The 55,972-nt window shown below is 71.5% G+C and carries 48 protein-coding genes and 2 pseudogenes (1 of these 50 cut by a window edge); 21 read left to right on the forward strand and 29 right to left on the reverse strand.

Annotated elements, in window-relative coordinates:
- Nucleotides 1–282 precede the first annotated feature (282 nt).
- Nucleotides 283–1,476 (forward strand): 4-carboxymuconolactone decarboxylase, encoded by a 1,194-nt coding sequence (gene pcaC, locus ABZ562_RS19710; RefSeq protein ID WP_361480981.1) that lies wholly within the window; start codon nucleotides 283–285, stop codon nucleotides 1,474–1,476.
- On the opposite strand, the gene ABZ562_RS19715 is transcribed toward pcaC, so the two are convergent.
- Together ABZ562_RS19715 and ABZ562_RS19720 are read right to left on the reverse strand one after the other, a co-directional pair.
- Complete coding sequence (locus ABZ562_RS19715; RefSeq protein WP_361480984.1) at nucleotides 1,411–1,698, reverse strand: hypothetical protein; 288 nt, start codon at nucleotides 1,696–1,698, stop codon at nucleotides 1,411–1,413. The genes pcaC and ABZ562_RS19715 overlap by 66 nt on opposite strands.
- A 64-nt stretch (nucleotides 1,699–1,762) precedes the next feature.
- Nucleotides 1,763–1,903: a helix-turn-helix domain-containing protein gene (locus ABZ562_RS19720; protein WP_361480992.1), complete on the reverse strand. Its 141-nt coding sequence runs from the start codon at nucleotides 1,901–1,903 to the stop codon at nucleotides 1,763–1,765.
- Between the two features lie 144 nt (nucleotides 1,904–2,047).
- Here ABZ562_RS19720 and ABZ562_RS19725 point away from each other — a divergent pair, with 144 nt between their 5' ends.
- Genes ABZ562_RS19725 through ABZ562_RS19735 form a run of 3 tightly spaced genes read left to right on the forward strand, consistent with a single transcriptional unit; the run spans nucleotide 2,048 to nucleotide 5,087 of the window.
- Entirely contained in the window at nucleotides 2,048–3,313 is a 1,266-nt protein-coding gene (locus tag ABZ562_RS19725) for a sugar ABC transporter substrate-binding protein (protein ID WP_361480995.1), read from the forward strand.
- Entirely contained in the window at nucleotides 3,313–4,215 is a 903-nt protein-coding gene (locus ABZ562_RS19730) for a sugar ABC transporter permease (protein WP_361480998.1), read from the forward strand. The genes ABZ562_RS19725 and ABZ562_RS19730 overlap by 1 nt, the downstream gene beginning before the upstream one ends.
- Complete coding sequence (locus tag ABZ562_RS19735) at nucleotides 4,215–5,087, forward strand: carbohydrate ABC transporter permease (protein ID WP_361481000.1); 873 nt, start codon at nucleotides 4,215–4,217, stop codon at nucleotides 5,085–5,087. Before ABZ562_RS19730 ends, ABZ562_RS19735 begins: the two co-directional genes overlap by 1 nt.
- Before the next feature lie 2 nt (nucleotides 5,088–5,089).
- Here the strand turns inward: ABZ562_RS19735 and ABZ562_RS19740 are convergent, their stop codons facing one another.
- Nucleotides 5,090–5,776, reverse strand: a complete 687-nt coding sequence (locus ABZ562_RS19740) for an FCD domain-containing protein (RefSeq protein ID WP_361481003.1) — start codon at nucleotides 5,774–5,776, stop codon at nucleotides 5,090–5,092.
- A 181-nt stretch (nucleotides 5,777–5,957) separates the two neighbouring features.
- On the opposite strand from ABZ562_RS19740, the gene ABZ562_RS19745 reads away from it, so the two are divergent.
- A complete protein-coding gene (locus ABZ562_RS19745) occupies nucleotides 5,958–7,112 on the forward strand; it encodes an aminotransferase class V-fold PLP-dependent enzyme (RefSeq protein WP_361481006.1) in 1,155 nt (384 codons plus the stop codon).
- A gap of 26 nt (nucleotides 7,113–7,138) precedes the next feature.
- The gene (locus tag ABZ562_RS19750; protein ID WP_361481009.1) at nucleotides 7,139–8,629 is read left to right on the forward strand and encodes an amino acid permease; all 1,491 of its coding nucleotides are present in this window, start codon (nucleotides 7,139–7,141) and stop codon (nucleotides 8,627–8,629) included.
- On the opposite strand, the gene ABZ562_RS19755 is transcribed toward ABZ562_RS19750, so the two are convergent.
- Nucleotides 8,615–9,712, reverse strand: a complete 1,098-nt coding sequence (locus ABZ562_RS19755) for a helix-turn-helix domain-containing protein (RefSeq protein WP_361481012.1) — start codon at nucleotides 9,710–9,712, stop codon at nucleotides 8,615–8,617. The two genes, ABZ562_RS19750 and ABZ562_RS19755, sit on opposite strands and share 15 nt — an antisense overlap.
- Before the next feature lie 409 nt (nucleotides 9,713–10,121).
- On the reverse strand, nucleotides 10,122–12,848 hold the full coding sequence (ppdK, locus tag ABZ562_RS19760; RefSeq protein ID WP_361481015.1) for a pyruvate, phosphate dikinase: 2,727 nt from the start codon (nucleotides 12,846–12,848) through the stop codon (nucleotides 10,122–10,124).
- Nucleotides 12,849–13,339: 491 nt separating this feature from the next.
- Here ppdK and ABZ562_RS19765 point away from each other — a divergent pair, with 491 nt between their 5' ends.
- Complete coding sequence (locus ABZ562_RS19765) at nucleotides 13,340–14,677, forward strand: hypothetical protein (RefSeq protein WP_361481018.1); 1,338 nt, start codon at nucleotides 13,340–13,342, stop codon at nucleotides 14,675–14,677.
- Nucleotides 14,678–14,845: 168 nt separating this feature from the next.
- Here ABZ562_RS19765 and ABZ562_RS19770 read toward each other — a convergent pair whose 3' ends face one another.
- The 5 genes from ABZ562_RS19770 to dusB form a co-directional block, all read right to left on the reverse strand.
- Complete coding sequence (locus ABZ562_RS19770) at nucleotides 14,846–18,337, reverse strand: tetratricopeptide repeat protein (protein WP_361481021.1); 3,492 nt, start codon at nucleotides 18,335–18,337, stop codon at nucleotides 14,846–14,848.
- Nucleotides 18,337–19,302, reverse strand: coding sequence for a MoxR family ATPase (locus ABZ562_RS19775; RefSeq protein WP_361481024.1), 966 nt, complete (start codon nucleotides 19,300–19,302; stop codon nucleotides 18,337–18,339). Before ABZ562_RS19775 ends, ABZ562_RS19770 begins: the two co-directional genes overlap by 1 nt.
- A 15-nt stretch (nucleotides 19,303–19,317) precedes the next feature.
- Nucleotides 19,318–21,528: a caspase family protein gene (locus tag ABZ562_RS19780; protein ID WP_361481026.1), complete on the reverse strand. Its 2,211-nt coding sequence runs from the start codon at nucleotides 21,526–21,528 to the stop codon at nucleotides 19,318–19,320.
- On the reverse strand, nucleotides 21,525–22,808 hold the full coding sequence (locus ABZ562_RS19785; RefSeq protein ID WP_361481029.1) for a hypothetical protein: 1,284 nt from the start codon (nucleotides 22,806–22,808) through the stop codon (nucleotides 21,525–21,527). Before ABZ562_RS19785 ends, ABZ562_RS19780 begins: the two co-directional genes overlap by 4 nt.
- Nucleotides 22,809–22,898: 90 nt before the next feature.
- On the reverse strand, nucleotides 22,899–24,050 hold the full coding sequence (dusB, locus tag ABZ562_RS19790; protein ID WP_361481032.1) for a tRNA dihydrouridine synthase DusB: 1,152 nt from the start codon (nucleotides 24,048–24,050) through the stop codon (nucleotides 22,899–22,901).
- A 167-nt stretch (nucleotides 24,051–24,217) separates the two neighbouring features.
- On the opposite strand from dusB, the gene ABZ562_RS19795 reads away from it, so the two are divergent.
- On the forward strand, nucleotides 24,218–25,717 hold the full coding sequence (locus ABZ562_RS19795; protein ID WP_361481034.1) for an MFS transporter: 1,500 nt from the start codon (nucleotides 24,218–24,220) through the stop codon (nucleotides 25,715–25,717).
- Here the strand turns inward: ABZ562_RS19795 and ABZ562_RS19800 are convergent.
- The gene (locus ABZ562_RS19800) at nucleotides 25,684–26,562 is read right to left on the reverse strand and encodes a helix-turn-helix transcriptional regulator (protein WP_361481036.1); all 879 of its coding nucleotides are present in this window, start codon (nucleotides 26,560–26,562) and stop codon (nucleotides 25,684–25,686) included. The genes ABZ562_RS19795 and ABZ562_RS19800 overlap by 34 nt on opposite strands.
- Nucleotides 26,563–26,664: 102 nt before the next feature.
- On the opposite strand from ABZ562_RS19800, the gene ABZ562_RS19805 reads away from it, so the two are divergent.
- The 3 genes from ABZ562_RS19805 to ABZ562_RS19815 all read left to right on the forward strand — a co-directional run bounded on the left by ABZ562_RS19805 (nucleotide 26,665) and on the right by ABZ562_RS19815 (nucleotide 29,993).
- The gene (locus ABZ562_RS19805) at nucleotides 26,665–28,161 is read left to right on the forward strand and encodes an MFS transporter (RefSeq protein WP_361481038.1); all 1,497 of its coding nucleotides are present in this window, start codon (nucleotides 26,665–26,667) and stop codon (nucleotides 28,159–28,161) included.
- Between the two features lie 204 nt (nucleotides 28,162–28,365).
- A complete protein-coding gene (locus ABZ562_RS19810) occupies nucleotides 28,366–29,388 on the forward strand; it encodes an aldo/keto reductase (RefSeq protein WP_361481040.1) in 1,023 nt (340 codons plus the stop codon).
- Nucleotides 29,389–29,405: 17 nt separating this feature from the next.
- Entirely contained in the window at nucleotides 29,406–29,993 is a 588-nt protein-coding gene (locus ABZ562_RS19815) for a TetR family transcriptional regulator (RefSeq protein WP_361481043.1), read from the forward strand.
- 173 nt (nucleotides 29,994–30,166) lie between these two features.
- Here the strand turns inward: ABZ562_RS19815 and ABZ562_RS19820 are convergent, their stop codons facing one another.
- On the reverse strand, nucleotides 30,167–30,811 hold the full coding sequence (locus ABZ562_RS19820; RefSeq protein WP_361481046.1) for a response regulator transcription factor: 645 nt from the start codon (nucleotides 30,809–30,811) through the stop codon (nucleotides 30,167–30,169).
- Entirely contained in the window at nucleotides 30,799–32,013 is a 1,215-nt protein-coding gene (locus tag ABZ562_RS19825) for a histidine kinase (RefSeq protein ID WP_361481049.1), read from the reverse strand. The genes ABZ562_RS19820 and ABZ562_RS19825 overlap by 13 nt, the downstream gene beginning before the upstream one ends.
- Nucleotides 32,014–32,185: 172 nt before the next feature.
- Here ABZ562_RS19825 and ABZ562_RS19830 point away from each other — a divergent pair, with 172 nt between their 5' ends.
- On the forward strand, nucleotides 32,186–32,695 hold the full coding sequence (locus ABZ562_RS19830) for a hypothetical protein (protein ID WP_361481052.1): 510 nt from the start codon (nucleotides 32,186–32,188) through the stop codon (nucleotides 32,693–32,695).
- Here ABZ562_RS19830 and ABZ562_RS19835 read toward each other — a convergent pair.
- Both ABZ562_RS19835 and ABZ562_RS19840 read right to left on the reverse strand, forming a co-directional pair.
- Nucleotides 32,634–32,936, reverse strand: coding sequence for a hypothetical protein (locus tag ABZ562_RS19835; protein WP_361481055.1), 303 nt, complete (start codon nucleotides 32,934–32,936; stop codon nucleotides 32,634–32,636). The genes ABZ562_RS19830 and ABZ562_RS19835 overlap by 62 nt on opposite strands.
- Nucleotides 32,937–33,071: 135 nt before the next feature.
- Nucleotides 33,072–34,454 carry a glycine--tRNA ligase gene (locus tag ABZ562_RS19840; protein ID WP_361481058.1) on the reverse strand — a complete coding sequence of 461 codons (1,383 nt, stop codon included), beginning with the start codon at nucleotides 34,452–34,454 and terminating at the stop codon, nucleotides 33,072–33,074.
- A 153-nt stretch (nucleotides 34,455–34,607) separates the two neighbouring features.
- Here ABZ562_RS19840 and ABZ562_RS19845 point away from each other — a divergent pair, with 153 nt between their 5' ends.
- The 4 genes from ABZ562_RS19845 to ABZ562_RS19860 all read left to right on the forward strand — a co-directional run bounded on the left by ABZ562_RS19845 (nucleotide 34,608) and on the right by ABZ562_RS19860 (nucleotide 37,818).
- Nucleotides 34,608–35,567, forward strand: a complete 960-nt coding sequence (locus ABZ562_RS19845; protein WP_361481061.1) for a metal ABC transporter substrate-binding protein — start codon at nucleotides 34,608–34,610, stop codon at nucleotides 35,565–35,567.
- 23 nt (nucleotides 35,568–35,590) lie between these two features.
- Nucleotides 35,591–36,421, forward strand: a complete 831-nt coding sequence (locus ABZ562_RS19850) for a metal ABC transporter ATP-binding protein (RefSeq protein WP_361481064.1) — start codon at nucleotides 35,591–35,593, stop codon at nucleotides 36,419–36,421.
- A 1-nt stretch (nucleotide 36,422) separates the two neighbouring features.
- Nucleotides 36,423–37,298, forward strand: coding sequence for a metal ABC transporter permease (locus ABZ562_RS19855; RefSeq protein ID WP_361481067.1), 876 nt, complete (start codon nucleotides 36,423–36,425; stop codon nucleotides 37,296–37,298).
- Nucleotides 37,299–37,389: 91 nt separating this feature from the next.
- Nucleotides 37,390–37,818 (forward strand): Fur family transcriptional regulator, encoded by a 429-nt coding sequence (locus tag ABZ562_RS19860; RefSeq protein WP_361481070.1) that lies wholly within the window; start codon nucleotides 37,390–37,392, stop codon nucleotides 37,816–37,818.
- A 16-nt stretch (nucleotides 37,819–37,834) separates the two neighbouring features.
- Here the strand turns inward: ABZ562_RS19860 and ABZ562_RS19865 are convergent, their stop codons facing one another.
- From ABZ562_RS19865 to ABZ562_RS19875, 3 genes are read right to left on the reverse strand one after another with little or no spacing between them, the layout of a single operon-like run.
- Complete coding sequence (locus tag ABZ562_RS19865; protein WP_361481073.1) at nucleotides 37,835–38,251, reverse strand: VOC family protein; 417 nt, start codon at nucleotides 38,249–38,251, stop codon at nucleotides 37,835–37,837.
- Nucleotides 38,252–38,261: 10 nt separating this feature from the next.
- Complete coding sequence (locus ABZ562_RS19870) at nucleotides 38,262–38,693, reverse strand: helix-turn-helix transcriptional regulator (RefSeq protein WP_361481076.1); 432 nt, start codon at nucleotides 38,691–38,693, stop codon at nucleotides 38,262–38,264.
- A gap of 10 nt (nucleotides 38,694–38,703) precedes the next feature.
- Nucleotides 38,704–39,162 carry a hypothetical protein gene (locus ABZ562_RS19875; RefSeq protein ID WP_361481078.1) on the reverse strand — a complete coding sequence of 153 codons (459 nt, stop codon included), beginning with the start codon at nucleotides 39,160–39,162 and terminating at the stop codon, nucleotides 38,704–38,706.
- Between the two features lie 152 nt (nucleotides 39,163–39,314).
- On the opposite strand from ABZ562_RS19875, the gene ABZ562_RS19880 reads away from it, so the two are divergent.
- Nucleotides 39,315–39,989 (forward strand): hypothetical protein, encoded by a 675-nt coding sequence (locus tag ABZ562_RS19880; RefSeq protein ID WP_361481081.1) that lies wholly within the window; start codon nucleotides 39,315–39,317, stop codon nucleotides 39,987–39,989.
- 32 nt (nucleotides 39,990–40,021) lie between these two features.
- On the opposite strand, the gene ABZ562_RS19885 is transcribed toward ABZ562_RS19880, so the two are convergent.
- On the reverse strand, nucleotides 40,022–40,474 hold the full coding sequence (locus ABZ562_RS19885; protein ID WP_361481084.1) for a DUF2000 domain-containing protein: 453 nt from the start codon (nucleotides 40,472–40,474) through the stop codon (nucleotides 40,022–40,024).
- A gap of 49 nt (nucleotides 40,475–40,523) precedes the next feature.
- Here ABZ562_RS19885 and ABZ562_RS19890 point away from each other — a divergent pair, with 49 nt between their 5' ends.
- Nucleotides 40,524–41,363, forward strand: a complete 840-nt coding sequence (locus ABZ562_RS19890) for an AraC family transcriptional regulator (RefSeq protein WP_361481087.1) — start codon at nucleotides 40,524–40,526, stop codon at nucleotides 41,361–41,363.
- A gap of 95 nt (nucleotides 41,364–41,458) precedes the next feature.
- Here the strand turns inward: ABZ562_RS19890 and ABZ562_RS19895 are convergent, their stop codons facing one another.
- The 8 genes and pseudogenes from ABZ562_RS19895 to ABZ562_RS19930 all read right to left on the reverse strand — a co-directional run bounded on the left by ABZ562_RS19895 (nucleotide 41,459) and on the right by ABZ562_RS19930 (nucleotide 51,890).
- Nucleotides 41,459–41,797 (reverse strand): hypothetical protein, encoded by a 339-nt coding sequence (locus ABZ562_RS19895; RefSeq protein WP_361481090.1) that lies wholly within the window; start codon nucleotides 41,795–41,797, stop codon nucleotides 41,459–41,461.
- A 335-nt stretch (nucleotides 41,798–42,132) separates the two neighbouring features.
- A pseudogene (locus tag ABZ562_RS19900) lies at nucleotides 42,133–46,018 on the reverse strand (DUF6531 domain-containing protein); the annotation flags it as partial.
- 53 nt (nucleotides 46,019–46,071) lie between these two features.
- Nucleotides 46,072–46,431 carry a hypothetical protein gene (locus ABZ562_RS19905; RefSeq protein WP_361481093.1) on the reverse strand — a complete coding sequence of 120 codons (360 nt, stop codon included), beginning with the start codon at nucleotides 46,429–46,431 and terminating at the stop codon, nucleotides 46,072–46,074.
- Between the two features lie 125 nt (nucleotides 46,432–46,556).
- Nucleotides 46,557–47,984, reverse strand: a complete 1,428-nt coding sequence (locus tag ABZ562_RS19910; protein WP_361481096.1) for a cytochrome P450 — start codon at nucleotides 47,982–47,984, stop codon at nucleotides 46,557–46,559.
- A gap of 73 nt (nucleotides 47,985–48,057) precedes the next feature.
- On the reverse strand, nucleotides 48,058–48,918 hold the full coding sequence (locus ABZ562_RS19915; protein WP_361481099.1) for an isoprenyl transferase: 861 nt from the start codon (nucleotides 48,916–48,918) through the stop codon (nucleotides 48,058–48,060).
- Nucleotides 48,919–48,963: 45 nt separating this feature from the next.
- Nucleotides 48,964–49,710 carry a DNA repair protein RecO gene (gene recO, locus ABZ562_RS19920; protein WP_361481102.1) on the reverse strand — a complete coding sequence of 249 codons (747 nt, stop codon included), beginning with the start codon at nucleotides 49,708–49,710 and terminating at the stop codon, nucleotides 48,964–48,966.
- A gap of 192 nt (nucleotides 49,711–49,902) precedes the next feature.
- Nucleotides 49,903–50,283: a beta/gamma crystallin-related protein gene (locus tag ABZ562_RS19925; protein ID WP_361481105.1), complete on the reverse strand. Its 381-nt coding sequence runs from the start codon at nucleotides 50,281–50,283 to the stop codon at nucleotides 49,903–49,905.
- Between the two features lie 143 nt (nucleotides 50,284–50,426).
- Nucleotides 50,427–51,890 (reverse strand): oxidoreductase, encoded by a 1,464-nt coding sequence (locus ABZ562_RS19930; protein ID WP_361481108.1) that lies wholly within the window; start codon nucleotides 51,888–51,890, stop codon nucleotides 50,427–50,429.
- Between the two features lie 49 nt (nucleotides 51,891–51,939).
- Between ABZ562_RS19930 and ABZ562_RS19935 the strand changes: the two genes are divergently transcribed.
- On the forward strand, nucleotides 51,940–52,662 hold the full coding sequence (locus tag ABZ562_RS19935; protein ID WP_361481111.1) for a Clp protease N-terminal domain-containing protein: 723 nt from the start codon (nucleotides 51,940–51,942) through the stop codon (nucleotides 52,660–52,662).
- A gap of 17 nt (nucleotides 52,663–52,679) precedes the next feature.
- Here ABZ562_RS19935 and ABZ562_RS19940 read toward each other — a convergent pair whose 3' ends face one another.
- Nucleotides 52,680–53,420, reverse strand: a complete 741-nt coding sequence (locus ABZ562_RS19940; protein ID WP_361481114.1) for a methyltransferase domain-containing protein — start codon at nucleotides 53,418–53,420, stop codon at nucleotides 52,680–52,682.
- Between the two features lie 468 nt (nucleotides 53,421–53,888).
- Between ABZ562_RS19940 and ABZ562_RS19945 the strand changes: the two genes are divergently transcribed.
- Complete coding sequence (locus ABZ562_RS19945) at nucleotides 53,889–54,038, forward strand: hypothetical protein (protein ID WP_361481117.1); 150 nt, start codon at nucleotides 53,889–53,891, stop codon at nucleotides 54,036–54,038.
- Here the strand turns inward: ABZ562_RS19945 and ABZ562_RS19950 are convergent.
- Nucleotides 54,035–54,544 (reverse strand): annotated as a pseudogene (locus ABZ562_RS19950) (amidohydrolase); the annotation flags it as partial. The gene ABZ562_RS19945 and the pseudogene ABZ562_RS19950 overlap by 4 nt on opposite strands.
- Nucleotides 54,545–54,749: 205 nt before the next feature.
- On the opposite strand from ABZ562_RS19950, the gene ABZ562_RS19955 reads away from it, so the two are divergent.
- A protein-coding gene (locus tag ABZ562_RS19955; protein ID WP_361481119.1) for a serine hydrolase domain-containing protein crosses the window boundary here: on the forward strand, nucleotides 54,750–55,972 show its 5' portion. It continues 94 nt past the right edge of the window; only the first 1,223 of its 1,317 coding nucleotides appear in the window; its start codon is at nucleotides 54,750–54,752; its stop codon lies off the right edge, out of view.

Raw genomic sequence — 55,972 nt, forward strand, 5'->3', positions numbered from 1 at the left:
TGTGGGCAATCGTTCCTCCCCCGGCTACCGCTGGGAGGTGGCCCCCTGGCGGAACGGGTGGGCACAACCCACCCACCGGCCCACGCCCGGCCACGAACCGCCGGGCCCCATGCGCAGCGCGCACCCGAACCCCGGCGCCCGGCGGGCCGGGACCGCAGCGAGCCGGTGGGGCACGCGCCCACCGCACCCCGGGGTCCAGGGGCAGCGCCCATGGTTCGGGAAGGGGCGGGGCGGGGGCAAACACCGGTCGCAACCACCCACCCGCACAAGGAGAGCCACCCCGTGACCCGCACCCCGCACCTCCACACCACCCTGGACGGCCCCACCACCGCACCACCCCTCATCCTCGGCCCCTCCATCGGCACGTCCCTCGCCGTCTGGGAGCCCCAACTCCCCGCCCTCGCCCGCACCCACCGCACCCTGCGCTGGGACCTCCCCGGCCACGGCGGCTCACCCGCGGCGCTCCTGCCCTCCGACGGCAGCGCCACCATCGCCGACCTCGCCGCGCTCGTGCTGCACAGCGCCGACACCCACGGCTGGGACCGCTTCGCCTACGCGGGGATCTCGATCGGCGGCGCCGTCGGGCTGCACCTCGCCGCGCACCACCCCGACCGCATCGCGTCCCTCGCCGTCGTGTGCTCCTCGGCGCGCTTCGCCGAGCCCTCCGTGTGGCGGGAGCGGGCGAAGCTCGTACGGGAGCAGGGGACGGAGGCGATGGTGGCGAGCCGGCCGGGGCTCTGGTTCTCGCCAGGGTTCGCCGACACGCCCCGCGGCCGCGCGCTGCTGCAGGACCTGCGCGACACCGACCGCGCGGGGTACGCCGCGTGCTGCGACATCCTCGCCGACTACGACGTACGCGACGTACTGCCGTCCATCACCGCCCCCACCCTGGTCGTGGCGGGCCGCGACGACCCGGCCACCCCTCCCCCGCACGCGCGGGAGATCGCGGACCGGGTGCCGGGCGCGAGCCTGGTGGAGGTCGCCCACGCCGCCCACCTGGCAGGCGTGGAACGCCCGGAGGCGGTGACCTCCGCGCTGGCCACCCACTTCGCGCACACGACCACCACCGAGGCGGCCACGGACGACGCCTCCCGGCACGCCGCCGGAATGGCCGTCCGCCGCGCCGTCCTCGGCGACGCCCACGTGGACCGCGCGGTGGCCCGTACGACCCCGTTCACCGCCCGCTTCCAGGACTTCATCACCCGCTACGCGTGGGGCGAGATCTGGACCGGGGACGGTCTGGACCGGCGGATGCGCAGCGCCATCACCCTCACCGCGCTCATCGCGCACGGCCACGACACCGAGCTGGCCATGCACGTCCGGTCCGCGCTCACCAATGGCCTGACGCGCGACGAGATCGGCGAGGTGCTGCTCCAGAGCGCGATCTACTGCGGCGTCCCGGCGGCCAACTCAGCGTTCGCCACCGCCCAGCGGGTCTTCGACGAGATCGACACCGGCAAGGGCAGCGGCAGTTGATATCCGACCGCAACCATCTGTCGTGTCCGCCCGTCCGGCGGCCAGGGTGTCCTTGTCCTCCAGCATGTTGACGAAAGTCGACCATCCGGCGTCGTGCACCGACTTGGCCAGCCGGGCCCGGGCCAGGCCGGACACCGGAACGTCTTCCACATACACCGCTTGGTTGTCGCGAATGATTTGTGTGGACGCCCTGTGGTGCCAATCCCGGCGGCGGTCGGCCACGCGAGCGTGCTGCCGCGCGACTTTGGTACGGGCCTTGGCTCGGTTGTTCGCCGACTGCCGGGTGTTAAGGCAACCCGGCCGCATGGGCGTCCTTGCGGGCGCGCAGGCAGTCGTTCCACACCACACGGGCACACCCGAACGCACGCGCCAACGCTTGACACTGAACCGCATTCGGATACAACCGGTAGTTGAAACGTAGCCGCATGCACACAACCCTGCAGGGCCCGGCCCTGTCACGCCGACGATTGAACACAGGCGTGAGCAGCGTCAACTTCCGGACCGGTCCAGGGGGTCAAGCCATATGGTGGCTGGTAGTGAGCCACACGACGGAGCGAGGGGGCGCGGCCACATGTCCATCAGCCGTAGGAGACTGCTCGGCACCGGCGGCGGGCTCGTCCTGGCCGGGGCGACGGCCGCCGGGTGCGGGTCCAACACGGGGCGCGACGGGGACGACGCGGGCGGGAAGCCGGTGCTGTCGCAGTGGTACCACCAGTACGGCGAACCGGGCACCGAGCAGGCGGTGAAGCGGTACGCGGACGCCTTCGACGGCGCACGGGTCGAGGTGCAGTGGCGGCCGGGCAACTACGACCAGCAGACGGCCGCCGCGCTGCTCACGGACTCCGGCCCGGACGTCTTCGAGGTCAACGGGCCCACCCTGGACCAGATCCAGGGCGGCCAGGTGGTCGATCTGACGGACCTCCTCAAGGAGGCGAAGGACGACATCAACCCGGCCGTGCTCGCCCCGAAGACGTACGACGGCAAGATCTGGGCCATCCCGCAAGTCGTGGACACGCAACTGCTCTACTACCGCACCAGCATGCTGAAGGACGCCGGTGTGGAGCCGCCCCGGACCCTGGACGCGCTGGTGGACGCGGCGAAGAAGCTGACCACTGGACACGTCAAGGGGCTGTTCCTGGGCAACGACGGCGGCCCGGGTGTCCTCGGCGGCACCCCGCTGAACGCCGCCGGCCTGGAGCTGATCACCGAGGACGGCAAGGTCGGCTTCGACGACCCGGCCGCCGCCCGCGCGCTCGGCAAGCTGCGCCAGCTGTACGCGGAGAAGTCGCTGCTGCTGGGGGCGCCGTCGGACTGGTCGGATCCGGCCGCGTTCACGCAGGGGCTGACGGCCATGCAGTGGTCGGGGCTGTGGGCGCTGCCGCAGGTGAAGAAGGCGCTGGGGGACGACTTCGGGGTGCTGCCGTTCCCCAAGGAGGGCGCGCACGGGAAGCCCGCGGTGCCGGTCGGGGCGTACGGGGCGGCGGTGAGCGCGCGCAGCGGGCACAAGCGGCTGGCGAAGGCCTATGTGAAGTGGCTGTGGGTGGAGAAGACGGAGTATCAGGAGGACTTCGCGCTCACCTACGGCTTCCACATCCCGGCCCGGATGTCGCTCGCGCAGAAGGCCGCCAAGCTGCGCCAGGGCCCGGCGGGCGAGGCGGTGCGGTTCGCCACCGAGCACGGCCACGCCGAGCCGCTGCTGTGGACCCCGGCCAGCAAGGTCGCCTACCAGGACGCGCTGAGCCGTGTCATCAAGGGCGGCGCGAACCCGGAGAGCGAGCTGCGGTCGGTGGTCCGCACGACGGCCGCTGAGCTGCGCCGCGTACAGAAGAAGAGCTGATGCGGGGCCGTCAGGACCGCACGCTCTGGTTCTGGGTGTTCGTCGGCCCGTTCGTCCTCGGTCTGACGCTCTTCACGTACGTCCCCCTCGTCTGGAGCGCCTACCTCAGCTTCTTCGACGCGCACAACACCGTCTCGCCGACCCGCTTCGTCGGGCTGGACAACTACACGGCGATGCTGCGCGACGACGCGTTCACCGGCAGCCTGGTGACGTTCCTGGTCTTCACGGCCTTCATCGTCCCGGCGACGTACGTGCTCTCGCTCTCCCTCGCGCTGATGGTGAACCGGCTGCCACGGGCGCAGGCGTTCTTCCGGTCGGTGTTCTTCCTGCCGGTGGCGTGCAGCTATGTGGTGGCAGCGCTGATCTGGAAGATGTCGCTCTTCAACGGGGTGCGGTTCGGGCTCGCCAACACGGTGCTCGGCTGGTTCGGCGCCGACCAGGTCGCCTGGCTGTCGACCACCGATCCGCCCTGGTACTGGCTGGTGATCGTCACCGTGCGGCTGTGGCTCCAGGCGGGCTTCTACATGGTGCTGTTCCTGGCCGGGCTGCAGCGGATCTCGCCGCGGCTGTACGAGGCGGCCGCCGTGGACGGGGCCCGCCCGGGGTGGCAGGTGTTCCGGCACATCACCTTTCCGCAGCTGCGGGCGACGTCGGTCGCGGTGGTGCTGCTGCTGGTGATCAACGCGTTCCAGGCGTTCGACGAGTTCTACAACCTGCTGGCCGACTCGCGCGGCTATCCGCCGTACGCCCGCCCGCCGCTGGTCTACCTCTACTACACGGCCCTCGGGCAGGGGCAGAACCTGGGCCTGGGCAGCGCGGGCGCGGTGATCCTGGCGCTGATCATCGCGGTGGTGACGGTGATCCAGGCGCGCTGGTTCGGCCTCGGCCGGAAGGAGGACTGATGAGACCTCGCCAGAAGACGCGTGACACGCGTGACCTACGGGACGCCCTGGTCGGCGTGGGGCGCGCGGTGCGGCTGGTGCTGCTGATCGCCCTCGCGCTGCTGTTCCTGATCCCGTTCTATCTCCTCGTACGCAACGGCCTGGCCGACGAGGCCGACATCACCTCGGCCGACTGGACGTTCTTCCCCCGCGAGCTGCGCTGGTCGAACGTCACCGAGCTGTTCGACGACCCCAATGTGCCGATGGCGCACGCGCTGCTCAACTCCTCCCTGATCGCCGTCCTCACCACCCTCGGCACCGTGCTGCTCGCCTCGCTGGCCGGGTACGGGCTGGCCCGCATCCCGTACCGCTTCGCCGACGCCGTCTTCTACTGGATCCTGGGCACCCTCATGGTCCCGGCCGCGGTCACCTTCGTCCCGAGCTTCGTGCTCGTCAGCTCGCTCGGCTGGATCTCCACGCTGCGCGGTCTGGTGGTGCCGACGCTGTTCAGCGCGGTCGCGGCGTTCATCTTCCGCCAGTACTTCCTGGGCTTCCCGAGGGAGCTGGAGGACGCGGCGCGGGTGGACGGGCTCGGCTACTGGCGTACGTACTGGCGGGTCGTGGTGCCGAACGCGCGGCCGGTCTTCGCGGCGGTCGGCACGATCGTCTTCATCGGCGCCTGGAACGCCTTCCTGTGGCCGCTGGTCATCGGCCAGGACCGGGAGGCGTGGACGGTCCAGGTCGCGCTGTCGACGTTCACCACGGCGCAGAGCGTCAATCTGCACGAGCTGTTCGTGGCGGCCGCGGTGTCGATCGTGCCGCTGCTGGTCGTCTTCCTCCTCCTCCAGCGCTACATCGTCGCGGGTGTCGAGCGCACCGGCATCGACGACTGAGGTCAGCCGCACGGCCGCGGTCCGTAGCGCCGCAGCCAGACCTCGGTCTGGGACAGATGGGCGGTCGCGGCCGCGGCGGCGGCCGCCGGGTCCCGCGCGGCAACGGCGTTGATCAGCGCCTCGTGCCCGAGGTCGCTGGCCAGCCGGATGGTGTCGGCCTCGGCGGCGCCGTAGATGCTGTAGTGGCTGCCGCGTGCGCGCAGGACGTCGATGAGCGCGGCCAGCGCCTCGTTGCCGCCCGCCGCGCACAGCGTCGCGTGGAACTCCCGGTCCAGGGCGTGCCGTTCGGCCTCGGCGTCGGACTCCGCCAGCCGCTTCTGCAGCTCGCGCAGGCGGGCCACGACCTGCTCGTCGGCGCGGGCCGCGGCGAGCGCGGCGGCCTGCGCCTCCAGGGGGCGGCGCACGTCGAACAGCTCCAGCAGCCCGTCCAGGGGGAGGACGTCGACGGTCGCGGCGAACCCGGCCAGCATCTGCCCGGGGCGCAGCGCCGAGACGAAGGTGCCCGCGCCATGGCGGGACTCCAGCATGCCGAGGGCGGCGAGGGCGCGCACGGCCTCGCGGAGCGAGCCGCGTGAGACGCCGAGCCGGGCGCACAGCTCGGGCTCGGCGGGGAGCTGCGCGCCGGGGGCCAGCTCCCCGCGGGCGATCATGCCGCGCAGTCCGTCGGCCGCCGCGTTGGTTGCTGCCATCGGTCCCACCCTTCCCCCGAGTCATCTGATGACTCGATGTCATCGCGCGATGCTGTTACTGCCATTTTACGCAGGAGGCCTGTTCATGGCGGCCCTACGCCTCTACGGTTCCCCACAGCGTAATCAAAGTCATCGGACAAGTCATCGGACAACTATGCCGAGGGCCTGCCGGAAGGAGCTTATGTCCGAGCTGTCGCACTGGGCCCTGGACCCCTCGGTCCGCCATCTCAACCACGGCTCGTTCGGTGCCGTCCCCCGCGTCGCCCTCACCCGGCAGCAGACGCTGCGCGAGGAGATGGAGACCAACCCGGACGCGTGGTTCCGGACGCTGCCGGAGCGGGTGGGCGAGGCACGGGCCGCCCTGGCGCGCCGGCTGCGGGTTCCGGCGGAGGCCACCGCGCTGGTGCCGAACGCGAGCGCCGGGGTGAGCACCGTGCTGAACAGCCTCGCCCTGCCCCGCGGCAGCGAGGTGCTGGTCACCGATCACGCGTACGGCGCCGTAGCGATGGGCGTGGCCCGGGCCGCCGCCCGGGCCGGGGCCCGGACCCGTACGCTCCACATCCCGCTCACCGCGACCGCCGACGAGATCGCGGCCGTCTTCGCCGCCGCGCTCACCCCCGCCACCTCGCTGGTCGTGGTGGACCAGATCACCTCGGCCACCGCCCGGCTCTTCCCCGTCGCCGAGATCACCCGGCTCGCCCACGCCGCCGGCGCGAAGGTCCTGGTGGACGGCGCGCACGCGCCCGGGATGCTGGCCGATCCGGTCGGCGCGTCGGGGGACGCCGACTTCTGGGTGGGCAATCTGCACAAGTGGTGCTGCGCCCCGCGCGGTACGGCGGCGCTGGTCGCGCGCGGTGCGGACGCCCAGGACCTGTGGCCGCTCACCGACTCGTGGGGCGCGCCGTATCCGTTTCCGCGCCGCTTCGACGATCAGGGCACCGTGGACCTCACCGCGTGGCTCGCGGCGCCGCGCGCGCTGGAGTTCATCGAGGAGAGGTACGGCTGGGACACGGCCCGGGCCGGGATGACGAAGCTCGCCGAGGTGGCGCAGGGCATCCTCGCGGACGCCCTGGGCGCGGACCCGGCCGAGGTCGCGGGCGCCCCGGCGCCCGCGATGCGGCTGGTCCCGCTGCCCGCCGGAGTGGCCACCGACCACGAGGCGTCCCATGCCGTCCAGCGCCACATCGCGGCCGTGACCGGCTGCGAAACCGCCATCACCTCGTGGGGCGGCCGCGGCTTCCTGCGGCTGTCCGCCCACGTCTACAACACCGTCGCCGACTACGAACACCTGGCCGAACGCCTCCCGGAGTGTCTCCCGGGATGTCCCCCGGCCTGAGGGACGGGCAGAAAGCGAGCACCACCATGCGCACCAAATCCATCGAGGCGACCATCGAGGACGCCGCGGGCCCCGACACCCGGCTGGCCCGGGCCCTGGGTCCGCTGCAACTCACCCTCATGGGCATCGGCGTCACCATCGGCGCGGGCATCTTCGTGCTGACCGGCACCGCCGCCGCGAACTTCGCCGGGCCCAGCATCGCGCTCTCGTACACCATCGGCGCGGTCGCCACGGCCCTGGTCGCCCTGTGCTACGTGGAGTTCGCCAGCACCGTCCCGGTCGCGGGCAGCGCCTACACCTTCGCGTACGTCTCGCTGGGCGAGCTGGTGGCCTGGCTCATCGGCTGGGACCTCATCCTCGACATGACGATGGGCGCGGGCGCGGTGGCCAGCGGCTGGGCGCAGTACGTCACCGACTTCCTGGCCACCTTCGGGATCCATCTGCCCGCCTCGGTCTCCGGTCCGGACGCGACGGTCAACGTACCCGCGGTGCTGGTCATCCTGGTGCTCACCGCCGTACTGGCCTCCGGTGTGCGCACCACCTCCCGCATCAACACGGTCATGACGGTGGTGAAGCTGGCGGCCATCGTCATCTTCCTCGCCGTCGGCGCGTTCCACATCGACCCCGCCAACTGGTCGCCGTTCATCCCCGAGGCCAAACCGGTGGGCGGCGACGGCGACATGTGGCAGCAGCCGCTGCTGGGATGGGCCGGGCTCGGTGCGGACGCCACGTTCGGCACGGCCGGGATCCTGACCGGCGGCGCGATCGTCTTCGGCGCGTACTCCGGCTTCGACATCATGGCCAGCAACGCCGAGGAGGCCAAGCGGCCGCAGCGCACCCTGCCGATCGCGCTGATGTCCACCGTCGCCGTGTGCGCCGTGCTGTACGTGGCGGTGGCGCTCACCGTGACCGGCATGCAGCACTACACCGGGCTGGACAACGCCGCGCCCATCACCGGCGCGCTGAAGGCGGCGGGGGCCGACTGGGCGGTGCGGATCGTGGGCATCGGCGCGATCTGCGGGCTGACCACGGTGGTGATGATCATGCTGCTGGGGCAGAGCCGGGTGTTCCTCGCGATGAGCCGCGACCGGCTGCTGCCCGCCTGGTTCTCCCATGTCCACCCGGTCACCCGCAGCCCGCGCCGGATCACCTGGTCCCTGGGGCTGCTGGTGGCCTTCATGACCGCCGTGCTGCCCATCGGCGACCTCGCCGAACTGGGCAACATCGGCATGCTGACCTCCTTCATCGTCGTGTGCGCCGGCGTCGTCCACCTGCGCCGGACCCGGCCCGAGCTGCGGCGCGGCTTCCGCACCCCGTGGGTGCCGGTCGTCCCGGCCGTCGCGGTGCTGCTGTGCCTGCTGCTGGTGGGCAGCCTGCCGCTGATCACCTGGGCGCGGTTCCTCGGCTGGATGGCCGCCGGGCTGCTGATCTACTTCTGCTGGGGCCGTCGGCACAGCAAGGTGGCCACCGGCGAACTGGCCGCGGAACCGTCACGCGTGCCCTCAGCCACGCCGTGACGACCCCCGGGTCCCCGTCGCCGCGCGGGTGGCCACCTGCGGGTACGCCGCGGCCCGGTGCTCGCCGAGCGCCGCCCGGTCGGAGGGCGCGCCGCCGCGCAGCAGGGCGGCGCCCAGCGGAGTGAGGGTGTGCAGGACGGCGCCGCCCTGGCGCAGCGTGTGCACGAGCCCCGCCTCGCGCAGCACGCTGGCGTGCTGGCTGGCCGAGGCCAGCGATACGCCGACCCGGCGGGCGAGTTCGCTCGTCGTACAGCCGCCGCCGACCTCCAGCAGCACCGCCGAGCGGGTGTGGCCGACGAGCTTGCCGAGGACCCGCGTCTGGCCGGGCGCGGCGGGCGCGGGCGCCTTGCCGGCCCGGGGCTGCTGGGGAACACCGCTCCGGGCGTGCTCGACGGGGTAGACCAGGACCGGGGTCAGCTCCGGGTTGAGGTAGGTCACCGGCGTCCTCCGGCAGAAGAACGACGGCAGCAGCAACAGCCCCCGGCCGAGCAGCTTCAGGTCCCGGTCGACGGGATAGTCCACCTCCAGCACGGGCGGCCGCCACCGCATGGTCGGCGGCAGCGAGGCCAGCAGCCCATCGGCGCCCCCGTCGAGCAGGGCCCGCCCACGGACCACCCGGTCCGCCTCGATACGGGCCTGTATGTGCGTCCAGTACGGCGCCACGACGGCCTCGTGATACGACCGCAACGCGCTCACCAACCGGTCCAGCGGCCGCCGCTCCCCCTGCGCCAGCCCGCGTATCCACCCGGGCAGGGCCCGGGCGGAGGTCAGCCGGTCGATTTCGGAGTGCAGCCGCTCGGCGGGCGTCGCGTGCAGCGCGTCCATGGCGGCGTCGCACCCGATGACGCCTTCGGCGGGCGTCAGGAAGTCGGGGAAATAGCCCCGCGACGGAATGAGCGGGGCCAGCAGCCGCCCTTCGCCGTTGAGTCGGTTACGCGCCTCCGAGCGCCATTCCCCGTATACGGTCTCGGCGCGGTTCTCGCGCAGCCGGTGGAAACTTAGGACGGTCTCCCAGAGTGCGTCCGGGCGGATTGCCATCCGCAGCCGGGCCAGATCGAGTTCACTGAAATGAACACGTAGCACCAGACCCTCACAAGTGACATGGTGACCGCCCCCCGACCACCGTTGAGTATGCACGCTGGCACGGTCAGTGACCACGCCCTTTTGGCCAGATGTGAAAGGGGGAGCGCTACGAGCCGTCCAAGAGGAAAGCTGTTCTCCGGGAAAACCGGACGCGCCGGGGAAACTCCACCGACGTCCGTCCGTAATTCAACAGGCGGTGCTCTGGGCCGTATTGCTCGTTCCCGTGGGGGGTGACGAGTGTGCGACGGCGACAGGGCACTTGTTGCCGCCCGATCCGATGCCGGGCGGCAACGGCTCCCGTGGGGGGAGTGAGAGGGGGCGGCACCTCCGCACAAGGTGCCGCCCCCTTTGAGAGCCGGGGCCGGACGCCGGGTGAGGGTGGGTGTTCCCGGCGCCGACTCCGGTGGCTCTACCGGCCGTTGGCCGCCGCGCGGCCCGACTCCAGGCGGGCTACGGGGATGCGGAACGGGGAGCAGGAGACGTAGTCCAGGCCCACCTCGTGGAAGAAGTGGACGGACTCCGGGTCGCCGCCGTGCTCGCCGCAGACGCCGAGCTTGAGGTCGGGGCGGGTGGCGCGACCGGCCCGGGCGGCGTCGCGGACCAGGGAGCCGACGCCGTCCTTGTCGATGGTCTCGAACGGGCTGACGCCGAAGATGCCCTTCTCCAGGTACGCGGTGAAGAAGCTGGCCTCGACGTCGTCGCGGGAGAAGCCCCACACGGTCTGGGTGAGGTCGTTGGTGCCGAAGGAGAAGAAGTCGGCGGACTCGGCGATCTGGGCGGCGGTCAGCGCGGCCCGGGGCAGCTCGATCATGGTGCCGAGGGAGAGCTTGAGGTCCACGCCGTGGGCCCGCTCGACCTCGGCGATGATCTGCTCGGCCTCCTCGCGGACGATCTCCAGCTCCTGCACCGTGCCCACGAGCGGAATCATGATCTCGGCGCGCGGGTCGCCCTTGGCGGCCCGGCGGGCGGCGGCGGCCTCGGCGATGGCCCGCACCTGCATGGCGAACAGGCCGGGGATGACGAGTCCGAGGCGTACGCCGCGCAGGCCGAGCATCGGGTTCTGCTCGTGCAGCCGGTGGACGGCCTGGAGGAGGCGCAGGTCGTTCTCGTTGTGGTCCTTGCGGGACTCGGCGAGCGCGACGCGCACCGACAGCTCGGTGATGTCGGGCAGGAACTCGTGCAGCGGCGGGTCGAGCAGCCGGACGGTGACGGGCAGCCCGTCCATCGCCTCGAACAGCTCCACGAAGTCCTTCTGCTGGAGCGGCAGCAGCTCGCTGAGGGCGGCGTCGCGATCCTCCTCGGTGTGGGCGAGGATCAGCCGCTCGACCATCTCGCGGCGCTCACCGAGGAACATGTGCTCGGTGCGGCACAGTCCGATGCCCTGGGCGCCGAAGCGGCGGGCGCGGGCGGCGTCCTCGGCGTTGTCGGCGTTGGCCCGTACCCGCAGGCGGCGGACCCGGTCCGCGTACGCCATGATCCGGTGCACGGCGGCGACCAGCTCGTCGGCGTCGTCGGCGCCCGCGTGCATCCGGCCCTCGAAGTACTCGACCACCGGAGAGGGGACGACCGGGACCTCGCCGAGGTAGACCTTGCCGGAGGAGCCGTCGATCGAGACGACGTCGCCCTCCTCGATGACCAGGTCGTCCTTGCCGTCCGCGCTCGGCACGATCATGCGGCGGCGCTTGGTGTCGACCTCCAGGTCCTCGGCGCCGCACACACAGGTCTTGCCCATGCCGCGGGCGACGACGGCGGCGTGCGAGGTCTTGCCGCCGCGGGAGGTGAGGATGCCCTCGGCGGCGATCATGCCGTCCAGGTCGTCGGGGTTGGTCTCGCGGCGGATGAGGATGACCTTCTCACCGGAGCGGGACCACTTGACGGCCGTGTACGAGTCGAACACGGCCTTGCCGACGGCGGCGCCCGGGGAGGCGGCGATGCCGCGCCCGATCTTCCGTACGGCGTCGCCCGCCGCGGCCTCCTCGTCGAAGCGCGGGAACATCAGCTGCGCGAGCTGCGCGCCGTTGACCCGGCGCAGCGCCTCGGCCTCGTCGATCAGGCCCTGGTCGACCAGCTGGGTGGCGATCCGGAAGGCGGCACCGGCGGTGCGCTTGCCGACCCGGGTCTGCAGCATCCACAGCTTGCCGCGCTCGATGGTGAACTCGATGTCGCACAGGTCCTTGTAGTGCGTCTCGAGGGTTTCCATGATCTGCATCAGCTCGTCGTACGAGCGCTTGTCGATCTGCTCCAGGTCGGCGAGCGGAACGGTGTTGCGGATGCCCGCGACGACGTCCTCGCCCTGGGCGTTCTGCAGGTAGTCGCCGTAGACGCCCTGGTGGCCGCTGGCCGGGTCGCGGGTGAAGGCGACGCCGGTGCCCGAGTCGGGGCCGAGGTTGCCGAAGACCATGGAACAGATGTTGACCGCGGTGCCCAGGTCGTGCGGGATGCGCTCCTGACGGCGGTAGAGCTTGGCGCGGTCGCCGTTCCAGGAGTCGAACACGGCCCGTACGGCGAGGTCCATCTGCTCGCGCGGCTCCTGCGGGAAGCTGCGGCCGGTCTCCTGGGCGACGATCGTCTTGAACTCCGCGACCAGTTTCTTGAGGTCGGCGGCGTCGAGGTCGACGTCGACGGTGACGCCCTTGGCCTGCTTGGCCGCGTCGATGGCCTCCTCGAAGAGGTCGCCGTTCACGCCCAGCACGGTCTTGCCGAACATCTGGATGAGGCGGCGGTAGGAGTCCCACGCGAACCGGTCGTCGCCCGCCTGCGCGGCGAGCCCGGCGACGGACTCGTCGGAGAGGCCGATGTTGAGGACGGTGTCCATCATCCCGGGCATCGAGAACTTCGCGCCGGAGCGTACGGACACCAGGAGCGGGTCGTCGGCCTGGCCGAGCTTCTTGCCCATCTTCCCCTCGAGGGCTTCGAGGTGCGCACTCACCTCGTCGCGGAGGGCCGCGGGCTCGGAACCGCTGTCGAGGTAGACCTTGCACGCCTCGGTGGTGATGGTGAATCCCGGTGGCACGGGGAGACCGAGATTGGTCATCTCGGCGAGGTTCGCTCCCTTCCCGCCGAGGAGGTCCTTGAGATCCTTGTTGCCCTCGGTGAAGTCGTAAACGAACTTCTGCTGATCTTGTGTTTCCGGCACGGGACTCGATCTCCTCGGCTCGGCTGCCCTGACGGCGGGGAGCGTACCCAGATCGAAGGCTCCTGAGTATGTCCACTCCACCGTCATTCGGCCGTAACCACCCGCCTGCCACGTGTTCGAAAGTGCGCCGCCGAGAGGAGTGACGCGGGCCACCCCTTCAAGAGTCGAACACATGCACACGCCACGCATATGACGAGGCGGGCGATCACTACGGTGCGTTATCACTGGTTCGAGGTCTCGAACATCGATAGGGTGACACTGAGTGCCACGCATTGAGGAGGTGAGCGCAGCGGGCGACCGCCGCACCGCCCCTTCACTTCCGCTCATCTGAGCGGCACCTTGATCAGAGTGGCGAGAATCACCCCCTCCAGAATGCCTCATCTCGCCATGTGGACATAACGAGGGGATGCTCGCTCAAATGAGCGATGCGCAGGTGAGCGACGGTGACAGGGCCGGTAGGGTGCCCCTACACGCCATGCTGAGGAGGGCCCGTGACCAGCGCCCGACGTGCGCTCGCGCAGGTGGTGCCCGGCGCGCGGCGCGTCCTCGACGAGAACTGGACCGGCTCCTCCACGGTCCCCTCCCGCGGCCTCTATCCCCACCAGTGGAGCTGGGATTCGGCGTTCATCGCGATCGGATCGCGTCATCTTTCGGTACGCCGCGCCCAGCGGGAACTGGAAACGCTGCTCGCGGCCCAGTGGGACGACGGACGCGTCCCCCACATCGTCTACAACCCCGCGGTGCCGCCGGGCGCCTACTTCCCGGGCCCGGACTTCTGGCGGCCGCCCCCGGGCGCCACCGACGCCGGCCCCTCCGGCGGCGCCCCGCCCGGCGTCGCCACCTCCGGGATCATCCAGCCGCCGGTGCACGCGCTCGCCTGCCTGCTGGTGCACCGCGCCGACCCGCACGCCTCGCAGCGGTCCGGCTTCCTGGCCCGTACGTACCCCCGGCTCGCCGCCTGGCACCGCTATCTGGCCGACCGGCGCGACCTGGGCGGCGGCGGGCTGGTGTCCGTGGTCCACCCCTGGGAGCCGGGCATGGACAACAGCCCCTGCTGGGACGCCCCGCTGGCCCGCGTCGAACCCGCCCCGCCGGAGGCGTTCCGCCGCGCCGACCTCGACCACGGCGCGGCCGCCGACCGGCCCACGGACCTGGACTACGGGCGCTACGTACGGCTCGCGGCGGACTACCGGGACGGCGGCTACGAGGACCGTGCCGACGCGCTCGGCTTCGTGGTCGAGGACCCGGGCGTCAACGCCCTGCTCATCGCCTCCGAACACGCCCTGGCAGAGATCGCCCGGACCGTCGGCGCGGATCCCCGCCCGCACCGCGCCCGGGCCGCCCGCCTGACGGCCGCCCTGCTGGACCGCCTCTGGGACCCGGCCACCGGGCTGTTCCTGTGCCGCGATGTGCGCGGCGGGGACCTGATCCCCGAGCGGAGCGCGGCGGGCCTGCTGCCCCTGCTCGTCCCCGAGCTGCCCCGGGCCACGGCCGGGGCGCTGCTGCGTACGGCCACGGGCGAGCACTTCGGTCTTGGCACCTCGGTGCGCCTGGTGCCCAGCTACGACCTGCGGGGCCACGCCTTCGACCCCGCCCGCTACTGGCGCGGCCCCGCCTGGTTCAACGTCAACTGGCTCCTGGAACGCGGCCTGCGGCTGCACGGCGCCTCCCCCGAGGCGGACGCGCTGCGGTCCGCCGCCCTGGAGGCGGCCGCCGCCTCCGGGTTCGCCGAGTACGTCGACCCGTACACGGAGGAGCCGCGCGGCACCCGGGACTTCAGCTGGACGGCGGCCCTGGCGCTGGACCTGGCGGTGGCGGCCGACGGGTAAGAGGGCGCGCGGATAGGTGGGGTGGAGGAAGGAGCGGGGCGAGGGGCAAGCATGGCAAGGCGGAGGAGGGAGGCGACGCGGAGCGTCGTCGACCGACGACAACGCCGCCAGGCGCCGCCCATCGCCCCGCGACGCCGCCCCACCTATCTGCGCGCCCTCTAAGGCCGCTCAGCCCTCTCCCCCGGCCAGCCCGGCCAGCGCCTCGCGGGTCTTTTGCGTGCAGCTGTCCTCGTCGCCCAGGACCCGCTCGCTCACCTCCAGCACCGCCCGCCACTCGGCCTCGGCCTCGTCGAGGCGGCCGAGGCCCTTGAGCGCGGTGGCGAGGTTGTAGCGGGTCCACAGGGTGCCGGCGTCCTCCGGTCCCAGCACGCGCTGCCGGCTCTGCCAGGTCTCCCGGATCTCCCGCTCCGCCTCCGCGAAGCGGTCCAGCCTGAGGAGCACATAGCCGAGGCTGTGCCGAGCCGTCAGCGTCGTCACGGCCTCCGCGCCCAGCACCCGTGTACGCCCCTCGACCACCTGGCGGAACAGCGGCGCGGCCTCCTCGAAACGCTCCTGGTCACGCACCGCCATGGCCAGCTGCAATATGGTCGACAGCGCCTGCGGATCGTCACGCCCGAGCACCCTGGCCTCGGCCTCCATGGTCACGCGGAACTCGGCCTCGGCCTCGGCCGGACGCTTGAGGAGGGCCAGGGTCTTGGCACGGCCATGGCGCGTCAGCAGGGTGGCCGACGCATCGGCCCCGAGCACCCGGATCCGGTCCTGGAGCACCTGGGTGAACTGCGCCAGCGCTTCGTCATACCGCCCCGCCATGCGCATGCTGGCCGCCATGCAATGGCGCGTCGAGAGCGTGCTGGGATGCTCACCGTGGAACACGGCGGCCTCCCGCTCCAGGAGCTGACGGTACGTCGCCTCCGCTTCCTCATACCGCTGCTGGTCCTCCAGCAGGAACGCCCGCAGACGCAGATTGATCAAAGATTCGCTGTGCCGCTCCCCGAACACGCTGATCGTCTCCTCCGTCAGCGTGTCGAGCTCGACTTCCGCCTCGGCGAACCGTCCCAGATGGCGCAGCCGGTTGAAGCGGCCACGACGCGCCCGACGAGTCCGCCAGTCCCTGGGCCCCAGACGCGCGGCCGTCCGGTCGATCAGGTCGCTCCACAGCGCCTCGGCTTCCTCGTTGCGCAACCTGGCATCCAGCGTCTCCCCGAGACCGGAGAGCGCCCGCAGCAAGGCGGAGTCCACCTCCGACTCGGCCGGGCCGCAGTCTTCGACCGCGGACCGCATTTCGGCCTCGGCCTCGTCATAGCGCCCCAAGTCCCGCAACGCGCCGGCCAGCCAGTAACGCCCGTTGATGGTGCCGTAATCCCGAGGCCCCTTCAGCTCGCGCCAGCCACTCACCACGGTGCGAAACTCCTGCTCGGCCTCTTCCCGGCGATGCAACGACAGCAGGAGCGTTCCGCGCTTCCTGCGCAACGGCAGGACCGTGTCCCGGTTGTCCTCCTCCAACCGCCGTTCCCACGCCTCGATCAGGGTCCGGCACTCCTCCTCCGCCGCCGCCGTACGCTCCGCGTCGTCCAGCAGGTCGACGAGGTAGCCGCGGGCGTAAAGCGTGTAGTGGTGCTCCTCGCCATGGACCCTCCCCGAGATCTCGACCACCGCACGCAACTGGGACTCCGCTTCGTCATGCTGCCCCAGCCCGTTCAGCGTGAGCGCCATGTGTCCCCGGAGGTCCCGGGATTCGAGATCCTCAGCGGATACCAGCCCGGCGACCTGCTCCCGCACCACGACACCCAGCTCATCCGCGTACGCCCGCCACCCGGCCTCGACGAGCCTCTTGGCCAGGCCCGGCAGCGTCCGCACGCCCACCCAGCCGGTTTCCTCCCGCCATTCGTCGGCCTCGGCCAGTACCTTCTCGACGCTCTCGCGAACCGACCCCGGCAGGCCCTCGTCCGCCGCGATCCGCCGCACCACCGCCATCAGCGCCGACCGGACGCGCGTGGAGGCGGAGGAGCGGGGCGGGGAGGCGGCGGCCGGTTCCGCCGGCCGCCGTACGGGCTCCTCGACCTCCGGCGGCAGGTCCTCGTCCCGCAGCCCCAGCCGCCGCAGCAGCTCCGGGGACGCCGCCGCGAAGGGGCGTGCCTCGTCGGCGACGCGGGAGTCGCCGTGGTCGCCGGAGAGCCGGGCGCGGAACTCGGGACCGCTGCCCTGCCGGTGCAGCAGGAACTCGGTGACCTGCGCCGCCGTCTCCAGCGCGTCCGAGGTCCGGACCGCGTCCAGCAGCAGGTCCGCGACCCCCGGGTGGAACTCGTACTCCTCCGCGCCGCCCTCCCGCCCGCGCAGCAGCCCGCCCAGGAACACCTCGGCCAGCTGCGCCGGGTGGAAGCGCTCCGCGCGGACCGCGCCCGCCTGGTGGACCAGCCGCATCACCGGCAGCGTCAGCGGATGGACGGTGGCCAGCGCCCCGGCCAGGCGCTGGGCCTCGGGCGAGGCCGCCTCCCGGAAGCGGCGCAGCCGCCGCTCGGCCGTGGGCTCGGGGACATGGGCCGTGGCCCGCTCGGCCACCGGCTTCTCCGCCCCGTCCAGCAGCATCACCGGCAGCGCCGCGCCACCGCCGCCCGTCCCGGTGAGCGCCGCCCACGCGCCCAGCTCGCCCTCGGCCAGCTCCAGCACCGGCACCGGGGTCTTGCCGTCATACGACACCAGGCCGCGTGGCAGCACCGGGTGGCGCACGGACAGCGCACGGCCCGGCGCGCCCTCCCGGCCGCCCGCGTCGACCAGCAGCCGCTGGGTGGGCATGCCGCGCTCCGGCCACATCCGCGCGGGCAGCGGCTGGAGGACCGCCACCGGCGAGTGGCGGGCCCAGCGGCGCAGCAGACGCGGAATCGCGCCGCCGCGCCACCCCGGGCCCACCCCGTCCGAGAGGACCAGCATCACGGTGCGGCCGGAGGTGTCGGTCAGCTGGCGTGCGGTGCGGCGCGGGGCGCCGGGGGCGTACGGGCGCGCCGTGAGCACCGGTTGGGCGTCCTCAGCGCTGTCCAGACCGTAGGTCCGTACCGAGCGGAAGGCGCCCTGCCGCTCCAGCAGGCCGCGCACCTCGGCGGCGAGCTGCTGCCACAGGACCATCGACGGGCCGTCGTCCACGATGAGGGCGACGCTCAGCCAGCGCTCCGGGCGGGGGCGCAGCACCACGTCCGGCAGACCGGTTTCGGCGATCCACTCGGCGGTGGCGGTCTCGTCGACGCAGAAGGAGGTGCGCGACGGCACGCTGCGCCGCAGTGGTCGCAGCGCGCGGGACAGCCCGCGCGCCGCGGGCAGCGCCCGCACGCCGCGGACGCCGACGCCGCGCGCCGGGCGGGCCGGGCGGGCCGCGGTGGAGCGGGCGGCGCCCGCGGCGTAGAACCCGGCGGGGGCGAGGGGGCCGGACCCGGGGTCATCCGCGGCGTGCGCCCCGACGGGATGACGCTGGGCGGCCTTCCCCTCGTCGTCGCCGACCGCGCCGGGCGCGGGAGCGGACGCGGTCCCCGGGGACGGCGCCCGCTCCTCGCCCTCCCCCTCGCCCCGCGCCGGGGCCGTGGTCGCGGCGAACCACAGGACGTCGCGCAGCTCCTCCTCGGAGAGCTCGACCCCCGCGTCCTCCAGCAGCGCGCACAGCCGCTCGATCATTACGCGTCGGCTTCGTTCAGCGAGCGGAACAGCTTGTCGAGGACGTCGTGGTCGACGCGCACCCCGGAGGACCGCAGCCGGACCGCGTTGAGCAGTTGGTCGGTGGCCAGCTCCCGTTCGTTCCGCCGGGCCACGAAGTCGGCGATCAGCTCCTGGGCCCGTGCGCCGACCTCCTCGCCCAGATGCATGGTGACGATCTGCTGGAGCTGCCGCTCATCGGGTTGCTTGAGGTCCAGCCGTACGCAGCGGCGCAGGAACGCCGGAGGGAACTCACGCTCGCCGTTGCTGGTGATGATGACGACGGGGAAGACGCGGCAGCTGACCCAGCCGCTGGTGATCCCGGCCTTCTCCCGGGAACCGGCGATCTGCACCCGGACCGTCTTCCCCTCCCCCAGCCTGGCCAGCTCCGGAATCTCGAACTCGCCCTCCTCGAAGACGGTGAGGAGGTCATTGGGCAGGTCCACATCGCCCTTGTCCAGCTCGTCCACGAGCAGAACACGCGGTTGGCCGGCGGCCAGGAGCGCGGTGCCGAGCGGGCCGAGCCGCAGATAGTCGCCGATGTCCGGCTCGGATCCGGCGGTCTCGTCGACGTGCCGCTTGAGGGAGGCCTCGCGCAGTCGGCCCACCGCGTCGTACGAGTAGAGGCCCTCGGTGAGCGTGGAGCGGCTGTTGACCGGCCAGTGCAGCACCTCGCCCAGCATCAGCTCGCGGGCGATGGCATGGGCCAGGGTCGACTTGCCGGTGCCGGGCCGGCCGGTGACCAGCAGCGGGCGGTGCAGGTGGAGCGCCATGTTGACGACGTCGCGGTCTTCGTCGGAGATCAGATACGGCAGCCCACGCCCCTGGTCCTCGCCCCGGCGCCGCGGATCGTCGCCGAAGCGCCGCCACGGCGGGGCGGGGGGCCAGGCCGTCACCTCATGGGGCTCGGTGGCGCCGCCCTGGAAGAGCCTCCAGTCCTGTGCCATCTTCTTCGTCTCTCCTCAGGGTGCCGACAGGTCGAGTGGGTCGGGGAGCGGGCGGTGTGGATCGTCCCACAGAAGGGCCATATGCCTGCCGTGGTGGCTTTTGTAGGAGTCGCTGTCGGACCGGAGTTCGCGCAGCCGTTGGGGAAGGGACCGCAGCGGCCTCTCCTCGCCGAGCAGCTTGCGCACCTCGTCCTCCGCCAGGGACGGTTCCGCCTCGCCGTGCCATATGAGGACGGGCACACCGCCGAACAGGCAAGCGTTGAAGACATCCGGCCGGCACCGCAGAGGGGTGGCCGTCAGCGCGCCCGGAGTGTCCACGGTCTGCTGGACGGCGGCATACACCTCACCGCAGTCCATGTGGCCCGGCAGCCAGCGCAGTTCCCTGGTGTCAGCGGCGCCGACCCGCTTCCAGCGGCGCTTCCACAGATCGTGCCGCTGGGGTTCACGGAATTCGGTGCAGCGCATGACGACCGGGTAGTCCGTGCCCAGATGCCGCGTGACGGGTTGCGTCAACTGCCAGCGGTGCACGGCCAGTTCGAGGTCGGTGGAGGAGACGAAGAACTCCACCAGGGTGTCCGGGGTGTAGGGCTGGGCGTTCAGCACGGCTTCCACGCCCTGCCGTATCTCCTCCAGAGAGGCGGGGGTATCCACCTTGGCCAGGGAGTTGACCTCCTCGCCACGCCGCGCCCACACCTCGTAGGTGCGCCGCTGACCGGGCCCGTTGGACGGGTGCAGCCGGATCTGGATGCTCCCCCAGCTGCCATCCCGGGTGAGGCCGGCCGCCCTGGCTCTCTCGGCGTACTCCTCGGCTTCGCCGCGCCGCTCCTTCAGCTGGCCCTTCATATCCAGACGTTCGGCACACCGCAGCGACCAGGCGCGCAGATCGGCGGCGACCGCCCCGCCATCGACCGCCGCGAAGCGCTCCACGACCCTCAGTAGTTGGGGAAGCTGGTCCTCTTTGAGGAGCAGTTCCTCCAGCCCGTCGGCGAGCCGGGCCGGATCGTGGAACGCCAGATCGACCAGGCCGCACAGCGCCCGGGCCTCCTCGGCGACGTCGTACCGGCCCCGCTCGTCCAACCGCCCCAGCAGCGCGACCAGCTCCACGTACTCGGCGCGGGTCAGCCACTTGCCCTGGAGGGCGTGGCACGCCTTACGGATCTCCGCGTCGACCGGCCCGGGTGCGCTCAGCTCGGTCAGGAGGGAGACGGCGCCATGCGGGTTGTCCAGCGCCCAGTCGACCAGTTCATCAGCCGAGAGGGACTTCATGACGGGCGGAGCGGTGGTGAACTGCTCGCGCAGCCGGGCGGCGACCCTCGCCGCCGATCCGGCCGGATCGGCGGCGAGCAGCCCCGACACCTCCAGGACCAGGGCCTCCCGGAACGGCTGCTTCTTCGGGTCGAGGGGCGGGGCGGGCGGGCCGAGCCGGACGGTGCGCTCCTGCTGTTCCCAGTCGCTGACGTGCATCGTCGGGTACTGCCAACTGCTCCCGGCCTCGCGGAACCGGGCGAACTCGTCCCGTACGCCCCTCCCGACCCGGTCCAGATCCAGCGCCGCCCCGGCGTGGCCCGCCGCCTCGAGCTGCCGCAGCAGGACGGAGGTGAAGCGCCCGGCTCCCTCCTGCTCCATGGCGACGGCCCCGGCCTGGCAGGCCCGCATCCAGTACACCGGCCGCCCGGGTCTGGTCTGGGCCTCGGTGGTGAGCGGCTGCGGGTCGTCGGCCAGCTCATGGGTCCCGGTGGGGAGGGCCTGGCGGCAGGCGTCGATGACCACGGTGACCCGGTCCACCGCGTCGTACGGCAGGTGGTTGGTGCGCACCAGGTCGATCAGGCTGTCGGCGGCCAGCCCCTGGAGGTCGTTGTCGGTCGTCTCGGGATACAGCAGGCTCCACCGGCCGCCCCGTGCCTGCACCCCGTGCCCGGCCCAGTAGATCCACAGCCAGTCGCCGTCGATCTCGCGCAGCCCCTCCCGGAAGACCTTGCGCACATCGCCGCGCTCCGCCGGGCGGTAGCCGGGGTGCGCCGCCTCCAGGGCCGCCCTGTTGCGCTCCATGGGCGAGGCCAGTAACTGGATGTTCTCCGGCGGCACGCCCCGCCCGGTCAGCCACGTGCGCATCCCGATGGCGTCGTGCACCGGGCCGTCGAGGTTCAGCTCGTCGCTGCCGTTGTACCGCTCGACCGCCACGATCACGGCATGGGTGCGGCGCCAGTCGTGCTCCACCGCTGTCACGTCGGCAGCTCCGGGGCCAGCAGTTCGTACAGCCGCTGGTGGGCGAAGTACGAGGTGTGCGCGCGCGGGAAGGGCTGACGGGTGGTGACGCGCCAATCGGTGACCCGGTCGGGGAAGACCTTCTCCCCGACGAAGCCGAGCAGGTCCTGCTCGTCGTAGACGTTGATCCAGCGGGGGAAGGTGCCGGGCAGGGGTTCGCCGCGGCGCAGCGCGGTGAGCGCGTCCAGCTCGTAGAGGAACGGCGCCTGCGAGCCGACGGTCACCAGCAGCTCCACCTCGGGCGGCCGCTCCGTGGGATCGGCGAGCAGATCGACGCAGGCGATCCCGCCGAGGCTGTGGGCGAGCAGCACCACCGGCCCACCGCCGCCCTCGGCGGCCTCGCGCACCGCCGTGCGGATCGCGGCGCGCACCCCGGCGCCGCGCACCTGGTAGCGGAGGATGTCACCGCTCGCCGGGACGGATTTGCCGGTGATGCCGCCGCGAAAGGTGTGGGCCAGCGAGGACAGCGGCGAGAGGTAGGAGTTGAGCGCCCGTACGGCGACGCTCTTCGCGGCGCGGGCGGCGAACCCGCCCCGGCCGGTACCGCCCAGCTGGTCGGTGAGCACGCCGACGAGGGTGTCCCGGTCGGCGCCGTCCACGGCGAGCGGCTCGTCGTCGCCGTGCGGGCCCTCGGCGCGCTGGACGGCCAGGGCGTAGACGGCGCGGGCCGCGATCGCCTCGATGCCGTCGGTGGGCGGAGTGCCGCCCAGGGTGCGGGAGATCTCATGGGCGACGCGGCCGGTGGCCGGGCCGAGGTGCGGGGCGAGGTCGGACACCAGCTCGTCCAGGCTCGCCCTGCCGCCGGTCGCCGCCGGGCTCTCGCCGCCGGTCACCGCCTCCAGGCTCAGCCCGCGCACCTTGTCGGCGACGGCCTGCCAGGGGTCCTGACGGCCGGGGGCGAAACCGGGCCGGGCGCCTCCGCCGCGCCGCGCCTTCGCCGCCTCCGCGAACTCCCGCAGCTCGGCGAGCGGATCGACCTCCAGCAGCGCCCAGACGGCCAGCGGATCGTCCTCGTCCAGCACCTCGCCCAGCGGGGCGTCACCGACGCCGCGGCTCTTCGCCCGCGGCGGGACCGACGCCCCGCCGAGCCCCAGCGACGCCCCGTGCTCCTCGCCCCAGAAGCAGCGGACGACCCGGATGTCGGGTCTCACCCGCCCCAGGCCCGCGGCGACGCGCGCGAAACTGTTCTCGTACGACTTGGCCCGGACCCCCGTGCCGTGGACGAAGACGACGCTTGTCACCGATCCCCCCAGATCGTCCTGATCCCACCGCGACCACGAATCCATCACTTTAGCCCGTGATGACCCCGCGCGGCCCCCGAACCACCCAGCTCAGCCGCCCGAGGTGTCCAGCTCCGCGTCCGCGGTGACGCCCGCGCAGTCGTACGGGTCCTCCAGCCAGCCGTCCGGGAGGACCACCCGGTTGCGGCCCGAGGTGCGGCCGCGGGGGCCGTCGGCGCCGGGCGGCCACTCCTGGTCCAGGTCCAGCCCGGCCAGCAGGTCGTCCAGCTCGGCCAGGGACGAGGTGATCGCGAGCCGTTTGCGCATCTCGGAGCCGACCGAGAAGCCCTTGGTGTACCAGGCGACGTGCTTACGGAAGTCGATCACGCCGCGCTCCTCGTCCTCCAGCCACTCGGCGAGCAGCTCGGCGTGGCGGCGCATCACGGCGGCGACCTCCTTGAGCGTGGGCCGGGCGGCACCGGGTGCGCCGCCCGGTACGCCGCCGGGTTCGAACGCCGCCACCAAGTCGCCGAAGAGCCACGGCCGCCCCAGGCAGCCGCGCCCGACGACCACGCCGTCACAGCCGGTCCGGGCCATCATCCGCACCGCGTCCTCGGCGGACCAGATGTCGCCGTTGCCCAGCACCGGGATCTCCGGGACGGTCTCCTTGAGCCGCGCGATGGCGTCCCAGTCCGCCGTGCCGCCGTAGTGCTGGGCGGCGGTGCGGCCGTGCAGCGCGATCGCGGTCACGCCCTCCTCGACGGCGATCCGGCCCGCGTCGAGGTAGGTGATGTGGTCGTCGTCGATGCCCTTGCGCATCTTCATCGTCACCGGCAGCGGGCCCGCGCCCGTCACGGCCTCGCGCAGGATCGCGCGCAGCAGGTTCCGCTTGTACGGGAGCGCCGAGCCGCCGCCCTTACGGGTCACCTTGGGCACCGGGCAGCCGAAGTTGAGGTCGATGTGGTCGGCCAGGTCCTCGTCCACGATCATCCGTACGGCCTTGCCGACGGTCACCGGGTCGACCCCGTACAGCTGGATGGAGCGGGGCTTCTCGGTGCCGTCGAAGTGGATCAGCCGCATGGTCTTGGCGTCCCGCTCGACCAGCGCCCGGGTCGTGATCATCTCGCTGACGAACAGCCCCTTGCCGCCGCTGAACTCCCGGCACAGGGTACGGAACGGCGCGTTGGTGATCCCGGCCATCGGTGCGAGCACCACCGGAGGCTGGACCGTATGCGGGCCGATCTGCAGCTGTGTCTGGGTCATGGGGTGAGCTTCCTCGCGGTGCGGGTAGGGGGTTCGTATGGGTGGCCGTGCCGGACCGTCGTACGGATCGTCGTACGGACCGGACCTCTCATTGTCCCGCACCCGCGCAGGGGATCGGCCGGGCGGTTCATACCTTCGTACCCCCGACATCGTTGTAGCGTTCAACCATGCCTGAGCTCAGCCCCCGGCGGCGCATGCTCGTGCTGGCGATCTGCTGCATGAGCCTGTTGATCGTCAGCCTCGACAACACCGTGCTGAACGTCGCCCTGCCCTCGATGCGGAGCGATCTGCACGCCTCGGTCTCCGGAATGCAGTGGACGATCGACGCGTACACGCTCGTCCTCGCCGCGCTGCTGATGCTCGCCGGGTCGACGGCCGACCGGGTGGGGCGCAAGCGCACGTTCCAGACCGGGCTGGTGATCTTCACCGTCGGCTCGGCGCTGTGCAGCGTCGCGCCCAGCCTGGGGGCGCTGGTGGGCTTCCGCATGGTGCAGGCCATCGGCGGTTCGATGCTCAACCCCGTGGCCATGTCGATCATCACCAACACCTTCACCGAGCCCCGGGAGCGGGCCCGGGCGATCGGGGTGTGGGGCGGGGTCGTCGGCATCAGCATGGCGGCCGGGCCGATCGTCGGCGGGGTGCTGGTGGAGTCGATCGGCTGGCGCTCGATCTTCTGGATAAACCTTCCGGTGGGGCTCGCGGCGGTGGCGCTGACCGCCCGCTTCGTACCGGAGTCGCGCGCCCCGAAGCCCCGCAGGCCCGATCCCATCGGCCAGCTGCTGGTCATCGCCGTCCTCGGCTCCCTGACGTACGCCATCATCGAGGCGCCGGGGCTCGGCTGGGGCTCGCCGCTGATCACCGTCTGCGCGGCGACCGCCGTCGCCGGGCTCATCGCGCTGATCCGCTACGAGCGGCGGCGCGCCGAACCGCTGATCGATGTGCGCTTCTTCCACAGCGCCCCCTTCAGCGGGGCGACGGTCATCGCGGTGAGCGCGTTCGCGGCGCTCGGCGGCTTCCTCTTCATGAACACGCTCTACCTGCAGGACGTCCGCGGGCTCTCCGCGCTGCAGGCCGGGCTGTGGATGCTGCCGATGGCGTTCATGTGCTTCGTCTGCGCGCCGCTGTCCGGGCGGCTGGTGGGCCACGGCGGGCCCCGGCTGCCGCTGCTGCTGGCGGGGGTGACGATAGGAGCCAGCGGGGTGCTGTTCGCGGTCTTCGACGCCCAGTCCACCAACGCGCTGCTGCTGACCGGCTATCTGCTGTTCGGCATCGGCTTCGGCCTGGTCAACGCGCCCATCACCAATACGGCGGTCTCCGGGATGCCCCGTTCGCAGGCCGGTGTCGCGTCGGCCGTCGCCTCCACCAGCCGCCAGGTGGGCCAGTCGCTGGGGGTCGCGGTGATCGGCGCCGTGCTGGCCGCGGGCGCGGCGGCCGGGGTGTCGGGTGCGGCGGCGGGCCACAAGGCGTCGGCGGCGGCGGCCGCCGCGTTCGTGGACGCCGCCCGCCCCGCCTGGTGGATCATCGCCGGATGCGGTGCCGTCATCCTGCTGCTGGGCGCCCTGACCACCGGCCGGTGGGCGCTGGCCACCACCCGGCACGCCGCCGCGCTGTTCGAGGAGGGCGGGCCGACGGGTCAGACCTCGGCCAGTTCGAGCGCCAGGGCGTGAAGCCGGTCCAGGCGCTCACGGGACTCCGCGTCCGCCGGGGTGTAGGTGAGCAGCTTGGGCCCCTTGTTGGGTCCGGTCCACAGACTGGTCGAGGTCAGCCGCAGCACGCCCACGCTCGACTGCCGGAAGATCTTGATCCGGTCGCCGGGCCGCACCACCTCATGGCGCGCCCAGATCTCCCGGAACTCCGGTGAGGCCTCCTCCAGCCGCCGCAGCAACGCCTTCCAGGCGGGCTCGGCGACGTGCTCGGCCATGGCGGCGCGGAACTTGCCCGCCATCACCCGGATCGTCTCGTCCCGCTCGACCAGGCTCGCCCGCCAGTCGTCGTTGGTGAAGGCCAGCCACATGCAGTTGCGGTCCTCCGGCGGCAGCGCGTCCAGATCGCACATCAGCAGCCGGTAGGAGCGGTTGTACGCGAGGAGATCGAACCGGGCGTTCTGCACGCACGCCGGGAACGGCTCCAGCTGCTCCAGCATCACCTGGAGCGACTGCGGCACCCCGGAGCACTCGCTCCCGGGGTTCGGGTCGACCGCTCCGGCGAGGACGAACAGATGTGCGCGCTCGCTGCGGTCCAGGAGCAGCGCGCGGGCGATGGCGTCGAGGACCTGCACCGAGACATGGATGTCCCGGGCCTGCTCCAGCCAGGTGTACCAGGTGACGCCCACCGTGGAGAGCTGGGCGACCTCCTCGCGGCGCAGCCCGGGGGTCCGCCGGCGGCGGCCGCGGGGCAGCCCCACCTGCTCGGGGGTGATCCGCTCCCGGCGGCTGCGCAGAAAGGCCGCCAGCTCGGTCCGTCGGATGTCGGCCCCGCCGCCGACCGTGGCACCCTGCACCGTGATGGTCATGGCTCCAGAGTGCCCCATGAACTCAGCCGGTTGCCAGGTACTTCTTGTACCAGGATAAAGACACTCTGGTACCCGGCTGAGCGAGGCGCGATCGTCTGAAGCGTGACCGAAACCGAAATCCCCACCAGAACCCTCGCCCCGGCCGCCCGGGGCGCCGCCGCGACGACGCCGGTCAGGACGCCGGCTGCCGGGACGCCGACCGCCGGGACACCGGCCGGTGGGGCGCTGAGCGGCCCGGGGCTGTTCACCCTGCTGCTCGGAGCGGCCCTCCCTCTCATCGACTTCTTCATCGTCAACGTGGCCCTGCCCACCATGGACCGCGACCTGAACGCGGGCCCGGCCATCCTGGAGCTGATCGTCGCCGGGTACGGCGTGGCGTACGCGGTACTGCTGGTCCTCGGCGGACGGCTGGGCGACTCCTTCGGGCGGCGCCGGCTCTTCCTCGCCGGAATGGCGGCCTTCGGGCTGACGTCGCTGGCCTGCGGGCTCGCCCCGGACGCGTGGAGCCTGGTCGTGGCGCGCGTCGCACAGGGCGCCGCCGCGGCGCTGATGCTGCCGCAGGTGCTCGCCACCATCCACGCCTCCACCAGCGGCCCGCGCCGCGCCCGCGCGCTCAGCATGTACGGCGCGACGGCCGGTCTCTCCATGGTGGCGGGGCAGATCCTGGGCGGGGTGCTGGTGGCCGCGGACATCGCGGGCACCGGATGGCGCGCGGTCTTCCTGGTCAACGTCCCGGTCGCGCTCATCGGCCTGGCCCTGGCCCTGCGCACGGTGCCCGAGACCCGCTCGAACCGGCCCTCGCCGGTGGACGTCCCGGGCACGGTGCTGCTGGCCGTCTCGCTGATCACGCTGATGGTGCCGCTGACCGAGGGGCGGGCGGCGGGCTGGCCGCTGTGGACCTGGCTGCTGCTGGGCGCGTTCCCGTTCGCGGCGACGGCGTTCTACGTGATCGAGCGCCGTGCCGACCGGGCGGGTCTTGTTCCGCTGCTGCCGCCGAGCCTGTTCGCGCTGCGGGGACTGCGGCGCGGGCTGCCGATGGTGGTGCCGTTCTCGATCGGCTTCGGCGGCTTCATGTTCGTCATCGCGGTCGCGCTGCAGCAGGGGCTGCGGTACGGGCCGGTCGCGGCCGGCCTGGCGCTGGCACCGATGGCCGCCGCCTTCTTCGTGGCCTCGCTCATGGGCCCGCGCCTGGTGGGCCGGTACGGCAGCCGCGTGGTGACCGCCGGCGGACTGTTCCAGGCGGTGGGCCTCGGGCTGCTGATGCTGGCCGTGGCGCGCGACTGGCCGGACCTGTCCCTGGCCGGGCTGCTGCCCGGGGTCGCCCTGGCCGGCTTCGGGCAGGGGCTGCAGCTGCCGGTGCTGATCCGGATCGTGCTGGCCGAGGTGCCGAGCGAGCGGGCCGGGGTGGGCAGCGGCGTGATGGTCACGACCCAGCAGTCCTCGCTGGCGCTGGGCGTCGCCACGCTCGGCACGCTGTTCCTCGCGCTGGCGCCGTCGACGGGGATGGGTGACGCGCTGGTGATCACGCTGGTGGCGCAGCTCGCGGCGGTGGCGCTGACGGTGCTGCTGAGCCTGCGGCTGCCGCGCGTGGTGGCGTGAGCGGGGCTGGATGGGCCGGCAGACGGGCGACGGCACATGGGCGGTGACAGATAGGCGATGACATGCCCGCGGTGACGGGTAGGCGGTAACAGGTATGCGATGACAGATATTGAAATCTGTCATCGCATATGCCACGCTCGTTGACGCATACACCCACGCACCACGTCGGCCTCGCGCCCCCGAGTCCCCCGCAAGGAGCACCCCATGCAGACGCGCCAACTCGGCACCACCGGCCCCCAGGCCTCCGCGATCGGCCTCGGCTGCATGGGCATGTCCGCCCTGTACGGCCCCGCGGACCGAGCCGAATCCCTGGCCACCATCCACGCCGCGCTCGACGCCGGGGTCACCCTGCTGGACACCGGCGACTTCTACGCCATGGGCCACAACGAACTGCTCATCAACGAGGCCCTGCGCACCGCGCCCGCCGCCCACCGCGAAAGGGCCCTGCTCAGCGTGAAGTTCGGCGCGCTGCGCGGCCCCGACGGCGGCTGGGCCGGCTATGACGGGCGCCCGGCCGCCGTCAAGAACTTCGCCGCCTACTCGCTCCAGCGCCTCGGCACCGACCACATCGACGTCTACCGCATCGCCCGCGTCGACCCCGACGTCCCGATCGAGGAGACCGTGGGCGCCATCGCCGAACTGGTCAAGGCCGGGTACGTACGGCACATCGGGCTCTCGGAGGCGGGTGCGGAGACCATACGCCGTGCCACCGCCGTCGCTCCGATCAGCGATCTGCAGATCGAGTACTCCCTGATCTCCCGCGGCATCGAGGACGAGATCCTGCCGGTCTGCCGGGAGCTGGGCGTCGGCATCACCGCGTACGGCGTGCTCTCCCGCGGGCTGATCAGCGGCCACTGGAGCCGGGACCGCAAGCTCGCCGAGAACGACGTCCGCGGCTTCGTCCCACGCTTCGCCGGCGAGAACATCGACCACAACCTCGGCCTCGTCGAGGCCCTGCGCAAGGTCGCCGACGACAAGGGCGTCAGCGTCGCGCAGATCGCCATCGCCTGGGTGCTCGCCCAGGGCCCCAAGCACGCCACGGCCATCGTGCCGCTGATCGGCTCTCGCACACGCGCACAGCTGACGGAGGCCCTCGGCTCGCTGGACGCTACGCTCGACGCCGACGACCTGGCCGCGATCGAGGAGGCCGTTCCGGCCGGTGCCGCAGCGGGCTACCGCTACCGGGAGGCACAAATGGCCTTCCTCGACAGCGAGAAGAAGAAGTAGAAGAGGTACGGGACCCGATGCCGCCGCCCGAGACACCCCTGACCCCCGACCGCGTCCTCGAAGCCACCGAGGACGTGCTGCGCCGCTACGGTCCGGCCAAGGCCACGGTCGTGGACGTGGCCCGCGCGCTCGGGGTCAGCCACGGCAGCGTCTACCGCCACTTCCGCACCAAGGCGGCCCTGCGCGAGGCGGTCACCGAGCGGTGGCTCGACCAGGCACACGACGAGCTGTTCCGCATCGCCCGCGCCAAGGGCCCGGCGGCCGACCGGCTGCGCGAGTGGCTGTCCACCCTCTTCGCCGCCAAGCGGGCCAAGGCGGGGGACGATCCGGAGCTGTTCGCCACCTATCTGTCCCTCGCCGCGGAGAACAGCGGCACCGTCGCCCGGCACATCGAGACGATGATCGGTCACCTCACGAGGATCGTCGAAGGCGGCATCGCCAGCGGCGAGTTCAGGAGGTCCAACGCCCGCGACACGGCCCGGGCCCTGTGGGCCGCGACGGCCCACTTCCACGACCCGGTGTACGCGCGGGAGTGGTCGGCCCCGGACGTGGAGCTGGCCTTCGCCGACCTCTTCGCCCTGCTGCTGAACGGCCTGCGGGCCTAGGTGTGCTGTCCCTGCACGTTGGTGACAGGCGACGCGCGTGAGGAGAGCGCAGCGGCGCTGCGTGCGACGAGCGCGGGGCCGCGAGGTGCCGCCCGCCGCGGCAGCGGCTGATGTCACAGCGGCGTCGGGAGCCCGGCATGATCCACACGACACCCCCTAGCGACGCCCGGCGCTCAGCGCACCCCCAGGAACCGCAGCACCGCCAGCACCCGGCGGTGGTCCGCGTCGGCGACCGGCAGGTCCAGCTTCACGAAGATGCTGTTGATGTGCTTCGCCACCGCGGACTCGCTGATCACCAGCGCCGCGGCGATCCCCGCGTTCGACCGGCCGCCCGCCATCAGCTCCAGCACCTCCCGCTCCCGCCGCGTCAGCCGGTCCAGCGGGTCGCTGTGGCGGCGGACGAGGAGCTGGGAGACCACCTGCGGGTCCAGCGCGGTACCGCCGCCCGCCACCCGCCGCAGCGCGTCGATGAACTCCTCCACGTCCGCGACGCGTTGCTTCAGCAGATAGCCGATCCCGCTGGTGTGCGCGGTGAGCAGATCGGCCGCGTAGCGCTCCTCCACGTACTGCGACAGCAGCAGCACCGCCGTGTCCGGCCACTGCTGCCGGATGAGCAGGGCGGCCCGGACGCCCTCGTCCGTGAAGCCCGGCGGCATCCGCACGTCCACCACGGCGATGTCCGGGCGGTGCTCCTCCACCGCCGTCAGCAGGCCCTCCGCGTCCGCCGCCTCCGCGGTCACCTCGAAGCCCGCCATCTGCAACACCTTGACGAGGCCGATCCGCAGCAGAACCGAATCCTCGGCGATCACAGCACGCACGGCAGCTCCACGGTGATGACGGTCGGGCCCCCAGGGGGGCTGCTGATGCCGAACGTGCCGTCAACCGAGCCCGCCCTTTTGGCGAGCCCGGTGAGGCCGGTGCCCCGGACGGCGTCGGCCCCGCCCTCCCCGTCGTCGGTGACGACGATCCGGAGCGTGTCCCCGGTGCGCACGACCGTGACATCGGCCCGCTGCGCCCGCGCGTGCTTGGCGACGTTGGCGAGGGCCTCGGAGACGACGAAGTACGCGACGGCCTCGACGGTCGGGGCGGCTCGCTCCGGCACGTGGACGTGCAGCCGCACCGGCAGCGGGGCCCGCGCCGCGATGCCGGAGAGGGCGGCGTCCAGCCCGAGTTCGTCGAGCACGGCCGGGTGCAGCCCGCGCACCAGGCTGCTCAGCTCCTCGATGGCCTCCTTGGCCTCCCGGTGCGCCTCCGCGATCACCTGCCGTGCCTCGTCCGGCAGATCGGTCAGCGTGGCCTTGGCCAGGCCCAGGTTCACCGCCATGGAGACCAGCCGCTGCTGGGCGCCGTCGTGCAGATCGCGTTCGATGCGGCGGCGCTCGGCATCGGCGGCGTCGACCGCGCCCGCCCTGCTCTCGGTCAGGTCCTCGACCCGGCGCTTCAGTTCCCTGGCCGGCACGGTCCCCAGCAGCGCGGTCGCGGCGCGCGCGTCGAGCCGTACGAGGGCGCCGACGAGCGCGTAGGAGAGGGCCAGCAGGATCAGGCCACCGGCCGTGACGTACGCGGCCTGGGTCGAGTACCCGACGTGTTCGAGCCGCCAGGACAGCGGGACGCCCCACACCCAGATGTACACGGTGGCGGCCACGAAGCCGACGAGGGCCATGACGACGGCCAGCACTCCGCCCCACGCGACCGCCGGTCCGGCCAGCAGGTGGTACCACAGCTGCCGCGGAGCCCATGCGGGCCCGGTGATCTCGATGCCGAGCAGCTCCTCGAAGCGCCACCGCTGGACGCGCGTCAGCACAGGCGTGGCCACGGCCGGGATCGCGAGGGGGAGGGTCAGGGCGAGCATGATTTCGCCCAGCGTCGAGGTGTCCTGGTAGATCAGCCACGGCATGCTCATGGGTATCGCCCAGGCCACGAACTGCACCGCCGCGCCGACGGCACCGAAACCGAGGTCGCGCCGCAGCCGGTGAAGCGTCCGTTCGAACGCGGGCCGCAGCGCGGTGGGGAGTCTCATGCGGCGACTCTAGAGCGGCTCGGTGCGGCCGCGCGCTGGAGCACGGACCCGGAAAGGGGGTGCAACTAGTGCCACCCCACATCGGCAACTGCCATGAACGACACGGGAGGTGGCGCCGACCAGGCTGGTGGGCAGGCCCGATCGCCGGGCCGTCCGGAAGGAGACCCGCCCGATGACCGCCCTGTACGCCCCCGCCCGGCCCGGCCGGAGCACATCCCGCCCCCGGCCCCGTCCGACGTGGCTCACCCGGGTACGCCCCGAGCCGGTGCTGCTCGTCTCGGGGGTGGCGCTGGTGCCCTGGCTGTACGTACTGGCGCGGACGCTTCCCTCCACCGCCCGGGTCGCGCACTGGAACGCGGCCTGGGTGGGCCTGGACGCGCTGGAAGCGCTCGGGCTGCTCTCCACCGCCGTCCTGCGGCTGCGCGGGGACGACCGCCACCGGCTCACCGCAGCGGCCACCGGCGCGCTGCTGCTGGTGGACGCGTGGTTCGACACGGTGACGGCCGCCTCGGGCGGGGAGCTGGCCGGTGCCGTCGCGATGGCGCTGGGCGCGGAGCTGCCGCTGGCCGCGGTGTGCGCGGCGCTCGCGCTGGGCGGCACGCCGAAGGACACCCGGCAGGTCAGCCCTGGGACGCCGCCCACCACAGCATCACCGCGGCCACCGCGAAGCACACGAACATGATCAGCAGCGCCTGGCGCCGCGCCGCCGCGTCGGCCGTCATGCGCGGGGAGCCGAGGGCGCCATGGGCCTGGGCGAGGTGGTCGAGGCCCTTGTGGCGGGCCCCGCCGTAGGTGATCCGTTCCGTCCAGTCGCAGTGCCGGCAGCCGAGGAGCCGCCGCTGCCCCGGGCCGTAGCCGTAACTCACCTCGAAGACGGTGCCGTCCTCGCGGGTGGCCGTGATGTGATGCGTCACGCCTCGCATGGTTGGTGAACCCCCGTTCCTGCCGAACCCCTGCCGAAAGCGAACCTGCCAAGCCGACGGGCTCCGGCGCCGCGGCATTCCCACCGCGGTGCCGGAGCCCGTCCTCGTGCTGTGCGCCCTGCCGTAACGCGCTGGTCAGCAGCCGATCAGCCGGCCGCCCAGGTACGACTGGATCTGGTCGAGGGAGACCCGCTCCTGCTTCATCGTGTCGCGCTCGCGCACGGTCACCGCGTTGTCGTCGAGCGTGTCGAAGTCGACGGTGACGCAGAAGGGCGTGCCGATCTCGTCCTGACGGCGGTAGCGGCGGCCGATGGCGCCCGCGTCGTCGAACTCGATGTTCCAGTGCTTGCGCAGGTCCGCCGCGAGCCCCTTGGCCTTCGGGGAGAGCTGCGGGTTGCGGGACAGCGGCAGCACCGCGACCTTGACCGGGGCGAGCCGCGGGTCGAGCCGCATCACGGTGCGCTTCTCCAGCTTGCCCTTGGCGTTGGGCGCCTCGTCCTCGATGTACGCGTCGAGCATGAAGGCCAGCATGGCGCGGCCGACGCCCGCCGCCGGCTCGATGACGTACGGGGTCCAGCGCTCGCCGGCCTCCTGGTCGAAGTACGACAGGTCCTGGCCGGACGCCGCGGAGTGCGCCTTGAGGTCGTAGTCCGTGCGGTTGGCCACGCCCTCCAGCTCACCCCACTCCGAGCCGCCGAAGCTGAAGCGGTACTCGATGTCGGCGGTGCGCTTGGAGTAGTGGGACAGCTTCTCCTTCGGGTGCTCGTACCAGCGGAGGTTGGCCTCCTGGATGCCGAGGTCGCGGTACCAGTTGAAGCGCTGCTCCATCCAGTACTCGTGCCAGGTCTCGTCCTCGCCCGGCTTGACGAAGAACTCCATCTCCATCTGCTCGAACTCACGGGTGCGGAAGATGAAGTTGCCCGGCGTGATCTCGTTCCGGAAGGACTTGCCGAGCTGCGCGATGCCGAACGGCGGCTTGCGGCGCGAGGTCTGCTGCACGGCGAGGAAGTTGGTGAAGATGCCCTGGGCGGTCTCGGGCCGCAGGTACGCGACCGAGCCGGAGTCCTGGGTCGGGCCGAGGTGCGTGGACAGCAGCCCGGAGAACTGCTTGGGCTCGGTGAAGCTGCCCTTGTTGCCGCAGTGCGGGCAGTTGAGGTCGGCCATGCCGTTCTCGGGCAGCTTGCCGTGCTTGGCCTCGTAGGCCTCCTCCAGGTGGTCCGCGCGGAACCGCTTGTGGCAGGAGGTGCACTCGGTCAGCGGGTCCGTGAAGGTGGCGACGTGGCCGGACGCCTCCCAGACCTCACGGGCGAGGATCACGGACGAGTCGAGACCCACGACGTCGTCGCGCGAGGTGACCATGGAACGCCACCACTGGCGCTTGATGTTCTCCTTCAGCTCCACGCCGAGCGGTCCGTAGTCCCAGGCGGCGCGCTGGCCGCCGTAGATCTCGCTGCACGGATAGACGAAGCCACGGCGCTTGCTCAGGCTGACGATGGTGTCGATCTTGTCGGCGGCCACGGTGCTCTCTTCATTGATGACGACATTGGAGGACGCGAAGCGAATGCTTCAGGTTACCGGCGGCGGCACCCCCCGGATCAAATCGATACCGGAAGTGATCGAGAACAAGACCCTTGTTGACAACCGTTTCCATCTTTGTTGAAAATGAGAGTCATGAACATACGCCGCCTCTCCCCCGCGGCAGCCCTTGCCGGGGCCGCCGCGATGGGCTTGACCACCCTCACAGCCTGCTCCAACCACACCGGAGACGGAAGGACGGACGGCAAGCTCGACGTGGTGGCGTCGTTCTATCCCATGCAGTTCCTCGCCCAGCGCATCGGGGGGGACCACGTCCATGTCTCCACCCTGACCAAGCCGGGTGTCGAACCGCACGACCTGGAGATCAGCCCCCGGCAGACGGCCCAGCTCAGCAAGGCCGGGCTGGTGGTCTACCTCAAGGGGCTCCAGCCGTCCGTCGACCGCGCCATCGGCCAGGCCGAGCCGCGGCACGTCGCCGACGCCGCCTCGTACACCACCCTGGAGGACCACGGGACGGAGGTGGAGGGCGAGGAGGGCCACGAGCACGGGCACGAGGCCCACGAGGGTGACGCCGCCGCCGATCCGCACATCTGGCTCGACCCGGTGCGCTACGCCCAGGTCGCCGAGGGCGTCGGCAAGGCCCTGCGGAAGGCGGACCCGGACCACGCCGCCGCCTACAAGAAGAACACCGCCGCCCTGGTGAAGCAGCTCGGCGCTCTGAACGACGACTTCAGGACCGGGTTGAAGGGCCGCGGCACGGACACCTTCATCACCACCCACGCCGCGTTCGGCTATCTCTCCGAACGCTACGGGCTGCGCCAGGAGGCCATCTCCGGGCTCGACCCGGAATCCGAGCCGAGCCCGGCACGGATGCGGGGGCTGCACACGATCGCCAAGAAGGACAAGGTCGGCACCGTCTTCTTCGAAACGCTCGTGAGCGACAAGACGGCGAAGACCCTGGCGGGCGATCTCCATCTCAAGACGGACGTCCTCGACCCCATCGAGGGGATCGGCGAGGCGTCCAAGGGCCGCGACTACTTCGAGGTCATGCGGTCGAACCTGACGGCTCTGCGCAAGGCGCTCGGCGCGGGATGACGCGCGACACGACGGAGGAATCCATGGCCAAGGAACCCGACGGCAGCGCACGGCCTGCCGCGACCGCCGCCCCCTCGGCAGCCGCCGACGCCGATCCGGTCATAGCCCTGCGCGGCGCCACCGCCTCGCTCGGCGGCCGCCCGATCCTGCGCGGCGTCGACCTGACGGTGGGGCGCGGCGAGGTCGTCGCACTGCTCGGCGCGAACGGCTCCGGCAAGTCGACCGCCGTACGCGCCGTCGTCGGCCAGGTGCCGCTGACCGGCGGCGAGCTGGCGCTGTTCGGCACCCCCGGCCGCCGCTTCCGCGACTGGGCCCGTGTGGGCTACGTACCGCAGCGCACCACCGCGGCGAGCGGCGTCCCCGCGACCGTCCGCGAGGTCGTCTCGGCCGGGCGGCTGGCCCGCCGCCGGTTCGGGCCGCCGCGCAAGGCCGACCGGGCGGCCGTGCACCGCGCGCTGGAGCTGGTCGGCATGGCCGACCGCACCCGTGACCCGGTCGGCGCGCTCTCCGGCGGCCAGCACCAGCGGGTGCTGATCGCCCGCGCGCTGGCCGGTGAACCCGAGCTGCTGATCATGGACGAGCCGATGGCCGGGGTCGACCTGGCCAGCCAGGAGATCCTCGCCGGGACCCTGCGCGAGCAGGTCGCCGCGGGGACCACCGTCCTCCTCGTCCTCCATGAGCTGGGCCCACTGGAGCCGCTGATCGACCGCGCGGTGGTGCTCCGCGACGGCTGTGTCGTCCACGACGGCCCGCCGCCCAAGGCCGTCGGACAGCATGCGCTGCCCGGCCATGATCACGTCCATCCCCACGCGGCGCCCGACGCCGAACCGATCCGGACAGGGTTGCTGACCTGAGATGCTGGAAGTCCTCGACTACGCCTTCATGCAGCGGGCCCTGCTCGCCGCCGTCCTCGTCGGCATCACCGCCCCCGCCGTCGGCATCTACCTCGTCCAGCGCCGCCAGGCGATCATGGGCGACGGCATCGGCCACGTCGCGCTCACCGGGGTCGCGCTCGGCTTCCTGACCGGCACCAACCCGGTCTGGACCGCCATCCTCGTCTCCGCGCTCGGCGCCGTCCTGATGGAGCTGATCCGCTGGTACGGCAAGACCCGCGGCGACCTCGCGCTCGCGATGCTCTTCTACGGCGGCATGGCCGGCGGCGTCCTGCTGATCAACCTCTCGCCGACCGGCTCCAACGCCAACCTGACCACGTACCTCTTCGGCTCGATCACCACCGTGTCGCAGCAGGACGTCGTCGTGATCAGCCTGCTGGCCGCCTTCGTCGTACTGATCACCCTCGGGCTGCGGCGGCAGCTGTTCGCGGTCTGCCAGGACGAGGAATTCGCCCGGGTGACCGGGCTGCCGGTCCGTACGCTCAACCTGCTGCTGGCGATCACCGCGGCCGTCACCGTCACCGTCGCCATGCGCGTCGTCGGCCTGCTGCTGGTCAGCGCCCTCATGGTGGTCCCGGTCGCCGCCGCCCAGCAGGCCACCCGCGGCTTCGCGATGACGCTGGCGCTGGCGGTCGGCATCGGCGTCGTGGTCACCCTGTCCGGGACGGTCTTCTCCTTCTACAAGAACGTGCCGCCCGGCGCGAGCATCGTCGTCCTCGCCATCGGCGTCTTCGCCGTGATCACCGCGCTCGCCGCGCCCCTGGCCAAACGGCGCGCCCATCGGCCCGCCGCGGCGTCCGAGGGGCGGTGCACCCTCAAGGACGACGTACTCGTCTAGTGCACAGCTAGTCCGTAGCCGATCCGTTAGCTGGCACAATGGCCAGGCAGACGACAGACGCTTACGGGCAGGCGAGGTTGAGGAGGCAACTGTGGCGACCGCGGGTCCCCCAGTACGCGGCCGGTCCACCAGGCAGCGCGCCGCGGTGGCGGCGGCGCTGGACGAGGTGGACGAGTTCCGCAGTGCGCAGGAGCTTCACGACATGCTCAAGCACCGGGGCGACTCGGTCGGCCTGACCACCGTCTACCGCACCCTCCAGTCCCTCGCCGACGCCGGCGAGGTCGATGTCCTGCGCACCACCGAGGGCGAGGCCGTCTACCGCCGCTGCAACAGCGAGGAGCACCACCACCACCTGGTCTGCCGCTCCTGCGGCAAGGCGGTCGAGGTCGAGGGCCCGGCGGTCGAGAAGTGGGCCGACGCGATCGCCGCAGAGCACGGTTTCGTGGACGTGGCCCACACCATCGAGATCTTCGGCACCTGCGGCGACTGCGCGGCCCCCTCGGCCGGGGGCCAGGCCTGACGACCGGGCCCGGCGGCTAGCGCTTCGGCTGGTTGAAGCGCAGCAGGTTCCCGGCCGGATCGCGGAAGGCGCAGTCGCGCACGCCGTACGGCTGATCGATCGGTTCCTGCAGCACCTCGCCGCCCGCCGCCCGGATGTGCTCGAACGTGGCGTCCACGTCGTCCGTCGCGAAGAGGACGCCACGCAGCATGCCCTTGGCGAGGAGTTCCGCCATGGCCTGCTTGTCGGCGGGCGAGGCGTTGGGGTTCGCGGCGGGGGGTTCGAGGACGATGTTGACGTCCGGCTGTGACGGCGACCCGACGGTCACCCAGCGCATCCCTTCGAACCCGACGTCGTTGCGGACCTCCAGGCCCAGGATGTCGCGGTAGAAGGCGAGTGCCTCGTCATGGTCGTCGACGGCTATGAAGCACGTGGAAAGCGTGATGTTGTTCATGTCTGTCACGCTACGACCGGTCGGCGGGATCCGCTTCTCCATTCCTGACCGGGTTCCTGACCGGGCGGGTGAAGACCTTGGCGACACAGGCCGGGATGTCCGCGCCATGCTCATGATCGCGCGACCGGTAGGCGCTCGGGCTCTCCCCGACCAGTTCCGTGAACCGTGAGCTGAACGACCCCAGCGACGTACACCCGACCGCGAAGCAGACCTCCGTCACCGACAGATCCCCCCGCCGCAGCAACGCCTTGGCCCGCTCGATCCGCCGCGTCATCAGGTAGCTGTACGGCGTCTCCCCGAAGGCCTCCCGGAAGCTCCGCGCGAAGTGCCCCGTCGACATCAGCGCCCCACGCGCCAGCGCCGGCACGTCCAGCGGCTGCGCGTAGTCCCGATCCATCCGGTCCCGCGCCTTCCGCAACCGGACCACATCCTCCAGATTCACCCCCACAGGATCACACGCCGCCCCAGACGGCTTCCAGATCCCGGCAGTGCACGATGATCACCGCATCGGTCAGGGCGATCTCATGGCTGCATCCGGCGTCATGCGGAAGGATCTCGTCGAGCAGGACCGTGTCCGTCTCCATCCAGTCGATGGCGTGCGCGTAGTCGATCGAGAAGTGCCGGACCCCGGCGTAACGGATCCGCAGCCCCGTGTCGTGCTTCCACTCGCTGGGCACGAAGGTGAGCGTCAGCCCGCCGCCCTTGCGCCCGGGGATGCCGACCCCGGCCAGCCCCAGATCCTTCACGCACCGGGCGCCGGTCCCGAACCGGTAGTGCTCCTCGTCGGAAGCGAACGCCCAGGCCCCGGGGGGCAGGGCGTCCCGCAACCGCGGCAGCTCCGCCAGATAGGCGGTCGGGTCGACCCGGAACCCATGCAGCTCCGGGTCCCATGCGGCCTTCGCGAATTCCATGATCCCCAGGCTAAGCGGCTCTCCCTTCACCGCTGGTCATGGAGGGACAACGCGTCGTGTCTGCCGTGACGGCGGCATCGGCCCTGTGAAGCCCCTGAGAAGATCGCCACCAACGCGCTTCGGCACGGGCTCGTCGGGCAGGATCGGCCATCGTGAAGACAAAGCGCATCGGCCAGTTCGCCCTCTTCGGCGTCCTGGTGGCCTCCGCCTCCGTTCTGACGGCCCAGCTGATCTCCTCTTCCCCCGAGGAGACGTCCGTCGGAAAGGCCCCGTCACACGGGCCGCCCGCCAACGTGCCCACGCTGAAGGACGGAAAGATCCTGCCCGCCGGCGAGTGGCCGGACGCCTGCTCCTTGGTGACCCAAGAGGACATCGCGGCGATCCTTCCGGACGCCGAAGAGATCCGGCAGACCGACCGCCCGATCCCCGCCCGCTCGATCAAGGAGTTCCGTGCGGACTCCTCGTGGAAGCCGAGCGACCGGGCCCCGTCCGGCGAGTGCGACTACGTCATGCGGCTGCCGGGCGAGACGTACAGCGCGACCCAGGCCTGGATCCGCATCGATGCCGTGGCCGACCCCAAGCTGATAGCCCGATACTTCGAGTCCGGCGCGCCGGGAACCCCCGGCGGGAGTACGGACGGGGCGGACAAGTGCGTCATGGCCTTCGCTTTCGACCAGAACTGGACGTGCCGCAAGGGCCCGCTCCTGTTCACGGTCGGCGGGCAGACCACCGCGACGTTCGACGGCATGCCGGACGCGGCGCCCTTCGGCTGGCGCGACAAGGTGACTCCGGAGCTCGTCCGGACCGTGGCCGCGAAGATCACGTAGCGCGAGGCGGGCCGGTCGCGCGGTCGGCCCGCTCAGTGGTGCATCCGCGCGCCCTTGAGGACCTTGTCCACCGCGTTGCGCGGCCCGTAGACGGCCATTCCGACGAGGTCGAGCTGGTCGGCGCCCACCGCCCGTACGGCCGCCCGGTTGTCCCGGTCGTTGCCCGTGCCGAACAGGTCCGAGGTGAACACGGCCCTCGGCAGGGCACGTGACAGCGCGCGGCCGTGCGCGGTGGTCAGCGTCTCCTTCGTCCCCTCGAAGATCAGCACGGGCTGGCGGAACATCGGCAGGTACGCGGTGCCGTCGGCGTCCGCGTACGGCTCGCCGATCACCTCGGGGGCCACCGTGCCGAGCCCGCTGACGACGAAGGCGGTCACATTCAGCCGCTGCCAGGTCTCCAGGTCGTCGCGCAGCAGCACGGCGATCTTCGTGTCGAAGCGGACCGGGGCGCTCTCATCAGTCGTCGTTTCAGTCGTCGTTGTCATGCTCCGAGACTGGCGGCCGCGTGCCGTCGTCGTCTTGTACGTTCTTTGCATGGCGTCCCGACAGAAGATCTCTGCTTGGCGCCCGTCGGTCCCGGGCGTCAGCGAGGTCTTCCATGCCCACTTCACCGAGCACGCGTACCCCATGCACGTCCACGACGCCTGGACCCTGCTGATCGTCGACGACGGCGCGGTCCGCTACGACCTGGACCGCCATGAGCGCGGCACGCCGAACGACACCGTCAGCCTGCTGCCGCCGCAGGTCCCGCACAACGGCTCGCCCGCCACCTCGCACGGCTTCCGCAAGCGGGTGATCTACCTGGACATGACGCAGCTGGACGAAAGCCTCATCGGACCGGCGGTCGACGGCCCGGACCTCACCGATCCGCTCCTGCGGCGACGCATCGGACAGCTGCACGCCGCCCTCGCCGTCCCGGGAGACGAGCTCGAGGCGGAGAGCCGCCTGGCCCTCATCAGCCAGCGCCTGCGCGAACATTTGCGCCCCCGGCTGGCCGTGGTCGGCGCGGCACCCGACCGGGGCATCGCCCAGAACCTGCGCGACCTCCTCGACGCACGCTTCGTCGAAGCCCCCACCCTGGAGGAGGCCGCCCGCCTCCTCCACGCCCACCCCACGCACCTCGTCCGCGCCTTCAGCACCGCGTTCGGCATCGCACCCCACCAGTACGTGACCTCCCGCCGCGTCGACCTGGCCCGCCGCCTGCTCCTCGACGGGCAGCCCCCGGGAGAGGTGGCCACCGCGGTCGGCCTCTACGACCAGTCGCACCTGACGCGCCACTTCAAGCGGGTCGTAGGAGTCGCCCCGGGGCGATACGCCCGCACGGGGGCGACGCCACGCCTCGGTTCGCGCCGACTCCTCACGCCTTCAAGCTGAACCCGACGCCGCTCCTCCGCCATGCCCTCACTTCGGCCGCGAGCCGGTGCACCTCGATCTCCACGCCGCTTTCGCGCCGGGCCGCGTGGATGAGGTCACGGGATCGTGAACCAGCAAATATCTCCCGAGTCGGGCATGGTCGAGAGCTTCCGCATTTCTGACTGAATCCTGTCCAGAGCCCCCTCTTTCGCTACCGGCCACGGGGAGAACGGATGCGCGTCCGATGCGGTGAGCTCTCCGGCCCGGACTCCTCGGTCGTACAGGTCACCAACAATTCGCAACGTCATGTTCATCAATTCCTGGCGACTGGCTCCCCTCCCCAGCAGACTTGCAACCGTTCCACTGATTACCGAAAACCCCACCCAGTCGTCTCGTGCGTATTGCAGCAGATACTGGAGCTCTGCATCGTAATCGGCCCGGGCTTCCACTCTCATCAGCTCCCGTGCTGCGGTACATGAAACCTTTTCATTTCCAATCCGTCCACATCATTGTAGTCGATGGTTGGCCCACCGGATTTACTGAAGGGACGGTAAGTCACGGTGGACTTGGGGTCTTCCGACAGATGCCAAACTTCGATATCACCCTTGGGCGTATGCTTCACCTCGGGCGCACCTAGCTGTTCGTGCAACCCAGCGCGCACCCGTTTGAGCTCATCCTCGCTCACCATCCTCACACCAGGACTGTCTTCGATTCCGAGCATGTTCCCTTGTTTATCGATCGCCGTATTCCGCGCGACTCCGTGCTTCTCCGCATCCGCCGGGTCAAGGCACTTCAATCCGAGGGGATCGATCCAAGAAAATGGACTGAAAACATAACTGTGGTGGTTTGGTGCCGCTGCGAGCCCGAGAGGGTCCGGTGAGGTGTAGCGGGCGGTTTCGGGGTCGTAGTGGCGGAAGTAGTTGTAGTACAGGCCCGTTTCGGGGTCGGCGTATTGGCCGGGGAAGCGGAGGGGGCAGTCGAGGGCGGCGGGTGGAGTGGGGAGTTGGGTGCCCCAGAGGGTGGTGCGGTGTTGCCAGGCCAGTTCGCCGTCCTGGGAGACCAGTTCGGTGGGGGTGCCGACCAGGTCGGTGATGATGGCGTGGAAGCGGGTCTCCGTCGCGGGGTTGTCCGCGAATTTTGTGAGGAGCGAGGCACTCTGCCGGCGGGTCAGGGTGTGGTGGTTGGCCTGGGTGAGGGGGCGGTGGGTGCCGGGGGTGTAGTCCCAGGTTATGTGGCTGCCATCCGGGGTGGACTGTTCCGCCAGGCGCGTGTCTTCCCAGGCGAAGTGCAGGGTGTCGGCCGCGGTGCCGTCGTCGGTGAGGCGGTGCTTGGATATGCGGCGGCCCAGTGGGTCGTACGTGTAGTGCCAGCGGTCGCCGTCCGGGGTGGTCGCGTCGGTGAGGCGGTCTTCGGCGTTCCAGGTGTAGGTCCAGGTGCGGGTCCGGCCGCTCAGGAGTTTGCGGGTGCGGCGGGTCAGGCGGCCCTGGGCGTCGTGTTCGTAGGTGGTGCGGCCGGCGCGGTGGAGGATCGTGCCGGTGAAGGAGCGGTCGCCGGGGGTTTCGTGGTCCGGGGCCGTGGCGTGGGTGAGGTTGCCTGCCGTGTCGTACGCGTAGGTCTCCGTCCAGCCGTGGGCGTGGACGGCGGTGACCCGGCCGAGGGGGTCGAGGTCGAAGCGGCGGGTGCCGGAGGTGAGTTCGCGGATCTCGGTGAGGTAGCCGTCCGCTCGGTAGGCGTACGAGCGGTGTTGGAGGAGGTGGTCGGCGGCGGGCTCGGGGCCTCGGGTGAGGGTTTGGGTGGTGAGGCGGTCTGCCGTGTCCCAGGTTTGGGTCAGCGTCGCGCCGTCACCCAGGCGGCGTTCGGATTCCCGGCCCACGGCGTCGTAGGTGAAGGCCAGGGCCCCGGCGTCGCTCCGGAGGTCGACGGGACGGCCTGCGGCGTCGTGGGTCCAGGTGGAGCGCAGGCCGCTGGGGGTGGTGCGTTCGGTGCGGCGGCCGACGGCGTCGTAGGCGTAGGTGGTGGTGCGGCCGTTGACCGACTCCGACAGGACGCGGCCCAAGGGGTCACGTTCGATGGTCAGCTCGGAGTCCGGGTTGGTTGCCTGGGTCAGGCGGCCCGAGGCGTTGTAGGTGTACCGGGTGGTGTCGCCCGCGTCGGTGCGCTGTTCGACGGTGCGGCCCAGCGCGTCGCGGGTGAAGTGGAGCGTTTCGCCCGCGCCGTTGGTGCGGGTCAGGAGGCTTCCGGCCGCGTCGTGGGTGTAGGTGAGGGTACGGCCGTTGAAGTCGGTCTCGGCGGTGAGGCGGCCCGCCGGGTCATAGGTGTACGTCCAGGTCAGGCCCTGCGGGTTGGTGACCTGGGTCAGGCGCACCTCGGTGTCGTACGCGAAGGCGTAGCTCGCGCCGTCGGGGTCGGTACGGGTCGCGGGGACGTCGAAGTGGGTGTGCGGTGTGGTGGGTGGTGTTGCCCGCCGGGTCGGTGTGGCTGCGGAGGTTGCCTTCGCCGTCCCAGGTCCAGGTCTCCCGCGTGCCGTCGGCCGCCTCGCGCCAGGCGGGCCTGCCCTCGGTGGTCCAGCCCATGCGGGTGGTGTGGCCGAGGGGGTCGGTCACCTCCACCACGCGTCCGAAGCTGTCGCGGAGGGCGGTGGTGGTGTGGCCCAGGGGGTCCACGACCGCGGTCGGCAGTCCGGCCGGGTCGGGGGTGACGCGGGTGGTGTGATCGAGAGCGTCGGTCACCGCCGTGAGGTGGCCATGGTCGTTGTACGTGTAGTGGGTCCTCGCACCGGTCGGGTCGGTGGTGGTGAGGAGGTTCCCGGCGTCGTCGTAGGCGTGGCGCCAGATGGTGCCGCCCGGTCGGGTGACCTCGGTCGGCAGGCACAGGTCGTTGTACGTGGCCCGGGCCTCGCTGCCGTCGGGGAGGGTGACGGTGGTGAGGTTGCCGTCCTCGTCGTAGGCGTAGCCGGTCGTGCGGCCCAGGGGGTCGGTGACCGAGAGCCTGCGGTCTCCTCGGGCGTTCCACGTGGAGAGGGTGGTGTGGCCGAGCGGGTCGGTCTCCTCGATGACCTGGCCGTCGGCGTTGTAGCGGTAGGTGGTGCGGTGGCCGAGGGAGTCGGTGTAGATGGTCGTGCGCGCGTCGTCGTCGTATTCGAGGGTGCCGTTGTAGACGCCGTCGCTGCCCTCGGTGCGTACGACGCGGCCGTCCGGACCGTAGACGTACGCGAACGACGTGCCGTTGCGGTCGGTCCAGGACGTGACGCGGCCCTGCGCGTCGTAGGTGAAGCGCAGGGGCTCGTCGCTGGAGTTGATGACCTCGGCGAGGTTTCCGGCCTCGTCGTACGCGTAGCGCATGACGACCGTGCCGGTGCCGTCGCGGCCATGGGGGTCGTAGATCGAGGGCGCCTCGTCGAGCAGGCGCAGGGCGGTGACGCGCCGGTGGCCGTCGGTGTCGATGGCCACGTAGTAGCCGCCGGAGTGGCGGATCGCGAGGGGGTTGCCGGCCAGGGCGCGTTCGATGTCGACGCGGGTGCCGTTGCGGTCCTGGAGGCTGTCCAGCCACAGGTGGACGGCGCCGGACTCGTCGGCGGGCGCGGGACGCGTGAAGGTGCGGACGACGCCGGTCCGGGGGTCGGTGACGGTCATGACGCCGTCCGGCTTGCCGTCCCACTCCAGCGGCCAGCGCGCGCCCTTCTCCGGCAGCGTGGGCACGCCGGGCTCCGGCACCGGGTACACCAGCCGCATGCCGTCGGCGGCGGCGAAGACCACGCCCTGGGAGTCGAGCTGGATGCGCTCGTCCAGCAGGCACGACCAGGTCGGGCCGAAGCTGGTGCCGCCCCGGTAGGACGACAGATGAGTGCGCTCGAAGACCAGCGGCAGGGAGCCCGGGAGGGTCAGGTCGGTCTGGTCCATCAGCATCGCGCCGGTCGCGATGTCGATCGGCTCACCACACCTCGGGCATTCCTTCGTCGGGCGGCCGGCTGGGCCCTCCTCGATGAGGTTGGGGCGCATGCCGGGCGGCTTCAGCAGGTTGGGAACGCCACCGGTCTTGGGGAGCACGCCGGGCTTGAGCACGCCCGCTCCCGCGCCGAAGATGCCGCCGTAGATCATGCCGTCCTTGGCGGCGGCGTTCACCTCGTCCAGGCTGAAGCCGTTCTGCTGTCCCAGGATGATCTTCACGGGCTGGGCGACGGCGACGTCCACGGTCACCGAGAGAACGCTGGTGAAGGCCGCGCCGACCAGCATTTCCGCGGCGATGGTGGCGACCGCCTCCTCCACCGCGATGCCCAGCCCGGCCGCCATCGCGATGATCTCCCCCGCGACCGCGTCGGACCCCCCTCCGGTGACGGGAGTCAGCAACACGCCGCCGACGAGGGCGACGGCATCGATGCCGATCTGCGTCCACAGCTTCTCGATCGCGTCATCGACCTGGTCGGCGAATTTGTCCAACGCCTTGGCCATGCTGCGGGCGGACTTGGCGAGGTTGCTCAGCCAGCCCTCGTCCTTGCCCTTGGCGTAGCGCTCCCAGAAGGTCTCGAAGGCATCGATCGCCTCGCCCTTGTTGTGGTGGATGAGTGTCGTGGCCGCTTTGTCGGTCGCGGCGCGCACGTCATCCACACTGTCGGCGAAGGTCCGCCAGGCGTCGGCCGCGTGGCGCAGGGTGCCGGAGTTGGCGTCCGGCCACCACATGCCGAGCTTCAGCAGAAGAGCCTTGGCCTTCTCCTCTATTTCGCTTCCGAAGCTCACTTGTGGCCACCCTCACCAGGCGCGTGCTTGGCCTTGGTGAACATGCCCTCGATCAGCTTGTCGTTGTCGACGTGGCCGTCGGCCATGTCCTGCATCGCCTCATGGATGCTGGTCAGGCCGAGGACGAGGATGCCGGTGGACGACTCGATGTGCTTCTGGTTCGGCTTGTAGTGCGTCCCGAAGTCCTTGCCCGGCTTGTCGTCCCCCCACGGCTCCCCGTAGCCGTCCAGAGTGCTGATCAGGGTGGTCAGCGCCTCACTCAGCTTCACCGCCTGGTGGTGGAACGTCGGTGAGACGGACTTGATGTCCGCCACCTTGATGTCCAGGACCTTGCCCTTGCCGCGGCCGTCGCCCATGCCACGCCTCCCCCTCCGGCATACGTGTGCAAAGCCTCCAGACTAGGACGACGCTGATCATGGCCCGTTCAATGTGGGCTCTACAACGAGTAAAGAGTGCGCCGGACTCGTTCGCGGGCCGGGCGCTACCTCCGGCGCAGGCTCGCCAGGAACCGCCAGAGCGCGGAGCGCGGCCGTTCCGGCCGGGAGGCGGGCCCGGGCTCGAGGGCCGGCAGTCCGGGGACGGGCGCGGGCGCGGCGGACGGTGCGGGAGCGGGCCCGGCGGCCGGCGCGGGCGCGGGCAGCGCGGGGGACGGTGACGCCGGGGCCCGGCGCGCGCGCATCCGGAACCGGACCGGGAAGGACTTCAGGCCGCGTACGTACGTCGACGAGCGCCACGGCAACTGGTCGGCGGGCAGCCCCAGTTCGAAGTCGCACCGCTCGAACAGCTTGCCCACCGCCGTGGTAACGATCATGTCCGCGAGTTCCCGCCCCGGGCACTGGTGCGGTCCCGTGCCCCAGGCCAGATGGGCGCGCGAGCTGACCGACCGCTCATAGCTGCTGGTCGTCGTGAACAGCGGATCGCCGTGCGCGGCGGCGATCGAGGGGATGACCATGTCGCCCGCGGCGAGCCGGAAGTCCCCCAGGTCGGTGTCGGCCACCGGGAAGCGGGCGGTGAGGTTGACCCACGGCGGCGAGGCGATGTGCACGCGGTTGACCAGTTCCTCGATGGGCCCCGCCATGAGGTCGGCCTGCGCCCCCGACTCGCCGTCCAGCACCTCCAGCACACTGTTGGTGATGGCGTGGCTGACCAGCTCGGACGTGATGACGAGGATCGCGTACAGTTCGAGGCCGATCTGCTCCAGCGTCAGCGGCGGGTCGATGGCGAGCAGCCGTGTGGTCAGGTCGTCGCCCGGGTTCTCCCGCTTGTACGCGGCCAGCCCGGTCGTCGCCGCCACCAGTCGCCCGACGGCCGCACCGGCGTCCGGGCCACCGTCCACCATGCGCCACGAGTCCATGAAGACGTCGTCGCCCTGGTCGACCGGGAAGCCGAACAGCCGGTTGACGACCATCAGCGGCAGCGGACGCGCGAACTGCGCGCCCAGGTCCACCCATCCGCTGTCGCTGCCGTCCGCGAAGAACGTGATCAGTTCGTCGGCGTGCCGGGAGATGGCCTTCTCCAGATCCCAGGACTGTGGCGCCCCGGTGTCCTGGAAGGGGCCGAGCGCCTCGTCGACGGCGGCGCGCGTCGCCTTGCGCTCCTGGTCGTCGCTCAGCAGCAGGTGGCTGACCTGATAGGCGGGCAGATGCGGCCAGTCGGACGGCACTCCGCCCTCACGCAGCAACGTCCAGTGGTCGACGTCCTTCTTCCACGTGCTCTCGTCACGCAGGACTTCCCGCACCTCGCGATAGCCGAGAACCAGCCACACCGGGACCCCGTACAGCTCTACGGGCGCCACCGGCCCGTACCGCCCCCGAAGCCGTGCGTAGACCGACGCGGGCCGGGTCTCGAACTCCCGGGTCATCAGCGGTTCGACGGCCAGGGAGGCCAGCTCGGACGGGGGGTGTTCCATGTGCGATGTCCTTAGTGCGGCCCGTTGCGGGGCAGCCACACTATAGGCCGAAAGCGCTGGCTGAACAGCGACCTTACGCGGGCTGCGGGCCGCCCTCCTGCACGTCCTTCTCCAGGTCCTTCTTCATCTGGTCCTCGTTCGGGATCGCCCCGCCGAAGCGGCGGTCGCGGGAGGCGTACTCCAGGCAGGCGCGCCACAGGTCGCGACGGTCGAAATCCGGCCACAGGACGTCCTGGTAGACCATCTCCGCGTACGCGCTCTGCCAGATCAGGTAGTTCGAGGTGCGCTGCTCGCCGGACGGGCGCAGGAAGAGATCCACGTCCGGCATGTCGGGGTAGTAGAGGTACTTCGCGAAGGTCTTCTCGTTCACCTTCGACGGGTCCAGCTTGCCCGAGCGGACGTCCGCCGCCAGCGCCTGCGCCGCGTCCGCGATCTCGGCGCGGCCGCCGTAGTTCATGCAGAAGTACAGCGTCATGGCGTCGTTGTCCTTGGTCTGCTCCTGCGCGACCTGGAGCTCCTGGGCCACCGACTTCCACAGCTTCGGCATCCGGCCCGCCCAGCGGATGCGGATGCCCAGCTCGTCCATCTCGTCGCGGCGGCGGCGGATGACGTCACGGTTGAAGTTCATCAGGAAGCGCACCTCGTCGGGCGAGCGCTTCCAGTTCTCGGTGGAGAAGGCGTAGAGGGAGAGGTTCTTGACGCCGATCTCCAGGCAGCCCTTGAGCACGTCCAGGACGACGCCCTCGCCGACCTTGTGCCCCTCCGTGCGCGGCAGCCCGCGCTCCTTGGCCCAGCGGCCGTTCCCGTCCATCACGCAGGCCACGTGGTTCGGCACCAGCTCGCCGGGGATCTTCGGCGGGCGGGCGCCGGACGGGTGCGGGTCCGGGGCCCGGTACTCGCGCCGCTGTCGGCCCAGAATCCCGCGTCGTGCCATGGCTTTCGCGTCTCCTCGTGTACTTCGTTGCCGTGTTGCTTCGTGCTACTTCTCTACGTACCGGAGCGACCTCAGGCCCCGCTCCAGGTGCCAGTGCAAGTACGCCGCGACGAGCCCGCTGCCCTCCCGGGCGTGGCGCGGCTCGCATGCGTCCGCCGTCTCCCAGTCCCCGGTCAACAGCGCGCCCAGCAGCGTCAGCGACTCCGCAGAGGGTACGACGCTTCCGGGCACCCGGCACTCCCCGCAGATGACCCCGCCCGCGCCGACCGAGAAGAACCGGTTCGGACCGGGCATCCCGCACTTCGCGCAGTCGTCGAAGCTGGGTGCGTAGCCGTTCACGGCGAGTGAGCGGAGCAGGAACGCGTCCAGGATGAGATGCGGCTCGTGCTCCCCGGAGGCCAGGGTACGCAGCCCGCCGACGAGGAGCAGATACTGCTGCACGGCGGGCTCGCCCTCATGATCGGTGAACCGCTCCGCCGTCTCCAGCATCGCCGTCCCGGCGGTGTAGCGGGCGTAGTCGGCGACGATTCCGCCGCCGTACGGAGCGATGGTCTCACTCTGCGTGCACAGCGGCAGCCCGCGGCCGATCAGCTCGCCACCGCGGGCGAAGAACTGCACGTCCACGTGGGAGAACGGTTCGAGGCGCGCGCCGAACTTCGACTTCGTACGGCGCACCCCGCGGGCCACGGCCCGGACGCGGCCGTGGTTGCGGGTGAGCAGGGTGATGATCCGGTCCGCCTCGCCCAGCTTCTGGGTGCGCAGCACGATGCCGTCGTCGCGGAACAGACTCATGCGGCTCATTGTCCCTCAGCGGGACAGGTGGTCGATCCGCCCGGCCTTGGCGGCCCGGGCCAGCGCCCGGAGGGCGGCGGGGTCGTGGCGATCACGGTCCGGACAACGTCGCACCCGTGCGGGGTGGGCCCAGGTCGCGGTAGGCCGCGCTGCCGCGGGCCGTGGCGGCCACGGCCCTACCGCTTGCCAACGTCAGAAGGTGGGGTAGCCGGCGCAGCTGGCCGTGCTCAGGCGACGCACCGAAGAGACCTTGTCGCCGAAGTTCCACGGCTCGCTGTGCAGATCACGGATGTACCGGCCGGGGGTGAGGCAGTAGCGCCGGTCCTTGTAGTTCTTGTCGTCGTAGAGAACCCACGCGAGGGAGTCCTCGTTCTTGGCCGAACTCGCCTTGTCGCCTTCCGAGGAGCCGAGGTTGGCGATGCTGGAGCTGTGGGCCCACACCGTCCCCGTGAGGCTCTGGTCCCTTCCGAGCAGCAGGTGTCCCGCGGCCGCTTCGGCTTGTGCGGCCGGGGCCGTCGCCAGAATCGCCGTCGTCGCGGCGGCCGCGACCAGCAGTGCGGTCATCGTCTTCATGCGCGTGCTCCCCTTCGTGGACTGGCCGGATCATCTCGGCTACATGTCCTATTGCGTTGATTCATCACGAATTCTGCCGCAGAGCATTCCTCCCGATGGATAGGTATACCGGCCAAAATGGGATGACCGGGACGGCCCGCCGGTCAGCTGCGGTTCAACATCCGCGTGACGCCCGCCACGACCGCCGTCGTCAGCACCCAGCCCGCCGCGATCAGCACGTAGGCGAGCCATTGGACGGGGGCGGACGGCCAGTACCAGGCGTTGCGCTGGCCCAGGCCGCCGACGGGGATCAGCAGGTCGAGGGTGTAGACGAGGGGACTGAACGGGGCACCCTCGCCCGGCTTGACCGGTTTCGGGTGCGCGGCGCGGAAAACCGCCGTGCCGAGCAGGGTGAGGGCCGTGAGCCAGAGCCCGGCGAGCCAGGGGCGGTATCCGTAGCCGACCGTCGCGTCCAGCAGTCGGCCCCAGGCGCGGCCGAGGGGGCGCAGGGTGGCGCGGCGGCGGCGCTGCTTGGCCAGCAGGACGGCGCGCGCGTCGTCGTCGTGGCCGATGGCCTGGTAGATGGCGGCGAGTTGCTGGTACGGCTGCGGGCGGTAGCCGTCGGGGTCGCGCTCGACGAGGGCCAGGCAACGGTCGGCGGGCAGGTGCGGCTCCAGCGCCCGGTAGGTGAGGCCGTCGAGGCGGAGGGCGGGCGCGGACGGGCCGGTCGGGAGGTGCGGTACGTCGAGGCGGCCGTGGCGCAGATCGATGGCGCCGTCCCAGTGCGTGGCGCGCAGGTCCAGTTCGGGTACCTGGAGATGCCCGGCGGCCAGCGCATGTCCCGTGGGGTGCTCGACCGTGGCGTCCCGGAAGCTGACGGCCCGGCCCACGGTGGCGTCCGTCAGGACGATCGCGCCCTCGGCGCGGAAGCCGTCGCCGCAGTCGATACGGGTGCCGACCTGGATGCTCTCGGCGCACAGGGCGTCGCCGCCGGGGTGGTGGAGGTACGCGCCCTCCAGACGCAGCGCCTCCCCCACCCGCGCTTCCCGCAGCCGTATCTCGCCCTCGGCGCGGAACCCCTCCCGGCCGACGATGCCGCTGGCGGCCTCCAGCCGCGAGCCGTCGAGGGCCACCCCGCCCGGGTGGGACAGCCACGCGCCCTGGAGGAGCAGGCTGCCGTCGATGCGGGCGTTCGCCAGGTTGACCATGCCCCGGATGCGGGTCCGCATCAGGTCCAGGTTGCCCGCGACCGTCGCGGTGTTGATCGCGAGCCCCGGCAGATACGACCCGCCGAATCCGGTGACGCGCAGCGCGGCCCCGTACAACTGGGGCGCCTGCTCGAACCAGCACTTCTCCAGCCGCAGCACGCAGCACGCCTCCGCGAAGACCAGCTTCAGCCGCCCCGTCACCCGGGCGCCGACGAGGTGGACGACCGGGGTCTCGCCCGGTCGGGTGTCGGCGCCGCCGAGGAGCAGGGTGCGGATGACCTCCGCCCGTACGGTGCGCTCGGGGCCCCAGCCGGGGCCGTCCGTCTCGGGCTCCTCCGCCGTCGCGGCGCCCCGGACATCGACCTTGGCGCCGGTCGCGAACGCTTCACGGAGTCGCCGCTCCGGCTCGGTGAGCACCATGAGGCAAGTACGCCTTGACAATTGGGAATTGTCAAGGCGTACTTGCCTCATGACGCTTCCAGACCTGGACGATCTCATCGCGGAAGTCGACCGGATCTGCGACACCGCACACCGCCCCGGCGGCCAGGAACAGCCCGACTGGCTCGCGCTGCTGACCGCGGCGGCCGGAGTGTCCGGACAACTACAGGCGCTGGCCGACGACTTGGTCGAGGATTACGTCGAACACTGCCGCATGCACGGCTGCTCGTGGACCGACATCGGGACGGCGCTCGGCGTGACCCGGCAAGCGGTGCAGCAGCGCTTCCACGCGCCCCACAAGCGCTACGCACCGGAGAACATGACCGACGGCCTGCGCCAGGCGATGACGCATGTGAAACGGGCTGCGGTGCAGCACCGCAACAACTACATCGGGACCGAGCACCTGCTGTGGGGGCTGACCGCCGAGGAGAACAGCGCCACGCGGCTGCTGTCCTCGGCGGGGGCCTCCCCCGCCGAGGTGCACCGGCGGGTCGGCGCCCGGCTGAGCATGGGCGCGTCACAGGCGGCCGAACGGATCGCCTGGACCCCGTACTCCCGTAAGGCCATGGCCATCGCCGAGGAGCGGGCGGAGAAGGCGGGGTCGGCGCGTATCGACTGCGACCATCTGCTGCTGGGCCTCGCGCGGATCGACCGCGGGGTGGCCGTGGCGGTGCTGAGCGAGGCGGGCGCCGACACAGCGGCCCTGGGCGGGGGCGGGGTGGAGGCCGAGGGGCTTCCGGCGTCGGACGCGTAACGGCTTCGGCGGGGCCGTCACCGGTCCGCCGCGGCCGCGGCGGACTCCCGGCCCGCGCCCGGGGTTCGTTCCGCGGGGCGCTGGAGCTGCCAGACATCGGCCGGGGGCAGGTTGGCCCACACCGTGCTGCGGCCGGTGGCGTAGTGGCGCTGGTAGTCGGCCAGCACCTCTTCAGCGGCCTGCTGCCGCCGCGCCTGGGCCCGGGAGGCCAGCGAGAGCAGGGTGCGGGCCTGGCGGCTGCCGCGGTACGCGAAGTAGGCCAGGACGCCGCCGGGGCGCAGCAGCTCCAGATACCGGCCCATGATCGCTTCCACCTGGTGGGGGGCGAAGTTGGCGAAGGGCAGGCCCGAGATGATCGCGTCGTAGCGGTGGCCTGTGTCCAGCTCCTCGACATACGCGTGGTGCACCCGGGCCTGGCCGGGCTGTCCGGCCAGGCTCGGGTGGGTCCGGACGAGGTGGCGCAACCGGTCGGTGAAGCGGGAATTAGCCTCGACGATGTCCAGGCGGCTGCCCGCCGGGAGCTGGTGGATGAGGGAGCGGGTGACCGAGCCGGTACCGGCACCGGCCTCCAGGACGTTCAGCCGCCGCCCCGCCTGAGAGCGCACCGGTTCGGTCAGCGCATGGGCGAGCGCCCTGCCGCTGGGGGCGAGGGCCCCGGTGGTGCGGATGTCCCGGGCTGCCTCGAGGAAGAACATCCAGCCCCCGGCAGCGCTCTGCGCGAGGACACGATCGTGCGAGGTGGTGGTCGAGTCGTCCATGGCACGACGCTACAAACCGGCCAGGTTTTGGCCATTGCTTCGACGTGTGACGGTGCCCACCCCCGGCAGCGGGCGTGTCGGTACGGAAGACCACCCCAGGGTATCCGGACGGGCGACTTCCGGTCGCTCCGGGGCGAGTTGGCGGGGAATCCCGAGGGACGGGTACGCGGGCGCGCACGGGCACCGCGCCGGTGGCCCTCCTCACACTGGCCCCGGTCACGACGGTCCATCGACCCACCGTGTCCCCTACCTCACGGTACGCACGGCCGCCCCGGTGCCGAGGGAGATGTCACGGCCTCGTGCCGGACCGGGCCTCGTCCGGTCACAATCCGTGCCGGGCGGGACTTGGGAGGCGGTGGAGCGGGGCGGGTTGCGCACACTGGATGCCACGGAACCGATACCGGGGAGGGCGCCATGGCGGCTGGTTGCCGCGATTGTGCGAGGTGTACGAAGTCCTGGCTGGGACGGGTGCTGGAGAACGCGGCCGTGGGGCTGATGCATCTGTGCACGATCGGCATCAGCTATCTGATCAAGAGGGGCTTAAGGCGGCACTGTCCGCAGTGCGGGCACCTGCTGTCCCGGCACGCGCGCAGGGCGGACGGCTCCTTCCGGGACTAGAGGGCCGCGGTCCGCTCCGCGATCCAGCCCGCCATCGCCCGTACGCCGAGGCCGATGGCGCGCTCCTCCGGGGCGAAGTCGGGGAAGTGCGGGTAGGCGGCCGTGATGGGTGCGCCGGGGGTACGGACGCCGAGGAAGGTGTACGTGCCGGGCACGCGGTCCAGGTAGAGGGCGAAGTCCTCGCCGCTGAAGGGCGGGAACGCGGCATGAAGCTCGATCACCGCGTCCCTGCCGACTGAGCGGCGCAGACGGCGGGCGAGCCGGTGGGCGTCGGGTTCCGGGCAGACCATGGCGGGGAACGGCTCGGCCGGAAAGCTCACCCCGGCCCCCGCGTACGACGTGGCCAGTCGGCGGATATCCGCGCGGACCTCCCGGTACCGCTCCTCCGGCCGGCAGCGGGAGGACACGCTCACCGTGTCGTCCCGCGCGGTGGCCCGGACGGCGACGAACCGGGCCAGCGGCCCGCCCGGCGCCTGGGCGTCGGCGACCAGCCGCTCCAGCTGCGCCACCGCCGCCTGCGCCACCGGCTGCTGCCGGCCGCCCGCGGCGGCCCGCCCCGGGGCCGGCCACCGCGCAGGGGTGGGGGCAGCCCTTCGTCGGGGGCGCGTCGGGGTGGTGCCGGGGGTGGGTCAGGGATCTTCCGGAGGCCGCGGGGGCGCGGCTTCGGCAGAGTCCTGATCAGGCCGGAGCGACCGGCCGATCATGAGCCCCGTGGAGCGCCCCGACGTGAATCCGCCCGTGAATCCGTCCTTACGCCGTCCCTCACGCCGTACCTCGTGGAGAGCCCTCGCGACGGCCACCGCGCTGCTGGCCGTCGTATCGGCAGGTGCCGCCGCCCCGGCCATGGCGGCGCCTGCGGTCACGTCCGCGCACCACGCGCCCGTGCCGCCGCTGGACGGAAAGGCGCTCCAGCGGGCGCTGGACGAGTTGCCGAAGCACGAGGTCAGCGGGGCGCTCGCCCGGGTCTCCGGCCGTGACGGGCGGTGGACGGGGACGTCCGGCGTCGGGGATCTGCGGACCGGGAAGCCCGTGCCGTCGAACGGGTCGTTCCGGATCGGCAGCGCCTCCAAGGTGTTCGCCTCGACCGTGGTGCTCCAGCTGGCCGCCGAGCACCGGCTGAGCGTGGACGATTCCATACAGGACCATCTGCCCGGCCTGCTGCCCGACAGGTTCGACAAGGTGACCATCGGCCAGCTGCTGAACCACACCAGCGGGCTTCCCATCGACGCGGACGCCGGCAAGGAGTTCTGGGGCGACGGGACGAGCCGGTGGTTCGTGGACCACCGCTTCGATAGCTGGCCCATCGAGCACATCGTCAAGACGCTCGTCGGCGACAACGCCCCGATGTACACGCCGGGGAGCGCCCAGACCTACAACGGGGTCAACACCTTCATCGCCGGGCTGGTCGTCGAGAAGGTCACCGGGCATTCGTTCGCCGACGAGGTACGGTCCCGGATCACCCGGCCGCTGGGGCTGAGCCGGACCTACGTCCCCAAGATCGGCGACGCGCGGCTGCCCGGGCCGCACTCCCATGGCTATCTCACGGTCACCGGGGCGGACGGCGGCAGCCGCCGGGCCGACATCAGCGAGCAGGCGGCCTGGCCGTGGGCGGAGGGCGGCATGATCTCCACCGCCGCCGACCTGGACCGTTTCATGACCGCGCTCTTCCGCGGCCGTCTGCTGCCGCCCGCCCAGCAGAAGCTGCTGTTCACCGTCCCGGATGTGCCCAACGTCGAGAACAAGAACTGCGCGCAGAACCCCGACCCCGAGCAGAACAGGGCCTGCTACAGCATGGGGTTGATGAGGGTCAGGCAGGACGGCCAGGAGATGTGGGGCAAGACCGGCTCCCGCCCCGGCTACACCAGCGGCATGTTCGCCACCCGTGACCTCAGCCGCCGCCTGGTCTACTCGGTCAACCCCACGACCCTGACCGG

Source organism: Streptomyces sp. NPDC019937, from assembly GCF_040631655.1.
Taxonomy (GTDB): Bacteria; Actinomycetota; Actinomycetes; order Streptomycetales; family Streptomycetaceae; genus Streptomyces.

What these genes read in the sequence shown, in the direction of transcription:
- ABZ562_RS19750 (WP_361481009.1), top strand. Translation starts at nt 7,139, where the DNA reads ATGCGCACCAAATCCATCGAGGCGACCATCGAGGACGCCGCGGGCCCC.
- ABZ562_RS19855 (WP_361481067.1), top strand. Translation starts at nt 36,423, where the DNA reads ATGCTGGAAGTCCTCGACTACGCCTTCATGCAGCGGGCCCTGCTCGCC.
- ABZ562_RS19725 (WP_361480995.1), top strand. Translation starts at nt 2,048, where the DNA reads ATGTCCATCAGCCGTAGGAGACTGCTCGGCACCGGCGGCGGGCTCGTC.
- ABZ562_RS19845 (WP_361481061.1), top strand. Translation starts at nt 34,608, where the DNA reads ATGAACATACGCCGCCTCTCCCCCGCGGCAGCCCTTGCCGGGGCCGCC.
- ABZ562_RS19895 (WP_361481090.1), bottom strand. Translation starts at nt 41,797, where the DNA reads ATGAGAGTGGAAGCCCGGGCCGATTACGATGCAGAGCTCCAGTATCTG.
- ABZ562_RS19825 (WP_361481049.1), bottom strand. Translation starts at nt 32,013, where the DNA reads ATGAGACTCCCCACCGCGCTGCGGCCCGCGTTCGAACGGACGCTTCAC.
- ABZ562_RS19720 (WP_361480992.1), bottom strand. Translation starts at nt 1,903, where the DNA reads ATGCGGCTACGTTTCAACTACCGGTTGTATCCGAATGCGGTTCAGTGT.
- dusB (WP_361481032.1), bottom strand. Translation starts at nt 24,050, where the DNA reads ATGACCCAGACACAGCTGCAGATCGGCCCGCATACGGTCCAGCCTCCG.
- ABZ562_RS19915 (WP_361481099.1), bottom strand. Translation starts at nt 48,918, where the DNA reads ATGGCACGACGCGGGATTCTGGGCCGACAGCGGCGCGAGTACCGGGCC.
- ABZ562_RS19835 (WP_361481055.1), bottom strand. Translation starts at nt 32,936, where the DNA reads ATGCGAGGCGTGACGCATCACATCACGGCCACCCGCGAGGACGGCACC.
- ABZ562_RS19935 (WP_361481111.1), top strand. Translation starts at nt 51,940, where the DNA reads ATGACGCTTCCAGACCTGGACGATCTCATCGCGGAAGTCGACCGGATC.
- ABZ562_RS19730 (WP_361480998.1), top strand. Translation starts at nt 3,313, where the DNA reads ATGCGGGGCCGTCAGGACCGCACGCTCTGGTTCTGGGTGTTCGTCGGC.
- ABZ562_RS19795 (WP_361481034.1), top strand. Translation starts at nt 24,218, where the DNA reads ATGCCTGAGCTCAGCCCCCGGCGGCGCATGCTCGTGCTGGCGATCTGC.
- ABZ562_RS19800 (WP_361481036.1), bottom strand. Translation starts at nt 26,562, where the DNA reads ATGACCATCACGGTGCAGGGTGCCACGGTCGGCGGCGGGGCCGACATC.
- ABZ562_RS19735 (WP_361481000.1), top strand. Translation starts at nt 4,215, where the DNA reads ATGAGACCTCGCCAGAAGACGCGTGACACGCGTGACCTACGGGACGCC.
- ABZ562_RS19865 (WP_361481073.1), bottom strand. Translation starts at nt 38,251, where the DNA reads ATGAACAACATCACGCTTTCCACGTGCTTCATAGCCGTCGACGACCAT.
- ABZ562_RS19905 (WP_361481093.1), bottom strand. Translation starts at nt 46,431, where the DNA reads ATGGGCGACGGCCGCGGCAAGGGCAAGGTCCTGGACATCAAGGTGGCG.
- ABZ562_RS19910 (WP_361481096.1), bottom strand. Translation starts at nt 47,984, where the DNA reads ATGGAACACCCCCCGTCCGAGCTGGCCTCCCTGGCCGTCGAACCGCTG.
- ABZ562_RS19770 (WP_361481021.1), bottom strand. Translation starts at nt 18,337, where the DNA reads ATGATCGAGCGGCTGTGCGCGCTGCTGGAGGACGCGGGGGTCGAGCTC.
- ABZ562_RS19925 (WP_361481105.1), bottom strand. Translation starts at nt 50,283, where the DNA reads ATGAAGACGATGACCGCACTGCTGGTCGCGGCCGCCGCGACGACGGCG.
- ABZ562_RS19830 (WP_361481052.1), top strand. Translation starts at nt 32,186, where the DNA reads ATGACCGCCCTGTACGCCCCCGCCCGGCCCGGCCGGAGCACATCCCGC.
- ABZ562_RS19930 (WP_361481108.1), bottom strand. Translation starts at nt 51,890, where the DNA reads ATGGTGCTCACCGAGCCGGAGCGGCGACTCCGTGAAGCGTTCGCGACC.
- ABZ562_RS19775 (WP_361481024.1), bottom strand. Translation starts at nt 19,302, where the DNA reads ATGGCACAGGACTGGAGGCTCTTCCAGGGCGGCGCCACCGAGCCCCAT.
- ABZ562_RS19745 (WP_361481006.1), top strand. Translation starts at nt 5,958, where the DNA reads ATGTCCGAGCTGTCGCACTGGGCCCTGGACCCCTCGGTCCGCCATCTC.
- ABZ562_RS19850 (WP_361481064.1), top strand. Translation starts at nt 35,591, where the DNA reads ATGGCCAAGGAACCCGACGGCAGCGCACGGCCTGCCGCGACCGCCGCC.
- ABZ562_RS19875 (WP_361481078.1), bottom strand. Translation starts at nt 39,162, where the DNA reads ATGGAATTCGCGAAGGCCGCATGGGACCCGGAGCTGCATGGGTTCCGG.
- ABZ562_RS19740 (WP_361481003.1), bottom strand. Translation starts at nt 5,776, where the DNA reads ATGGCAGCAACCAACGCGGCGGCCGACGGACTGCGCGGCATGATCGCC.
- ABZ562_RS19810 (WP_361481040.1), top strand. Translation starts at nt 28,366, where the DNA reads ATGCAGACGCGCCAACTCGGCACCACCGGCCCCCAGGCCTCCGCGATC.
- ABZ562_RS19890 (WP_361481087.1), top strand. Translation starts at nt 40,524, where the DNA reads ATGGCGTCCCGACAGAAGATCTCTGCTTGGCGCCCGTCGGTCCCGGGC.
- ABZ562_RS19815 (WP_361481043.1), top strand. Translation starts at nt 29,406, where the DNA reads ATGCCGCCGCCCGAGACACCCCTGACCCCCGACCGCGTCCTCGAAGCC.
- recO (WP_361481102.1), bottom strand. Translation starts at nt 49,710, where the DNA reads ATGAGTCTGTTCCGCGACGACGGCATCGTGCTGCGCACCCAGAAGCTG.
- ABZ562_RS19940 (WP_361481114.1), bottom strand. Translation starts at nt 53,420, where the DNA reads ATGGACGACTCGACCACCACCTCGCACGATCGTGTCCTCGCGCAGAGC.
- ABZ562_RS19885 (WP_361481084.1), bottom strand. Translation starts at nt 40,474, where the DNA reads ATGACAACGACGACTGAAACGACGACTGATGAGAGCGCCCCGGTCCGC.